The organism is Rhodococcus sp. 06-462-5, from assembly GCF_002258315.1.
Taxonomy (GTDB): domain Bacteria; phylum Actinomycetota; class Actinomycetes; order Mycobacteriales; family Mycobacteriaceae; genus Rhodococcoides.
Map to the genome: position 1 here is coordinate 1 of NZ_NOYD01000015.1, position 57,671 is coordinate 57,671.

The window sequence follows — 57,671 nt, forward strand, 5'->3', positions numbered from 1 at the left end:
AATCACTAGCAGAAAAACTCAACTAGCATTTCAAACAACACCCGACAACAACCACCACAAGCGGATGGCTGATACATCGAATGCTTTCACCAAAACAAAATAATTTCGGCACTGACATTCATCGACACACTGTTGAGTTCTCAAAGAACACGCACACACCGTCCTCGCCGTTCGCACGGTGACTTCGGGGCTTACACGCTCGAACCCCAGGCATGGCTGATACCATCTCGCCTTGCCTGGGTTGTTCAGTGCATACTCCGTACAACCTCGTTGTCCCGGTTTGTGAAGACCGGGTCGGTGTCCGTGTCGCTCTGACTCGACAAAAGTTACGCGAAGACCAACGCTTACGCAAATCGCCTGGTCAGATGTAATTTCCGTGTGAACATCTGCCGCATGAGTCGGTCAGAGGATCGCAACGGCGTCGATTTCGACCAACATCTCTTCTCGTGGCAGTCCTGTGAACACAGTTGTGCGGCTCGGTAGGACATCCCCCGAGGTATGCGCCGACACGAACTGGCCGTAGGCGTCGTTCATGGTCGAGAAGTCCTCGCGCTTGGTCAGATACACCCTCAGCATGACGACGTCGTCGAATGTCGCACCGCCGGCCTCGACAATTGCCTTGACGTTCTCGAGCGTGCGGGTCGTCTGCGCGGCCACATCGCCTGGATACAGGTACTCGCTGGTGACCGGGTCGACCGGACCTTGTCCTGAGACCTGAACGAACGGTCCCTTCCGGACTCCCTGGGAAAAGGTGTGAGCCGGTGCGGGCGCCCCTGTGGTGCGGATTTCGATCTTTTCACTCATCGTGTTCCTTCCTTCGAGCTCTCGTTTGTGTCTTGCGGTCTTGGATTCCTTGCGGTCGCCAGCCCAATCCCTCGGAGATCGCCGCCGCGGCGCGCTGCACTTCGGGGAGTGCGGCGAGGACTTGCTGGTGATCGAGCAGCATGTCGGGCACGGACATCGACACCGCTGCCACCACATCACCGGTTCCGTTGCGCACTGCGCAGCCGATGCAGTTGACGAACGACTCGTGCTCCTCACGGTCTTCGGCGTACCCCTGCTCGAGCACGAGATCGAGCTCGCGCAGATAGCGCTCGGGCGTCGTGATGGTTCGATCGGTGAACGGTGTGTATGTGATGCCGCGTGCAATCTGCGCTCGCTCCGCTTCGGGACGGGCCGAGATCAGAATCTTCCCCACAGCTGTGCAGTGGAGAGGTGCAGGCTTCCCGATTCGCGAATACATCCGCACACTCTGCTGGGCGTCGAACTTGTCGATGTAGATGACGTCGCCCGCCTCGTAGGTGGCGAGGTGGACGGTTTGACCGGTGATCGAGTTCAGTTCGGCCAAGTGCGGCCGGGCGATGCTCCGAACGTCACGCTGTTCGAGGGCGTGGTTGGCGAGCTCGAACAGCCTGGATCCGAGCTGATATCGGTGATCGGCGTCGTGCTGGACGAACCGGTCGGCTTCCAACGTGCGCAGAAGCCGGAGCACTGTCGTCTTGTGAACCTCGAGGACCGACGCCAACTCGTCGAGTGATCGTGGTCCATCGCCGAGCAAGCCGAGAACTGTCATCGCCCGCGCGAGACTTTGACTCATTGCAGTGCCCCCGAGTGACGTGCGGCAGTGGCTGCGTAGTCCAGCCCCGCCCAGTCGGCGTCGTGCAGTTCGGCCAGTTCGATCAGCACCGCCAGGGGCAGCACCGAGGCGATGTCGCCGTGCCCGGTCAAGGCACCCGCCGCGCACAGATGCCCGAACCGAACGCGCTCGACGGAACTCCTCCCCAACAGCAGACCGGTCAGATATCCGCCCGCGAACGCGTCTCCGGCACCGATCTTTTCGACTATGTCGAGCTTCAGCGCCGGTACGTCGACCCGCGAGGTTCCTTCGAACGCCGTCACGGTGTGCCCGTCGTTCTTGATCACCAAATGGTGTGGTTGCGGAAACATCTCGCGCAGCTCGGCGGGATCGGATGTACCGAACACCAGCGCAGCTTCGTCTGCACCCATGGACACCACATCGCTACCTCGAACATGTTCACCGAGCACATCTGCGGCTGCGTCCAGCCGAGACTTCCACAGTGCCGGCCGATAGTTCAGATCGAAGCTGACGACGGTGGGTGAATCCATCAAGGACGTCGTCAGGTCGGCCGCGGTATGGGAGATGGCCACGGTGATTCCGGTGAAGTGGATCAAATCGGCACGGGCAACCAGGTTTGCGGCATGCCCGTCGATGTCACTGGGCGACAGGGCGCTGGCAGCCGAGCCGGCACGGAAGTACGTCATGGCGCTGTCTCCGGATGCGAGGTCGTGTCGGTCGCCGGAACCCGAGCCGCGTTGCTTCACATACATGCCCGTGGGCCGCTCGTCGTCGATCGTCACACCGGAGGTGTCGACACCTGCCGCGTCCAATTGGCCGACGAGGTACCGACCGAATCCGTCGTCGCCCACTCGCGAGATCCACGATGCATCGACGCCCAACTGACCGAACACCCTGGCCACGTTGGCTTCTGCGCCCCCAGCCGTGCGGTGGAAGGTGTCCGACTTCTCCAGTGGGCCCGGCTCGGCGACCAGAACGACGAGGCCTTCGCCTACGCACACCGCTCGTGGTGCTTTCACGTCGATCTCCTCGAACTCTTGCGGGAACGCTGACTTTCGTTGCAGACTACAAATCATAAACACATTGCGCAACCAGCGTTGCAAAATACGCAACGCCTCGTGAATTTTTCGAGACCAGGGAGACGATCGTGATCGACACCGATGCCGTCGAGGCACTGAGCCGACGAGTGCTCGGACCCGAGCACAAGGCACTGCCCCCCAGGTCGTGGGGGCACACCATCGAGAGCTTTCTCGCCACGTCGCCGCGGCTCTCCGAGTTCACGACGCCCGTACTGACCCTCGACCGTGCACGCATCGCTTCCAACATCTCGGTCATGGCCGAGTGGACGGCGCGTGCGGGAGTGCTGCTCGCACCCCACGGAAAGACGTCGATGGCCCCTCAACTGTGGAAACAGCAACTCGACGCGGGGAGCTGGGCCATCACCCTCGCAACCGGATGGCAGGTTCAGGCGGCGCGTGCGTTCGGGGTCGAACGGGTCGTTCTCGCCAATGCCGAGATCGATCCTGTCGCGCTGACATGGATTGCGGCCGAACTGGATTCGCATCCGACATTCGAGTTCTACTGCTGGGCGGACAGCGTCGCAACCGTGCACGAGATGGCCCGCATACTGGCGGCGCAGGGAACACGCGCCATTCCGGTCATCGTCGAACTCGGTGGCCCCCACGGTCGAACCGGCGCGCGGACGACCGACGAGGCGATCGCAGTCGCTCGTGCGATCGCGTCGTCGCCGCGGCTGACCCTGGCCGGGGTCGGCGGCTACGAGGGGGCACTCAGCCACGACCGGACCGACAGCGGCCTCGCGGCGGTTCGGACCTACCTCGACAACGTCGCCGCCCTCCATCGCGCGCTCGATGCCGAAGGGTTGTACGGCGAGCATGCGATCGTCACCGCCGGCGGCAGCGCCTACCAGGACCTCGTTGTCGAGCGATTGCAATCCCTCACCACCGGAGAGGGGGTGCCTACCGACGTGGTGCTGCGCTCGGGTGCCTATGTGGTGCACGACGACGGCTTCTACTCGCAGATCTCACCACTGACTCCCGCCCGCACCGACGCCCCGCTGACGTCGGCGATGCACGGATGGGCTCGGACGGTATCCAGGCCGGAGCCCGGTCTCGCGCTGCTCGATGCAGGCAAGCGGGACTTTCCGTTCGATGAAGGCCTGCCTGTTCCCCAGCTGGTTCGGGGAACCGAGCCCCTCGATCCCGATGCCGACATCACAGCGCTGAACGATCAGCACGCGTTCCTTCGCCTACCGGCCGAGGACGCCGCGGCGCTGCCGGTGGGATCGGTGGTGCGGTTGGGCCTGTCTCACCCGTGCACCGCCTTCGACAAGTGGCGTCTGGTTCCCGTGGTCGACGACGCCGATGGCGACGATCCCCGCGTCGTCGATCTCGTTCACACCTTCTTCTAGAGAGCCGAAAACTCATGTCCGATATCCTCTTTCGAGGTGCCGACGTCATCGACGGCACAGGTTCACCGCGAATGCGTCGTGACGTTCTCGTACGCGGCGGAATCATCGCTTCGATCGCTGAACCCGGCACCGTTCGCGAGGCCGACAGAATCGTCGACGCCACTGATGGGCAGGTCCTGTCCCCCGGGTTCATCGACATGCATGCCCACTCCGATCTGCGTCTACTGACCGACCCCGACCACTTCCCGAAGATCAGTCAGGGCGTCACCACAGAGGTCATCGGGCAGGACGGCATCGCCTACGCTCCGATCGACGACGCGACGCTCGATGTGGTGCGGCGTCAGATCGCCGGATGGAACGGCAATCCCGTCGACCTCGACTTCTCGTGGCGTTCGGTCTCGGAGTACCTCGCTCGCCTCGACCAGGGGATCACTCCGAATGCTGCCTATCTCGTTCCCCAGGGAACGCTGCGATACCTCGCGGTGGGCCCTGATCAGCGACCCGCGACGCCGTCCGAGATCACCCACATGCAGGAGTTGTTGGCCCAGGGATTGCAGGAGGGTGCCGTCGGAATGTCGAGCGGTTTGACGTACACGCCCGGAATGTACGCGGACACCAGCGAATTGCGAGCACTGTGCGAGGTCGTCGCCGACTTCGGTGGGTTCTATGCACCGCACACTCGGTCCTACGGCGCGGGCGCGCTCGACGCGTATCAGGAGATGCTCGATCTCTCCGAGCAAACGGGATGTGCGCTGCATCTGACTCACGCGACGATGAACTTCGGGGTCAATCGGGGCCGGGCGCGTGAGTTCCTGGACCGCGTCGATTCTGCGATCTCGAGCGGATGCGACGTCACCCTCGACACGTATCCGTATCTGCCCGGCGCCACCACTCTGTCTGCGCTGCTGCCGAGTTGGGCGATGTCGGGTGGCCCGGACCGCGCGCTCGAACGACTCGACGATCCGGACATGCGTCGACGCATCGCGCGCGATGTCGACATCGACGGGTCCGACGGCTGCCATGGCGTGACCGTCGAGTGGGAGACCATCCAGCTCAGCGGAGTGGCGAATCCGGAGCTCGATCGTTACGTCGGGCGCACGATGTCCGACATCGCGGCCGAGGCGGGTCGTTCCCCGGTGGACGTGTTCTTCGACTTCCTTCGCCGAGACGCGCTGGCCACAACCATTCTGCAGCACGTCGGACACGAGGAGAACGTGCGCGAGATCATGGCGCATCCGCGCCATATGGGCGGCAGCGACGCGATCCTGGTCGGCGAGAAGCCACACCCACGCGCCTGGGGAACGTTCCCACGCTACCTGGGTCATTACGTTCGGGACGAGCAGCTGCTCTCACTCGAGGACTGCATCAATCACCTGACCGGTCGTCCCGCTTCGCGGCTCCGCCTTCGCGGCCGCGGCACGATCGCCGAAGGGCACGCAGCCGATCTCGTCCTGTTCGACCCGGTCACCGTGCGCGATACCGCCACGTTCGAGAATCCGAAGCAACAGGCCGAGGGCATCAGCCACGTCATGGTCAACGGCGCGTTCGCAATCGACGATCATCGTCCCACTCATTCTCTGGCAGGCCGCGCCCTGCGGATGAATCCCACCGGAAAGCACACATCATGAACGCATTGACGACGATTCTCGAGGACCGCGCGCTGGCGGTGGTCCGCGCCCCGCATATCTCGGATCCTGCTGCGTTGGCAGATGCGCTCGCGCGCGGAGGAATTCGCGCGCTCGAGCTGACCTTCACCACACCGGGCGTCCTCGAACTGATCCGCGCGGCATCGAACTCGGGTGCAGTCGTCGGGGCAGGCACCGTCCTGACCGCCGACCAAGCGCGCTCCGCGATCGACGCCGGGGCGCACTTCGTCGTGACCCCCGGGCTGCGCCCCGACGTTGCCGCGATCGTCACCGAGGCCGGGATCCCGCTGATGATGGGCGCGCTCACCCCGTCGGAGGTGATGACAGCCCTCGATCTGGGAGCGGATGCCGTGAAGATATTTCCGGCTCGGACCGTCGGGCCCGCGTATTTCAAGGATCTGCTCGGCCCCTTCCCCGACGCACGACTCGTTCCGTCCGGCGGAGTCAACGCAGGCAATGCTGCTCAGTTCCTGGCATCCGGTGCCGTCGCAGTGACTGCAGGCACCGACGTGGTTCCACCGGCGTCGGTCGCGGGTGCCCAGTGGGACGACATCACCGTTCGAGCGCAGACGTTCGTGGCGGCAATCAGTGCAGACATCAAGGAAGGCTCGTCATGAATTCTGTCGTCGACTGGCTCAGGACATCCACGCCAGGCCTACTCGTGTTGTGCGGCATCGCAATTGCCGTACTGCTCGTCGTCATCATCAAGGTCAAACTCGAACCGTTCATCGCACTTCTCATCGTCGGCCTCGGCTTGGCTCTGGCTGCCGGTTTGCCCGTCAACGAGATTGTCGGCACCGCTATCAAGAGCAACGAGTCGCTTCTCGAAACCGGGTTCGGCGGCATACTCGGGCACATCGCAGTCATCATCGGACTGGGAACGGTCCTGGGCGCGATTCTCGAAAAGTCGGGTGGCGCACAAGCACTGACCGCAAAGCTGCTGGGAGTCTTCGGAGAACGCGGAGCACCCATCGCAATGGGACTGCTGGGGCTGATCTTCGGCATCCCGGTGTTCTTCGACATCGGCATCTTCGTGTTGGCACCGCTGGTGTACGTGGCGGCACGTCAGGGCGGAAAGTCGTTGGTGCTCTACGCGCTGCCGATGCTGGCAGGGTTGTCCATGACGCACGCCTTCCTGCCGCCACATCCAGGTCCGGTTGCCCTCGGCGGGTTGCTCGAGGTCAACCTCGGCTGGCTCATCCTGTTCGGATTCATCTGCGGAATACCAGGATTCATCGCCGCGGGCCTGGTGTGGGGCAACTGGATCGGCAAACGCATCATCGTCGACGTTCCCGAGGACTTCATCAACGACGGAAACGACGCGAGCACCACCGAGGGTGGAGGCGCAGGCACGGTCGCGACCAAGCGCCCGGTCGTCACGACGCCACCGTCGGTGGGCACCATCGGAGCGATCATTGCCGTTCCATTGGTCCTGATCCTCGGTGCCACGTTCGGCAGCATTCTGCTCGATCCCGGCAACCTCCTCGAAGTGCTCACGTTCTTCGGCACGCCGGCCGTCGCACTGCTCATAGCGGTACTGATCGCGTTCTACGTGTTGGGGATCCGCCGCGGATCCACGGTCCAGGAATTGAGCAAACTGACCGGAGAATCTCTGCGTCCGGTAGGAATGCTGCTGCTCGTCGTCGGCGCAGGCGCCTTCTTCGGAAAGGTCATCTCGGCCACGGGCATCGGCACCGCGTTGGCCGACACCATGGCGGCCGCGGGCCTCCCGATCATCGTCCTGGCCTACATCATCAGCTGCGCACTGAGAGTCGCGCAGGGATCGGCCACAGTGGCCATCGTGACGACCGGCGGAATCGTCGGACCCCTGGTAGCAGCTCAGGACTACTCGGCTCCGGCCATCGCGCTCATCGCCATGTCCATCGCGGCAGGCTCGATCATCGCCAGCCACGTCAACGACGGCGGATTCTGGATCATCGCGAAATTCTTCAACCTCACCGTCAAGCAGACACTTCAAACATGGACGGTCCTCGAGACAATTCTGTCCGTGGTCAGCTTCGCTGTCGCGGGGATTCTGTTCGCAATCATCGCCTAGAGCCAGTGGCGCGATTCCGTGCCCTGAACGGCACTCAGTCGCGCCACTGGGTCCGCACTTGATCACCGACGAAGTGCGTGTTCTCGGCAGACATCTCCCGGCTCCCCGACCGCCCGACGAGGTCATCGATTCGATCGTCCAAGCTGTGCGCGCGGGCCATCGCGTCGGAGGTGCGTGCCTCGGTCTCCGAGGACTCGACCACGTTCGCGAGTCGAACCAGCGCGGCCACCCGTCCGGTCAACTGTTTCCAGACCACTTCCAGTGCGCCACGGCGGGATTCGACCTGTGCTGCGGTCTCCTCGTCGACCATCGTTTCGCCGATCCGAATCAGCTCGGTCGCCACCGCGCGCAGCGAGGTGGCATCGACCGAGATCTCGGTGAGTTCGACGAACAGGTCCAGCTGATTGCGTTGGATCTCGAAGTACGCCGACTGCCATGCCGGCGAGCGACGCACCCGATCGAACGACGTGCCGGCAAGGAACAGCAGGGTGTCGTAGCGATCGACGAAGCGGTCGTCCTTTCGGTCCACGAATTGCTCGACCATTCCTGTCGCCCACTCGACCCTGTCGGCCACCGGGGTTCTGCGCGCGAGCGTGCTCACCCGATCGGTGGCCGCATCCACCAGCGACAGGCCACGCTCGGCGATCGGCCCGAACTTCTGTGGCGCGGGCGTTCTCGTCAACGCATCGAACACCGCGTCCCGCTGGTCCAGGTCGAGATGCACACCCTCCCGGCGCTCTTTCCGCGCCGCACGTACTCCGGTGGCGTAGTGGCGGTTGGACATCACCACGGTGGTGCGGTGGTGATTGACGCGTTTGCTCAACTCGGCAGCTCGAAGTTTGTACACCAGAGCCGATCCGGGCTTGCTGGTCGTGTCTTTGGCGAGCCAGCGATCGCGCTCGTCCACCAGATTGCGCAATGCGCCGAATCCACCGATCGACGGCAGCGAACGTCCGGCGCGCCATCGGTTCACGAGGACTGCTCGGGTGGCCTCGTCCACTCGCCCGGCCGCGATGGCGACGGCGGCCGCGTCGGACAGTGGCTCGGAGTGACCGGGCAACCGGCAGTCGGCGCAGCGGCGGTGGACCTCGTCGTCGAATCGGGCACGCTGTTCGGCCGACTCACTGCCATCGAACTCGGACATCGTCTCTCCTAGGTCACGCCGCATCGCCGGTCTCGTCGACGGATCGCTCGCCATCGAGTGTTCCAGAAGTTCAGATCAGTCCGCGCAGCGATTCCTCGGTCTGCGGCTTCTTCTCGGCCAGCAGAGTGCGCGCCTCGTCGAGGCCCTCCCAGACGTTCCACATCAGTACGCCCCGAACGACGGCATCGTCGTCGAGGTAGTAGACGACGCCTTCCTTGCCGACCGACTTCCAGTCCTCGACGACATCGAGCGTCGTGGACACCGTGCCGATCGCCTGATAGCCGTCGTCGTAGACGTCGGAGTAGAAGTACGGGGTGTACGTGTAGGGATCTGCGGCACCGGCCATGTTGCGTCCTGCGGCCTTGCCCATCTCGGTCGCGTTGTCGACATGCTCGATCCGTCGGCGTCCGAGGATGGCGTCGGGGTAGTTCGCCACGTCACCGGCGGCGTAGACGTGTTCGTCCTCGGTCCGGAGGAACTCGTCGACGATCACGCCGTCGTCGACTGCCAACCCCGCAGACTCGGCCAGTTCCGTGTCGGGTCGCACGCCGAGTCCGAACACGACTCCGTCCGCCTCCACCGTCGAACCGTCGTCGAGTTGCAGTTGTACGCGTGCCGACGCCTCGGCTCCGGAAACGACCCTCGTTCCCCTGCGCACGGTCACACCGTGGCCGGCGAAACCCTTGTCGAAGCCTGCAGCCAGGCTCGACGGAAACATGTGTCCCCCCAATACGGCGTCCGACGTCACCAGTGTGACCTTCACATTCTGGAGAGACAGAGCAGCTGCGATTTCGGTGCCGATGTATCCGCCGCCGACCACGGCGATGTGATCGGCGGTCTTCGTCAGCTCGCGCAGTGCCCGATAGTCGGCGAAGGTGCGGAAATACACCACGCGGGGGCTGGGAGTCAGTTCGATTTGCGTAGGCGCCGCACCCGTTGCAAGGAGGAGCTTTCCGTATTCGTGGCGTTCTCCGGATTTCGTGGTGACCGACGAGTTCGAGCGTTCGATCGATGCGACTCGGGTTCCGGTGTGTACCTCTGCACCGGTGTCGGAGGCCGTGTCGAGGGAGACCTGATCTCGGCCGAACTCCGGGTCGGTCCACAGTTTCTTGGACAGCGCCGGGCGCGTGTACGGCGCGTCGGGGTCCGCGCCGAGTATGCCGATGGAGCCCGACGCGTCCTGCTCGCGGATTCCGCGCGCAGCGCTGTCCGCAACCATTCCCCCGCCGATGATCAGGTAGTCGTAACGCATCGTTCACTCCTCGAAAGTCGACGTCATTCGCTTCGGGGCTACCCGGAACAACACGAGAAGAATCCTCCGAGCCGTTTCGTCCCGAGAAGCCGCAGGTGGCGGAACCGACCGGACTGTATGCAGCATCACACCCCGAAGAGGTTGGCCCAGGCCCGTCGAGTGGGCATGTTGGTTTCGGCGACGAAACATCGTTTTTACTCGGGTCGAGCTGTAACGGTTCCGACCGACCGAACGACTCACACCTCAGGACGCGAACAAAAGGAGACGATGTGACTGTTCAGATCGATTCGCTCGCAATTGGCACCGACAGTGCCGACATCGCGACAGCCGACGTCGACCAGCTCTTCGACGAAGTTTCAACGCTGGACGCCACCATCCTCGACGCCATCGAGCGTCGCACCCGCCTGGCCCGCACACTTGCTGCGGCAACGTCCGGTGCCACCGAGTCGGACCAGGCAGCCGACCCCTACGCAGACCTCGGCAACGACGGCCACGTCTTCTCACGCATGCTGTCGCGCCTCGCACAGATCACGCGATAGCTACACGCCCCCTTCAGCTTCGCAGTCCGCGACCCCGTCGAGCACCCGCTCGGCGGGGTCGCGTCGTGTCGGCACATCTGCACCCGATGACTTTTCGGATCGAGAGCTGTCAGTACGAGCAAGACCGTTGTTCGACGGTCCGACTCAGCAGGTTCTTCCAGAAAAGGTGTATCCATGTCCAGAATGCTGTTCGCCAACATGCCCGTCCGCGACGTCGTCGCCACCCGCGCATTCTTCGAGGGTCTCGGATTCGAGTTCAACGACGCGTTCAGCGACGAGAACTGTGCCTCGATGGTCGTCAGCGATCAGGCGACCGTGATGTTCCTGGCCACCTCGCGTTTCGAGGACTTCATCTCGGACTCGATCTGCGACACGGGCTCGGCCCGCGAGGTGCTGATGTGCGTCTCTGCCGACAGCCGCGAGGAGGTCGATTCGCTCACCGACGCGGCTATCGCCGCGGGTGGATCGAAGTGGATGGAGCCCCAGGATCACGGGTTCATGTACGGCCGGGCGTTCCGCGACCTCGACAACCACGTGTGGGAAGTGATGTGGATGGATCCGTCGGCCGTCTCGGAGAGCTGAACGGCCGTTCGTCTAGAGGCGGTCGGGCAGACCGAATCGATCGAACAGAGTCAGATCGAAGAAGCAGGCCACATGCCCGACCCCTCTGGCATCGACATCGAGCACGTGCAGCTGGAACGGCCGGTGCACACCGTCCTCGGCCAGCATGTACAGCCCGTAAGCAGGCTGACCGTTTGCAGAGGTGGACACCATCCGCATGTCGCCTGCTCCGTTTGCGGGGCAGTTGTTCCGGATGAGAGATCCGATGGTCTCGCCGCCCTGGTACCACCCGACGAACGGCGGCATTTCCCACACCGCGTCCGAGGTGAACAGTGTGACCAACCGGTCGATGTCGTAGCTCTCGAAACACTCCACGTACTGCGTGAGAAGTTGCTGCAGTTCCGCGGATTCGATGGGCTCGACGTTGTCGAGCTCGGGCGCGATCTCGTCGAGTCGCTCCCTGGCGCGCTGCAGCAGGCTGTTGACTGCGGTCGTCGTCGTGGCGAGAACCTCGGCAACCTCCGACGCTTTCCACTGCAACACTTCGCGCATCAACAACACCGCGCGCTGTCGCGACGACAGATGTTGCAGTGAGGCGACGAAGGCGAGCCGCACGGATTCCTTCGACACCACGATCGATGCGGGATCACTCGCATCCGCCAGATCGGAATCGGCAATCGGCTCCAACCACGGAATCTCGTTGTTCTGCACGAGTTCGTCGGTGGGGCCTGAACTCGGTGCACCCAAGCCCGTCGGCAGGGGGCGCTTCGCCCGGCCGTCCAGAGCGGTGAGACAGGTGTTGGTTGCGATTCGGTACAGCCATGTGCGCAGGGACGAGCGGCCCTCGTACTTGGCGTATCCCCGCCACGCGCGAATGTACGTCTCCTGCAACAGGTCCTCGGCATCGTGGATCGATCCGGTCATGCGATAGCAGTGCGCGAGCAACTCACGACGGAAGGGATCGAACTGTTCGACGAAGTCGTCCTTCTGTTCCGAAGCCAAGGTCATGCGGTAGAGCGTAAACCGGACACAGGCGCGCCACAGCTCGAACGCGCGCCGCCGAAAGGATTGGCGGTACTTCTGCGTTAACCTCGGCATCGTGACATCGGCAACGAGTATCGACGACTTGGTCGAAGAGCTGTACCTGCAGCGTCGTCGAGCGTGGGAAGCCGCTCTCGTCACCGCGCAGAATTTCCTCGAGACCATTGCCGACGAGATTCTCGAGGACGTCGATCGAGACCGATTGAACGCGCAGACGGCACGCATCAAGGACCCCGGCAGATCGGCCGACAAACTGCGCCGCTATCTCTCCGAGGGCCGCATCACCGAGCCGACCGACGCCGATGCCGTCGCCGAGGCGTTGCCCGATCTCGTCGGCGTCAAGGTGCTGTGCAAGACCCCGCGCGATCAGCTGACGTTCGTCGCTGCGCTCGAGCGTGCGTGCAACGACCCGGAATGCTCGGTACGGTTCGCGCAACCACCGACCGACTACGTCGCCTTTCCCAAGCCCAGCGGCTATCGCGCGTACCACGCCGTGCTGGTCGTTCGAGTGGCAACACATCAGGGTGATCTCGATGTGAAGGTCGAAGTTCAGGTCAAGACGCGCCTGCAGGACGCCTGGGGCGAGCTGACCCACGAGGACATGTACAAGCCCGGTGAGGCGCTCAAGCCGACCAAGAAGCACACCGACTACGCCGCGCACATGGCCCATCTGCTCGATCAGGTGGATGCGATGGCCGACGATCTGGCCGCGCAGCTCGACTCGTTGACGGCCGCGTCGAAGGACGGGGGCGTGCTCGCTGCCGACCCGATTCCGAAGGATCCGGACTTCATCAGCGCCAGGGTCACCCGCACCGGTCCACGCTATGCACTCGCCGTCGGACCGGATGGCCGTAGAGGTCTCGTTCCCGCACGATCGGTGAAAGCGGTCATCGGCTCGACCGACCGGATCGCCGTCAACGACTACCTCGAAGTGGGCGACTTCATCGATGTGGTGGTCGAGGACTCCGAGGATGCGCTCTACTATCACCTCACCTCACAGCCGCCACGACGCAAGCCAGCGAAGAAGCGCAAGCGCTGACCGGCGGTTCTCAGGAACATCTCACGTCGATCCGGTAGACATGCCTTCTCGTGACCACTACCGAGAAATCCACGGTCGTCACCGATGCCGACAGTGACGACACAGCGACCGACGAAACAGCCACCACAGACCGGCGGTCGAAATTCCGCTCCGCCGAGACGCTGGTGCCGGCCGTCTCGTTCGCCGTGCTGGCGACCCTGTACTCGGTGATGTCCGTCCTCGGCCATCGCCAGCTCCGTACCTCCGGATTCGACCTGGGGATATTCGTTCAGCAGATCGCGTCGTACTCGCAGTTTCGCGCGCCGACGTCCGACCTGCTCGGCACCGGCTACAACACGCTCGGCGATCATTTCTCGCCCATCACCGCGTTGCTGGGACCGCTCTACCGGGTGTTCCCACACGCCGAGACGCTGCTGATCGCGCAAGCCGTGCTGTTCGCGCTCGCCGTGATTCCGATCAGTCGACTGGCGGTACAGACATTCGGCACGATCGTCGGCGTCGTGACGGCCGCGGCGTTCGGGCTGTCGTGGGGCGTGCAGGCCGCGCTGAACTTCGACTTCCACGAGGTGGCGTTCGCGATGCCTCTGCTGGCCGTGTCGATGGTCGCGCTGGTTCGACAACGCTGGCTGCCGGCCCTGGCCTGGGCTCTACCGTTGGTGTTCGTCAAAGAGGACATGGGTCTGACGGTGATCGTCATCGGGGCGTTGGTGGCGCTGTGGACGAGCGGTCGAACACGCATCGCGGGGGCGCTGACTGCTGTCTGGGGACTGACCTGGGTAGTTCTCGCGGTCAAGGTGATCATCCCGGCCCTCAGCTCGGACAACTCGTACGATCAGGGCTCGAAGCTGCCCCCGCTCGGCGAAGGCATCGCCGACACCGCGCACGGTCTGGTCGCCGGCGATTCACGGGCGGCCACCGCCTTTCTGCTGCTCGCGGTCACCGGCTTCTTCGCCCTGCGCTCTCCACTGCTCCTGGTCGCCGTCCCGACGGTCGCTTGGCGCTTTCTCAGTGACAACACCAACTTCTGGAAGCCCATCTACCACTACAACGCGATCCTGATGGTCATCGTGTTCGTGGCCTTGCTCGACGCGTTGGCGCGTAGCCGGCGGCACGGTGAGCTCACCGAACGCGGCCGAAAGCTGATCGTCGCGTTCGTGGCAGCCTTCGCGGTCGTCGCGTTGCCGTTCCTGCCCATGTCACGTGTGGTGCACGCGCAGGAATGGACGATCGATCCGCAGGCCGCGACCGCCCGAGAGATCTCCGAGTGGATTCCCGCCGGTGATCGAATTGCGGCGTCGAACAATCTCGTGGCCCAACTCGTCGCCGACCACGACGTGTCGGTCTTTCCGCAGCGCACGACCGATTCGACCGTCCCGGAGTGGATCGTCGTCAACCAGCAGCGGCCTGCAGGGTGGCCGACGGACGAGACCGGCGATCGTCAGGCGGTCAGCCGGGCGCTGGCGAGCGGATACGACGTCGTCTACTCCGTCGACGGAATCGAGGTCCTGCACCGCGAGTGAGTGGTCCCGATTAGTGTTCGAACCGAGTCGACCTCCCAGTCGACGCACAGAGACGACTACTGCAAGGCAGGTACAGGACATCGACGCTCGAACCGGCGATCTCGGCGCCACCAAGACCGCATCGAAGCGCTCGCCGTGGAATCGGAAGAATCCGTACCGCGCGCAGATCCTGAGCAACCGACGCCTCTCCGGCCCCACGTCGGCCAAGGAAGTTCGACACTTCTCGATCGCGCTCGGTGAGAGCGGCATCGCCTACGAGGCCGGCGACGGATTCGGCGTCAGGCCGGTCAACGACGCGGCGCTGGTCTCGTCCGTGATCGAGCGCCTCGGCGTGCCCGCCGACACAGCGGTCCACACCAAATCCGGCGAAATCACCTTGGCCGATGCCTTGACCACGGACTACGAGATCGGCATCCCACCCATGGATCTGATCGAGGCCGTGGCCGAACGCGCCGGTGACGCCGAGCTCGATCACGTTCTGTCGAACGGCGACCGCGCGTCGTTCGACGCCTGGACATGGGGTCGCGACGTCGCGGACGTTCTCGATCTGGATCGGTCGGGAGCGTTCGATCCAGCCGAATTCCTCGGCTTGCTGCGTCCTCTGCAGCACCGGGTCTACTCGATTTCGTCGTCCCCGATCGCGCACGAGGGCACCGTGCATCTGACCGTGTCCACGGTCAGATACAGGTCCGCCGAGCGTGATCGCGGCGGCGTCTGCTCGACGTATCTGGCCGATCGCGTCGGGGACGAACATCAGGCCGGAGTGTTCCTGTCGGCCAACAAATCGTTCCGCCTCCCGTCCGACGACACTCCGATCATCATGGTCGGGCCAGGAACCGGAGTGGCACCGTTCCGGGCATTTCTGCACGAGCGTCGGGCCCGGGGCGCAACAGGCAAGAACTGGCTGTTCTTCGGCGATCAGCATCGAGCGAGCGACTTCCTGTACGAGGACGAACTCGTCGATTTCGAGCGCGACGGTCTACTGACACGACTCGATCTGGCCTTCTCTCGCGACCAGCCGCAGAAGATCTACGTCCAGCACCGCATGCGGGAGGCAGGCAAGGAGCTGTACGGGTGGCTCGAATCGGGTGCACAGCTCTATGTGTGCGGCGATGCGGCTCGCATGGCCAAGGGCGTCGACGAGGCGTTGCACGAGATCGTCGCCGAACACGGTGGCCGCTCCCCCGACGCCGCCGAGGACTACGTCAACGACCTCAAGCAATCCAAGCGCTACTTGCGCGACGTGTACTGAGTCCGGTTCTTGTCGGACCCTCCCGCTACGGTCTCGGATACAGGCATCAGTTCTCGTCCGAGAAGAGGGTTTGCATCGTGACCGCACTGCAGAACGGCCATTTCGACTCCACCACCGCCCTCGCGTGGGCCACGTTCACCGAAAACCTGCATGCCCGTCTTCGGACTTTGCCCAGGCGGGACTACATCACGGTCACCGCCGCTCAGGCGAGCCCAGGAGAGCGTGGATTGCGGCCGTACATCGACGTGGCCGCGACGGACGGCAACGTGCTGGTGTCGGTGGCAGCGCTGCCGTCACTGCTGTACCCGGATGCCCCGGACACAACGGCCATGGATGTGCAGCTCCTCGACTGCGGTTGGTTGGATAGAGGCAAGCCGGTCGCAGACGGGTCGATCATCGATCTCACGCGTACCGACTCCCGAGCAGATGCGGCGCTGGTCGCGGAAATGATCACGCGTGCGTTCCGAGAGATCTGGAACGTCCCGCATCCGTCGTTCCTGAGCGTGTGGAGCGTCGCGGCCGACGGTGCGTCGTCGGGACCGGTCGACCTGCAGCGTGGGTTCGTCGATCGCACGACCGACGCCACGACCGAGAGTCCCTCGGAAACATCCGACGACGTTCCTGCCGAGCTGAGGTCACTGCAAGCGTTGTGCCAGTTGGTCGGTCGGCGCGTGGACGCACACACCGTTCGATCGGTGTGCGCCGACGGCGATATCGACGCGTTGAAAGCGCGAGCACTGTCTCTGCATCGGTCGGCCGCTGTTCGGGCTCGCCCCGCCGACGACGCGAGCGGGACGAACTCGGTCGCAGTGTGGAAGAACCTTGCCCGCACCTGGCTTCTGGTCGCGCACAGCATGGACGCCGTGACCAGGACAGACCGGCACGCGTGCCGGTGACGAACAGGATCTGACGACCTACAGGATCTTGCGGCGCAGTCCGCTCGCCCGCAGCACCTGACGTTCGACGCCCGCGCGGATGGCCTCCTCGGTGCCGATCACCCGTACGTGTGATCGTGCACGGGTGATGGCGGTGTACAGCAGTTCTCGGGTCAGCAGTGTCGATGCCTCGGCGGGCAGCAGAACCGACACCGTGTCGTACTGACTGCCCTGACTGCGGTGAATCGTCATTGCGTACACGGTGTGTACCGAGGAGAGCACATTCGGGTGAATCAACACGTGGCCACGACCTCGAGGAAACGCCGCCATCGGAGTTCCGTTGTCTCCCAACACCACAACGCCGGTGTCCCCGTTGTAGATCCTCGCCTCGTGATCGTTGGCCGTCACCAACAACGGCTGCCCGGGGTACCACAGCGAAGGGTCGAGATACGTTCCGCTTCCTTCTCCTACCCACTCCATCGCCTGCCGGTCCCACCGCGAGACCCCCCATCGACCCTCGCGGTGCGCGCACAGGAGTCGATGTTTCTCGAGCGCGAGCAGTGCTGCGGTGACATCTCCACGTATCGCGGCGGCGGTGACCTCGGCTGCGGTGTCGATCACGTCCGAACGCAGCGCGTCGACGTCGTCGGGACCCTGGAACGAAATCTCCTCCGCGCCGGACTCGAGCAACGCCATCACATCGTCGCCCCGGCCGTCCCGCACGGCCACGGCCAAGCGGGCGATGGCTCCGCCGAACCGTCGGCCACGACTGAGCCGAACGACGCCGCCGCGCAATCTATCTCGCTCGAAAGTGCTCAGAGCCGCTTCTGCAGGATCCTCGGCGGCGGCGAAGTCCGCATCGACGAGCTGCGCCAGAACCGGGTTCTCGGTGCCGGTCACCGGCCTGGCCACCAGATCTGCCAGCACCGCACCTGCGTCCACCGATGTCAGCTGATCCGGGTCACCGACGAGAATCAACCGAGACTCGGGACGCACGGCTTCGAGCAGCCGACACATCATCGTCAGAGACACCATCGAGGTTTCGTCGACGACGATGACGTCGTACGGCAGTCGGTTCTCGGCGTCGTGCCGAAATCTCGTCTTGCTGCCGGGTTTCCATCCCAGAAGTCGGTGCAGTGTCATCGCTTTCAGGTCCGCTGGAAGTCCGAGGAGCCCGGCTTGTTCGGACACGGACTCCTGCAGGCGGGCTGCGGCCTTGCCGGTGGGTGCCGCCAGCCCGATGCGCAGATCGCTCCCGTGTTCGCGTACGAGGAGCGCGAGAATCCTCGCTACGGTGTGGGTCTTTCCGGTTCCGGGTCCGCCGGCGATGACCGTGGTCCACTGCGTCGCCGCCAGAGCTGCCGCTATTCGCTGTCGGTCGGGAGCGGCCGTGGGTGCACCCGATTCGTCCACGAACAGCTCGGCCAAGGCATCGCTGATCTCGACGGCATCGGCGGGCGGGTGGGATTGCGAACGCACGTCGAGGAGATCCCGAACGGTGCTCTCCTGCAGATGGTATCGGTCCAGATACAGCAGCTCACCCTGATCGGTGTCGACCAGTTTCAGCGGCCTCAACGGCCCATTCGAGCTGCCGACCACCAGTGGACTCACCCTCAGCGCTCGGAGCACGTCGTCGAGCTCGGGCCACGGAAGTGCGCTCGGATCGACGTCCGAATCCTCGTCGACGGTGACGTCTCGCAATCGACGCAGATCCAGGCACACCGAGCCGGATCGCACCGAGCGCACCGCCAGAGCAGTGGCGAGCAGTACGTGCTCCGACGACTCCCCGGCCAGGGCACCGAGGCGCAGCGCCACGTGCACGTCGGATGCCGACAGCACACCCACATCGTTGAACGTGCGCAGAATTCCATTGCCGCGCAGCGCAATCGAGACGCCGGTCATCGGGCCACCTTCCCGGCGAGCAGGTCCGACAGCTCGACCACAAGGGCCGCGGGCGGATTCCAGTCGAACACCCCGCACCCGGCGGGGGTCTGCGGTCCGACCATGCCCCGCACGAACAGGTATCGGATTCCGCCGAGGTGTAGTCGCGGGTCGTAATTCGATTGACGCCATCGCAGATATCGATGCAGCGCAACGGCATACAGGATGGCCTGCAGCGGATAATGCGAGCGGATCATTTCCTGGGCCATCTTCTCGCGCGTGAAGTTTCCGGTGGTCAGATCGCCTCCGACAATTCGATTCGTCTTGTAGTCCACCACGATGTACCGCGGTCCGGACACGCGCAGAACCGAGTCGATACTCCCGGTGAGGAAGCCGCGAAGCGGTGTCGCCTCGAGATCGTCGAGCAGATCTGCGTAGGACGCGAGCACGTCCGCCGGATCCAGATGATGACGCAACAGGCGCGCCACGGACTTCAACGTGACCGTGTCCGCCACCGGATCGTCTCCGCCGGCCAGGGGAAGCTCGAAGTCGAGCTCGGCCAGATGGTCGGACGGCGCTACGTCGGCCAGCGTCCCGAATCCCAACGGTGTCTGCATCACCGGGAGCAGGGCCTGGGCCAACGCCGCCGGATCGACCTCCGCCATCCGCGACGCGACCGCCGCAGCGCAACGACGTTCGAGCTCCTCGAGCAGATCGGGAGCGGACGTGTCGACGTGCTCGAGGGCCTCGTGGACGAGCGTTCCGAATGCCGCACCGGCAGGCATGCCGTTCATCGGTGACGCGATTCCGTCCAGCTGTTCGTCGGTGTACTCGTTTCCCGGGTAGTCGCCGCCCACCGACGTTTCGGCGGGCTCGTCCGTCTTCTCCGGATGCTCGGCCTCGCTGGTCACTCCCACCTCGGGCCGGCCGGGCGCGGCGTCGTGAGCGTGAGCTGTCAACGCGGAGTACGACGTTCGACGCCACAGCAGATCGAGGGTTCGATCGAATCGTGCGGCAGCGACGTCGAGGTGCGGTTGCTCGGGACGAATCCAGTGTGCGGTGGACGGCTCACCGGGTCCCACCGCGTCGACCGAGACGAGGCCGGCTGCCGATCCGACCCAGGATTGGAGCCGGTTCGCAGTCGTCGCGTCGTCGAGAACCTTGTACGACGGCTCCGGCAGAGCAATTCCGGGGATGCGTCCGAACAGCATGCGGTGCAGCGAGGACGTCGCGGTGTTTCGGCCCGGCGCCCACCAGAGCACGATCCGGCACTCGGCGCGGGTGAGACCGACGTAGAGCAATCGCAGTTCCTCGCCTGCCTCCTCCTGATCGTTGAGGATCTTCCTGGCCGCGTAGCCCGAACCGGACGGTCCGCCGACGTCTCGGATTCGCTTGCCGTCCTCGTGCAGCAACAGCGTCGACGGCTTGCTGAAGAACAACGTGTCCCAGGCGTAGGGCAGATAGACGACCGGGAATTCGAGCCCTTTGCTGCCGTGTGTCGTCATGATCTGCACCGCTGCGGAATCACTGTCGAGTCGACGACTGCGGTCGGTCGACCCGCCCGCTGCCGGTTCCTTGATGCGGTCGGTCATCCAGCGAGTGAGGGCGGTGATTCCGTAGGACTCCGATACCGCTGCGCGATTGAGCAATTGGGCGATGTGTCGCAGATCGGTCATCGTGCGCTCACCGGCTTCGACCGCGAGCAGCCGGGCATCGAGTCCGGATTGGGCCGACACCCGCTCGAAGACTGCCGCGAACCCGGCCTCGTCGAAGAGCACCGAATACTCGCGCAGGCGACTGCTGACCTGGGACAGCGCGTCCTCGGCTCCGGAGTCGAGTTGCGCGGCGGTCCACCCGAGCAGCGGAGTCAAGGCGGCCAGACGGACGCGATCGGTGCGGTGAGGTTGCTCGATCGCCTGCAGCAACCACAGCCAGTGTCGGGCACTCTCGGTGCCGAACACGCTGGTGCTGCTCGATACGACGGACGGCACCCCGACCGCGTCGAGTGCGTCCCGAATCAACGCCACCTGCTTGGTCGTTCGGGTCAACACGGCAATGTCCCGCGGTCCGATCACCCGAGGGCCGTCGGGTCGCTCGATCACGGCATGCCCGGACAGCAGCTCGACGATGTCCGCCGCAACGTCCGCCGCAACCCGGGATCGGAGGCGGTCGACCGCGGGAAAACCCTGCCGCAGTGGCCCAGCTCCGGTTCGGGGAAGGTAGCGCAACCGCAGGGGAGGATGTCCGACCATGCGCGAGAGAGGGTTCCGCGCCTCGACCCGGTGCACCACGATGTCGTCGTGACCGAGGGCTGCACCCCCGTACAGATGATGCAGGGCGTCGAGCAGCCCCGAATCGCTACGCCAGTTGGCAGTGAGCTCGTAGAGGTGGTCCGCGGTCTGCACCGCGTCGAGGTAGCTCAGTACCTCTGCTCCACGGAACGCGTAGATGGCCTGCTTCGGATCGCCGACGAGGATGAGCGTCGTGAATCCGTGAAATGCCCGCCGCAGAATGTCCCACTGCATGGGGTCGGTGTCCTGGAATTCGTCGATGAGCACGACGCGGAATCGGTCTCGTACTCGCGCGCAGGCGGCCTCGCCGTGGACGGGATCGGACAACACCGAGTGCAGAAGTCCCAGAAGGTCGTTGTAGTCACGCACCCCGAGCAGGCGCTTGCGACGTTCGATTTCCCGGCGTGCTTCCCGGGCGAACCGCACACGTAGTCCAGGCTCGCGGTTGCTGTCGTCCAGGTCCTCGGTGTCGGGGTACAGAATCGACTGCTGGTCACCCACGGCCGCCAACGCCAACTGCTGAGCGTCCCGCCTACTGAATGCCGGCGCCTCGTCGTCACCGCTGAACATCTGCAGATATAGGTCGTCCACGACCTGTTCGAGCAGGTCCGAGACCGATTCGACGAAGGCCGATTCCGGTTCGCGTTCGCCTGCGATGCCGAGCCCGTCGAGCATGCGCTGGCAGAAACTGTGAGTGGTGACGATGGTTCCGGCGTCGAAGTCCGACAATGCCCTTCGCAACCGTCGACGCCGCCGGTCCACTTCGGCATCGTCGACTGCGGCCAGAAACGCCACGAGTGGATCCCGAGATGCGCGAGCGGTGTCCGGCTCTGCCAGGTCCCGGGCGATCGAGGCGAACCTGCTGCGGGTGCGGTCTCGGAGTTCCTGGGTCGCGGCCCGACTGAACGTCACCAGGAGCAGGTCCGAGATCTCGGCGATCCCTTCGGCGATGTAGCGCGCGGCCAACCCCACGATCGCGTACGTCTTGCCGGTCCCGGCGCTGGCTTCGAGGACGGTCGTTCCGGTCGGCATCGGACCGAGCAGGTCGAATCCGCGGGCGGCAGTCATGCGTTCCCCATGTTCTCGGCGGTCAGCAACGGGTCCCACAGCTTTCGAGCGAGAATTCCGAAGCGGCTCTTCTCGTTCGACGGCTCGGTCTCATCGGCATGCGGGGTCGCGGCGAGCAACGTCTGGAACGACAGTGTCGAACCGTGGACGTACCGCAACGACCGGTCGGTCCCGTCGCCGAAGTCGCCCCGCCACGCCCACGTGGCCGAGTCGTAGCCGTCCTCGATGGATCCGCCACCGAATCGCTTCTCCGCGTAGGCCGATGCGGTACCGGTCGATATGGGCAGCGGCGAGGTCATTCCACGATCGCGCAAGTCCACCAAGTCCCGCAGCACGGCTACAGGGTCCCGCGGGGCGGTCAACCGGGAGCGGCGAGGCGGGCGCATGCCGCTCGCTCGGCCGATGGTTACGGCGCTCCACTCCCCTGGCTGGGATGCGGCCACGGCCAGCAACCGCACCCACGCGGCCAGTCGATGTTTGGCGGCCAGGCGCGAGTAGGACGAGCGCGCCAGCGTACGGCCGTGAATTCCGGTGACGGTGCCGGTCAGGCGGCGTCCGTCGCCGAGATCGACCGCGACGTCGATCGTCTCGGCCGGCCCCTCGTGGAAGGGAGCGGCCGCGTCGGCGATGATTCCGACGATCTGCCGAATGTCGGACATCTCTCTGCGGCCCTGATGGAACGGAGGAAGGGTGCCGCGCCGCCACTCGGCGTCGGCGAATTCTCCGATGTCACCACCGGCGAGCACTGCCGCGAGCATTCGATCACCGATGTTCCACCGGGACAACGGATCCAGCTCGATGTCCAGACTGTCCGCCAGGTCGTCCTCGAGCTCCGGAACTCGAAATCCGAGCCGTTGCCGCAGAAAGGCCTGCACCGGGTTCTCGACGAAGGCAATCAGTTCGGCGAGCTCGACGTCCCCGAGATCGCCCGGAGGGAGCGCGTGGGGCAGAAACGGTGCAACCGGATCGGGCGTCCGTTGCTGGGACACCGCTCCGGCCAGGGCAACGGTATCGAAGCTGAACGGGTGTTCGGCTTCGAAGTTGTGCGGATCGAACGGCTGCAGCGGATGCCGGTGTTCGACGCTTCCGCCCGCCGTCACCTCGAGCACGTCCATCAACTCGCGCAGCGGGATCGCGGGCGGCTTGGCGGACCCGTCGACGGGGTCGGCTCCGGTGTAGAACAAGAGCAGCTTCTCCTCGGCCGACATCACCGCGTCGAGGAGCAGTTGTCGATCCTCACTGCGAATGTCTCGTTCGCCGACGGCCGGATCACGGGCGAGGATGTCGTCTCCGTCGGTACTGCCCACTCGGGGGAACACCTCGTCGTCGAGCCCGAGCAGCACCACCACTCGGTGCGGCACCGAGCGCATCGGCACCATGGTGCACACGGTCAGCTCGCCGGTGCGGAAGTTCGCTCGGGTGGGCCTGCCGGCCAGTCTGCCGGCCAGCATGGCGCGCACGTCCGCGAGCCGTAGCTCGGCGGTACCGCCGTGTTCGGTGGCGTCGGAGATCTCGCGATGCGCCTGTGCCAGTTGCCATTCGTCGGCGGTGGGCACGTCGGCGAGGAGATCGAGGGCACGGCCCAGCTGCCGGGTCCACTCGGTCACCGCTGCCGGACCGGCCAGTGCTCGGAGCACCGAGGCGAGCCGATCGACGAGTTCGGCGAAGCGTCCGGCGAGGGTGATGTCGTTGCTGTCCACATCGTCGAGAGGTAGCGCGAGGTCGAGGTATTCGTTCCGAGTCTCGTCCGCGGCCACTCCCAGCAGGATGCGATCGAGTGCCGATTTGAAGGTGTTCTGCCGAAAACCGTTCAAGCCATATGCTTCTCGCTGACGAACTGTCAATCCCCAACGAGCACCGGAGCTCGTCACCCACTCGCGCAAGCGCTCGAGATCGTCGTCGGTGAACGAGAATTTCTCCCGCACCGGACCGCTCGCGGCGAAGTCCAACAGCTCGCTCGCCGTCACCCGGCCCTCCGAGAAGTCGAGCACCGTAGCGATGACGTCCAGGACTGGGTTTGTGCGGCGCAGGCCCCGATCGGCCAGGCGCACACGCAACCGGTGTCCAGGATGCACCAACGCCGCCTGCCCGAAGTTCGCGCGAATCAGCGGCGCATAGGTCTCGACATCCGGGCACATCACCAGCACGTCCCGTGGTTCGAGCGTCGGGTCGTCGGTGAACAGATGCAACAACGACTCACGCAACACTTCGACTTGCCGGGCCGGTCCGTGACAGGCGTGGATCTGCACAGATCCGTCCACGAACGTTGTGCCGTCGTCGAATTCGGGAGATGGAGGCGAATCGGCGGTGATGTCCGCTTGAATTCGACCGAGCAGGGTGTTCGCTGTTTCCGGGCCCTCGTGATGCACGGTGTGCGTCGCCACCGACGCGATGGTGGCTTGGAGTTCTCGCACGTCTCGCGAGAGGCCGGCCAGCAGTGGGTGCTCGACGGCCAGAGCTGTCGTGTCGTCTCGGCGGCGCGTCACCGCCGGAATCTCGGCAAGGGTGCGCCACATCGACGGGCTTGGATGCGGAACCCAGATGTGCACGTCGCGCGCCTGCGAGAGCGCACTCAATATCTCGAGCTGATCGGTTGCCAGCCGGGTCGGACCGAACACCGACAAGCGGCTCGGTAGGTCCACCGACTCCGGTGCGTCCCGAAGCCGTGCGCAGGTCTGCGGTAGTCGTTCGGCTGGGCTCGGGCTGCCGATCCGCTCGCGCATCGCGGCCCACACTCGCGGTTGCCACAGCAGGTCCTCGTCGAGATCGCCGCCGTGTCCGTCGGTGTAGCGACCGTCGAACCAGTCGCGCAGCATCTGGGGACGTTGGGATCCGTAGTTGCGGAACAGTTCTGCCACGTGCGATGCCGTCGACCAGCGGCGTCCCACCCGGTGATCCTCGGAACCTGCACCGAGGTGCTTGAACAGCACGGCCGCCCAGGTTTCGGTGCGACACTCGTCGATCACCTCCAGCGCGGTCCAGAGAACCCGGCCCGGAGCCCAGGGATCGTCGTCGGGGTCGATGTCGTCGACCGCTGCAATGGCGCGCGACACCAATCGCGTCGGGCTCGGGAATTCGATGTTCGCGGCGATGCCGTCGCCGTCCGAACCGCCCAGAGTGCTCGACAGTCGCTGCGCGAGCCACCGCTCGACGCCCTTCGCCGGGACCGACACGATCTCGGGTACGAACGGATCGTCCAACGGCACGGACAGGATGTCGGCGAGTGCAGCCGCGAGTGTTCCGGCGCGTTCGGCGCGGTGGAGCGTCAACACCGTTGCGATCCCCTGCCTGCTCGTATCGATGCCCGATTTCGGGCTCGTGACGACCCTACTCGAGCCACCGACAGAGTCTGCGCGATGAGTCGGGCCGTCGGATCCGGTCCATATCTGCGGACTCGAACGATAAAAAGGAGAAACCCATGATCGAACATGTGCTTGCCGTGGTGGCGGTGCGCGATATCGACTCCGCACGGCAGTGGTACGAGAAGCTGTTCGACCGCCGCCCCGACAACAATCCGATGCCGAGTCTGGTGGAGTGGCGGCTGGCTTCGGCTGCGTGGCTCCAAGTGACCGTCGATCCCGGGCGGGCAGGCTCGTCCTTGTTCAACGTTGCCGTCGAGGACATCGAGGTGTTCGTCGACGCCGCTCGTTCCCGCGGCATCGACTTCGGCACCATCGTCGACGCGAACAAGGGGGTCCGACTGTCGACGGTCTCCGATCCCGACGGCAATTCCATCACTGCGATCGGCGGCTTTCGCGAGCTCTACTGATCGGGCGGTTGGCGTTCTCACACGGGATGTAACGACGAACCCGGTCGGTGCGACATGGTGAACGGAAATGCGACCGACCGGTTCGGACAGAACGAGACGGTTGCTTCCGGTCTCGCGGGTGACATCTCGGCCGCGACATCGACACCCCTCGCGACCCGAACGGACCCTCGACATGACCAGTGCCTACCCACCACCCTTTCAGCGCCCGGCACCCGAGCCACAGAAGCCTCGCCGCCCACTGGTCGGGAGGGTATTCGCTTGGGCAGCCATTCTTTTCGGGGCGTTCTTCCTGATCGGAGCAATTGTCTCGTTCGAGTTCGGTGCGGTACTCGTCGGCGCGTTGCTGGTCGGCACCGGAGTCATATACCTGCGCTCGTCACCCGCGCGGGGTCGCAAGGTCTGGGCGGTACCCGCCATCGCCATCCTTCCCGCACTGTTCGTGATGGGGCTGACCACCACGACCGAAACCGAGACCCCGACCGCCATCGCACCGGTCGCGGCCGTGCCAGCGTTGCCGACCGTCACGACGACCACCGCACCGGCGTCGACCACAACACCGGCCCCGACCACGACGACCGCGGCTCCGACCACCGAGCCGGTCGCCGCCGTCGTCGAGATACCGACGACAACGGAATACATCCCGTTGCCCGAGCCGGAACCTGTGTACATCCCGGAGCCCGTCTACACGCCGGAACCGGTGTACACACCCGAGCCCGTCTACACCGCCCCCGCGCCGTTGGCCGCAGTGCCTCCTGTCGTCACGTATGCCAATTGCGACGCAGTCCGAGCCGCCGGTGCAGCACCGATCTACGCGGGCGAGCCGGGTTACAGCCTGAAACTCGACCGCGACAAAGACGGGATCGGCTGCGACACCTAACCCACCAACCGCCGCGTCAGGTCCGCGGCTTCGCGGGAAAAGGCGACGAGCATGACGAGGTCGACCGACGGCCGGGCCGCTTTGACTGCCAGGACCTGTTGGGTGACTGCATCCTGCATCGGCCATCCGTAGGAGCCGCCGGAAACCAGCGGAAAGGCAATCGACTTCATGTTCATCGACGCTGCCAGTGCCAGGCTCCGGGCGTAGCACAGTCGCAGCAGCTCGGATCTGTCCTCGTGCGGGGAGTAGCGCGGGCCGACGGTGTGGATGACACAGCCGGCTCGAAGTCGGCCCGCGGTGGTGGCGACGGCTGCGCCGACGTCGAGGCCGTGGGGCAGTGTGGTGGCCCTCAGCGCCTTGCATTCTGCGAGGATGTCGGGCCCACCGGCTCGGTGGATGGCACCGTCGACTCCCCCGCCGCCGAGCAATCGTGTATTGGCGGCATTGACGATCGCATCTGCGGCCACGTCCGTGATGTCGCCCTGGACGACGTCGATGACTGTCATGAAAGCTCCTTCGCTGCAATGATGTTCGAGGTGATTCGGTCGAGGTCGTCGGCGCGCAACCCTGGGTAGCCGTGGACGATGTCGCGCCATTCGCTCGGCACCGCCGATGCGCCCCACCGCGCTCCGAGGAGTCCTCCGGCTATGGCCGCCGTGGTGTCGGTGTCGCCGCCGGCGCGGACGCACAGTTCGAGAGCGGCGGGCAGGGGCTGCTCCGCGTCGGCCGACCGATGGATTGCCCACCACGCCGTCTGCAGAGCGTGAACCACCCAGCCGTTGTTCGGGAAGTCGGACGGCTGCCCCTGCTGTGCTTGACGAAGCAGAGGCTGCCAGAAGTCGCGGACATCGGCTTCGGCATCGATCAAGAACTCGGTCACGCCGTCGTAGGTGGAGTTCAGAACCGCGTATCGAATTGCGTGACTCCACATTTGGCACGCTTGCCCGGCGCGGGGATCGGAATGAGTGAGTGCACTGATCCGCGCAGCAGCATCTCGACAACCCGCCGGGTCATCGAGGTAGGCCAGGGCAACCGGTGCCGTTCGCATGAGTGATCCGTTGCCGCCGGTTCTCCCTGTCAACGACGCCGCTGCCGCAGTCATGTCGGCACCATTGCGCGTCGGCTGCGACAGCACCAGCCGAGTCTGGTTTCCCACGTCGGGAGGGTTCTGGTGGAACCAGTCGCGAAAGTACTCGGCGATCTCGTCCACGTCGGCGCCCCGCTCGAGTGCGCGCGCGACGCAGAGCGCCATCGAGGTGTCGTCGGTCCATTCGCCCGGGGACCAGTCGAATGCGCCGCCGCCGATCATGGCGATGGTCGTCTCGGGAGTGGGATATCCGAATTCGTATCCTGCGCCCAACGCATCGCCCACCGCGGTTCCCAGCAGAACCCCTCGCGCCCGATCGTGCTGAATGTCGGTCAACCGCATCTCTACCCCTTAGATTGATATTGCGCTAACCATAGATCACATTAGCGCTAAGATGCAAGACATGACGTGGAGAGACCGAAACGGCAACGCTCTGACCGACTATCCGCGCCCCTCCGTGGCCGTCGATGTCGCAGTACTGACCGTCCGCGAACGGCGACTGCACGTCGTCGTCGTTCCGTCGGAGCGCGGCCCTGCGTTACCGGGCACGTTCCTGCGACCGTCGGAGACCCTCGCCGACGCGGCAGACCGCGCGTTGAGGACGAAGGCAGGCCTGATCGATCTCTCTTTTCATCAGCTGAGGATGTTCGACGGCCCTGATCGCGACGACCGCGGATGGGTACTGTCGATGGCGCACAGCGCAGCGATATCGGCTCGATCACTCTCTCCCACAACCGAATCGATGCCGATCGACGGCTCCGCACCGGTGTCGCCGCTGGCCTTCGACCACGGCAACATGGTGACCGAGGCGGTACTGGACCTCCGTGACCGCTACGCGCGTGAGGTCGATTCCGCACTGTTGTCGGACGCGGAATTCACCCTTCTCGAACTCCGCGAGCTGTACGAGATCGTCTTCGATCGTCCGCTCCCGAAAGACACGTTCCGACGCCACGTCATCGGCTCGTTGCAAGGAACGGGCGCAACCTCGACCGCGGGCGGCGGCCGCCCCGCGGAGCTGTATCGCCGTGCATCGAATCCGGCTCTCCCTGCGTCTGCGGGCTCGTTCCTTCTTCGCTGAGGGCACGGATCGACGAAACCGGACATGCCAACAGATAAGCTGGGAGTCATGGGATCGAAGCGGCCTGCCAACCGCGGACAGAAACGTGCAGAAAAGACCAAGGCCCGGCAACGGCGTCACCAGCAATCCCGACCGGCCCCGACCGGTGCCGTCACCGAACGCATCGCCGATCTGATCGACGGTTTCGTCGAATGGCTCGACGAGAGCGAGATGTCGGAACAATCGGAGGCGATCTCTCGGCTCGTGTCGTCGACACTGACCCAACTTGCCGGTGCTCGTCACGGCTTCTCCCCCAGCGCGTGGCTTCCCGCTGATGCGCACTTGCTGGTCGATGCGGCCGAACGCATCCTGCAGGAGGATTCCGACACTGCCGAGGACACCGCGGTCAATCTTGTTCTCACCTCGCTGCAGTATCTGACGTTCCTCGATGAGACCGATCTATGGGACGGCAGCCCCGAGGACTACGCGCACTGCATGGAAGACCTCTCGGACTTCCTCGAGGGCGACGAGCCCGACATGCTCGACGCCGACGACATCGACCTGCCCGACGTTTCCCTGGCCCAGGAACTCGCCGCCATCTCGGCGCTTCCGTTGCTGCCTGCACTCGACGACATCGTCGCGCGCGTGGCCGACGGATTGGCGGTGGGCGACGATGCCGAACTGCAGCGCGCCGTCGGATCTGCCCCGCTCGATCCCTCCCACCTCGGTGTGGGTGCCGCGGTCGATTACTGGTCGACGGCCATCGCCACCGAACTGATTCGCATCGACGGAGACACCGCCAGGCCGGGAGACAATGCACATTCGCTGGCCGGCCGTGGAGCCGAGACCGTGCACGAGCTGGTTGCCGAACACGTGCGCGTGCAGCTATCGGGAGATGCCGACGACCCCGATGTGTCACGGTCGCTGGCCAACACGTTCGCGGTGCAGACGCTCCTGGCCGCCATGACAGACGAGCTGCCGATCAACAACGAGGGCGAGGACTACGCCGAGCTCGAAGGTGAGGATCTGCGTACGGCACAGCTGATCGACCACCGGGTTCGATCCCTCATCGAGCAGGGCATCCTCGTCAGAATCGAGGAGGTTCTCGCCGTTCCGCACGCGTTGCGTCCGGCGGTGCTGGACGGTGTGGCCGAGGCGCAGCCGTTCGGTGTGATGGACGAGGAGTCGCAGGACGACCCGCTCTACAGCTCGGTCGAGGATTCGGCGTCGTCGTGACACCCACCGCGAGCGCCGAGACCGTGTCGGTGGTCGCCGCTAGCGTCACCGACTGTGCGTTACGGCAACGCGATCTGGGTAAGGAGCCGACATGAGCGATTCACTCGAGTTCGACTTCGACGTCGATGCTGCCTGGATGCAATTCCAGCGCAAGCTCGGCGATTACGTCTGCGCGATGCGCGACGGCGATGCTTTGGTGATCGAGTCGCGTTACGACACCACCGACGGCGTACCCGACACCGCAGCCTGCGTGCAGTTCTACGCCTGGGATCTGGATATGGTCCGCTGCGAAATTCCGTCGAACGAGCATCTGCACAGTGGACGCGCCATCACCACCGAGCAGCGAGAAGCATTGAGCCGAATCGGATTTCGCACGACAGTCGATTCCGAGCCCACGGCACCGCATGTCGACCGCAATCGCTCGTGGTCCGATGATCTGGCAAAGAAGACTGTCGCGGTGTTCCGCGACATCTGGGGTCTGCCCCACCCGTCCTTCCTGGGCTCACGCGCCACCGGTCGCTACGACGTCCCGAGTTTCGACGCCACCACCACCGAGACCGATACGGCCGTAGTCCCACTGTGCGTGCAACCGAAGGGCAAGGAACACCTACAGCAACTCGTCGACCGAGCCCTGGAGCCATGGTTCGGTTTCCCGCCGGATCACGACCCCGACGGCGACATTCCCCTGCGGTTCGCGAGCGGCACCGCGTACGTGTCGGTCAAGCCAACCGAACCTGTCGTCGAGATCAATTCGACGCTGGTTCACGCCGTATCCGGACGAACCCGCGCGGCCGAGTTGCTGGTCGATCTCAATCTGCAGCTCCCGGACGTGATGCTTCATCTGGTTCAGGACTGCATCGTCGCGCAGGTGCGAGTGAGCGGGTCGCCCTTCGTTGCCGATCACCTGCTGTGGGCTGTGCGGATGCTCAGTCATGTGTGGGAGCAGGTGGACGACAAATTCGCCGAGGATTTCGGCGGCGCACTCGGGGAACCGACACCGCCGCCGATCGACGCGGAAGACTTCCCGGACGGTCTGCTCGAGCTGGTAGAGCTTCTTGCCCGGTCCGAAGAGTCCCTCGACCTCGACACCGTCCTCGGATGTTGCTCCTCCGATCGCGATGTCGTCGTCTCCTACCTCCGCATCAGCGCCGAGCAGGAGGCGTCGTGGCGCGGTATGGCAGTCGCTGCGGATCTCGGTGACGAGCAGTGCGACGTCGACGAGGCAGATCGAGAAGCCGGCAAATGGGGACGCGCGGTTGCTGCTCTGCGCGAGGTGCTGCGCAGCACACCCGAGCACATCGCGCCGGTGGTCGATCCGTCGGCGATCCAGCTGCAGCTGTTCGAGACCGATGAGGTGGCAGAGATCTCCGACGAGCGTTCGGACGAACAGTAGACGGCAGCCGACCAGGATTTTTCCCGCGCGCTTCCCTTTCGTGTTAACTGGGGTTACATTAACTCTATGTTCGCACCTCGTTTGGAGAAGCCATGACACTGACGACAGGCACTACGTCCGTTTCGGTCGACACCGACGCCACGGACGAACAGCAGTACAACGAGACGCTCACCCTGCTGTCCGAGGGTTCCGTGCACAAGCACTTCGATCCGTACGTCGACATCGACTGGGAGTCCGAGAAGTTCGCGGTGCCCGCCAACGATCCCCGCTGGGTACTCCCCGCCAAGACGGACCCGATCGGTGGCCACGCCTGGTACCAGGCACTACCGCTCGAGAAGCAGATCGAGATCGGCATGTGGCGTCAGGCCAACGTCGCCAAGGTCGGTCTCCAGTTCGAGAACATCCTGATCCGCGGCATGATGCAGTACGTGTTCTCGCTGCCCAACGGCTCGGCCGAGGCACGATACTGCACCCACGAATCCATCGAAGAGTGCAACCACACCCTGATGTTCCAAGAGATGGTCAACCGCGTCGATTCCGACGCCCCCGGCATGAGCCGGCCCATGAAGATGCTCTCGCCGTTCATCCCCTTGTTCGCCACGCTGCTGCCCGAACTGTTCTTCGTCGGCGTCCTCGCAGGCGAGGAGCCCATCGACCACATTCAGAAGTCGGTCCTGCGGTCCGGTGAGGAAATCCATCCGATCATGCAGAGCGTCATGGCAATTCACGTCGCCGAGGAGGCACGACACATCTCGTTCGCGCACCAGTTGCTACGTCGTCGCGTTCCCAAGATGTCCAAGGCCGGGCGGTTCCTGCTCTCGCTGGCGTTCCCGGTCACGATGCGCATCCTGTGCGACGTCATCGTCATTCCGCCGAAGAAGTTCTGGACGAAGTTCGACATCCCGAAGCAGGTCAAGAAGGACCTGTTCTGGGGCACCGAGGAATCACAGCACGCGCTGCAGGACTACTTCGGAGATGTGCGCATGCTGGCCACCGACACCGGAATGATGAATCGCGCCGCTCGACTCATGTGGAAGCTGTGCGGAATCGACGGCAAAGCGTCACGTTTCCGTAGCGAACCCGACCGCAGTTCGAGCCAGTTCGCCGCATAGCACTCTCGCCGCTCAGCCTTCTTGCCTCTGCCGTCAGGAAATCTCATGCCCCACGTCGTCACCCAGTCATGTTGCAGCGACGCATCGTGCGTCTACGCGTGTCCCGTCAACTGCATTCACCCCACTCCCGACGAACCGGATTTCCTGACGGCGGAAATGTTGCACATCGATCCGCAATCGTGTGTCGACTGTGGCGCGTGCGTTTCGGCCTGCCCCGTCGATGCCATTGTGCCGCAGGCGAAACTGACCGAGGCGCAACTGCCGTTCCTGACGATCAATGCGGATTTCTACAAGCAGGAGCGCCCACCGCGGCCCATTCTGGCCCCGGTCACCCCGGCAGCCTCGGTCTCGAGGGATCGTCAGCCGCTTCGAGTCGCAATCGTCGGCTCGGGCCCGTCCGCCATGTATGCCGCGGACGAACTGCTCACCCAGCCGGGCGTGAGGGTCGATGTCTACGATCGACTTCCGCAACCTCACGGCCTCGCTCGACTCGGCGTCGCACCCGATCACCAGAAGACGCGTCAGGTGTCCCGATTGTTCGAAACCATCTCCGCGCAGGAGGGATTTACCTACCACCTCGGAGTCGAGGTCGGCAAGGACGTCACCCACGACGAGTTGATGGACACCCACCACGCCGTGATCTACGCAGTCGGTGCATCATCGGATCGCGAGCTCCGCATTCCGGGAGCCGAATTGCCCGGTCGCAGTTCGGCAACCGACTTCGTCGCCTGGTACAACGGCCACCCCGATCACGCGCACCGCACGTTCGACCTCTCGCACGAACGCGCCGTCATCGTCGGTAACGGCAACGTCGCACTCGACGTCGCCCGTATTCTGACGATGAATCCGGATGCCCTCGCCCAGACAGACATCGCACCGTACGCGTTGGACGCCCTGCGCCACAGCGCAGTCCGTGAAGTGGTCATCGTCGGCCGACGCGGTGTGGCACAGTCCGCCTTCACCGTGCCCGAGTTCGCCGGATTGCTGACCGTCCCCGATATCGACCTGGCCATCGACCGCAGCGAACTCGCACTCGATCCGGTCACCGTCCGACTCGCCGCGACCGACGACCTACCCCACGCCGTGGCACAGAAATTGCAACTGCTTCGCCACGTCGACGAATCCCCCGAACACAGCGACGGTCGCAAGCGAATCACTCTGCGCTACCTTCTCTCCCCCACCAGGATCCTCGGTACCGATCGCGTGACGGGTATCGAGTTCGACCGAATGGGCCTCTCCGCGGACGGCGACGACGTGGTTCGCAGCACGCCGACCGGTGACGTGGACAGCATCGAGGCCGGACTCGTCCTCACCTCCATCGGCTACCGCGGTGTCGCGCTCCCCGGGGTTCCGTTCGACGACCGAGCCGGCATCATTCCCAACACCGGCGGCCGCGTGTTGCAGGAATCCGGTGGGCAGACGTCGGTCGGCAGCTACGTCACCGGTTGGATCAAGCGCGGTCCTTCGGGATTCATCGGCACCAACAAATCCTGTGCCCAGGAAACCGTCGGCCATCTGGTCGACGACTTCAACGCCGGTCGCCTGACGGATCCGATCGAGCTGCCCGACACCTGGCCTGCCGGGGCGAACCGGGGCACGCTACGACGCTCGAAAGACAGGCTGCTGGCCCTGCGCCGCTCCTGATTGCTCACCTCGGTTGGGATCAATGCGCCTTTCGGTCACTCCAACTGCAAGAAAGCCACATTCATCCGGGTGACGAAGGCCGCAGCGCGCGGGAAGCAGTGTCGAGGTTGAAGCGTCGACCATCGGGGTACACCGAGGCATCGGCCACCGATTCGCGGCGGGCCAACACCTCGAGGAGCACGAGATGACGGCCCTGCGACGCATCTTCACCAGGACTGCTGTCCCAATTGTCGGTATTGCCGTGGCGTTGGTGTGCGCGGTGCCGGCCCAGGCTTTGCCGACACCCGGCGACCTCGCGGATGTCCCGGCCCGAACCTCGGTGTCGTACGAACACATCCCGACGGGGACCTTCGTGGGCAGCGCGGAGGCCAACTCGGCGCGCCCAGGACTGTCGACGGTCAAGCTCTACATGGCCGACTACGTCGTACGCTTCGGCGACGGTTCGCCGAGAGACCTCGACCTGGCCGCCAGGATGGTCCAGGTCAGCGACGACGGTGCCGCTTCGACGCTCGACAACAAATACCCACAGGCGATTTCGGCAACCGCCGCGGAATACGGACTCACCTCTACCTCGCGGGGCGGTTTCTGGGGCAACTCGTCCACGAGCACAGCCGACACCGTGCGATTCCTGGCGGCGAAGAAGCGCACCGATCCCGCCAGCCCCGTCCTCGCATGGATGAACACTGCGGCTCCTGTGGCGCGCGATGGAATGGTTCAGGACTGGGGCACCGAGCAGTTGCCCGGCGTGACCGGGACCAAGTGGGGATGGGCCGACGACCGATCGAGTGTGGTCGCGTCCGCGTCGATCGGCGATGACTTCGTCATTGCATCCAATACATACGGACCGACCCGATCCAACACCGACGACGTCATGGCGGGCCTCGGCGGCATCGAATTGACGGCACCGCCCGCCGCCGCTCCTGTTCCGAACCTTCCCGTGATACCCGGCCTGCCGTCGGTCGAGGAACTACTGCAGATGCTCGCTCCTCGCTGACACGTTCGAATAGTTTGTCGGACCCCTCCCTTACTCTGCGTCTCACCGAACAGTTCGGGGACCACACCGGGGGACGTGGAGGGGACGACGATGAGTCGTATCGATCTGGACAGTTTTCAAAATTTCTATCGCACAGGTCAAATCTGGCCGGACGCAGATCCGGTTCACCTCGTCGAGATGGGCCTCGACTACGCCACCAGAGGGTCGGGGTGGAAGGCGTACATTCGACTGGTCGCTGACCGCCTCGCGAAGTTCGACAGCTCGACCGAAGTCGACCCCGCGTACGCCGTATCCGCACGGATACTCGATCACGCTATCGACAGGTTATTCGAGATCGGTTGGCAGCCGGCCGAACTCGCGCACGCTACGCGAAAGATGGTTGGGGGCGCTGCCGGGATGCTTTTGGTGGAGGCGATCGCAACGCATACGGGCCGTTTCTCGGCCCTCACCATGGCACCCGATTCCTGGCGAGAGCAACTGATCGACCTGAAAGTCGATCCCACCGCAGGCATGACCGTCGAAAGACTTCGATGGTGGTGTTCGCGGCCACGGGTCTCTGCGTCCGACGCCTGGAACACGGTGTTGATCGTCCTCGGCCATACGACCTCACTGGGTTCACTCGACAAGCTCGTTCCCATTCCATCACAGTGGTCGTCGGTTCGATCCTCGCCGACGTCGTCGCCGATCGGACGGATCGGCGTCTCGGATCCCAAGATGTTGGCCAAGATCCGGGGGTTACTGGCAAAGGCGGAGTCCACCCAGTTTCCTGCCGAGGCCGAGGCCTTCTCGGCGAAGGCTCAAGATCTCATGACCCGTTTTGCCATCGACCATGCACTGCTCGAGGCCGACAACCCGCGGGGGTTGATCGGCGACGTGACCACTCGCCGCATCATGGTCGACAGTCCTTACTCCGACGCCAAGTCACTTCTCCTGCACAGTGTTTGCGAAGCAAATGGTGCCCGAACTCTATGGTACAAGCGATTCGCACTGGTCAACATCGTCGGGCTCCCAGTCGATCTGGATTTGTGCGAACTGCTGTACACATCGCTACTGGTCCAATCGTCTCGTGCACTCGACGAACTCGCGGAGTCACCGCAAGCCCGAGGTCGCAGCTTCAGGAAATCATTCCTGATCGCGTACGCCCACCGTATCGGCCAGCGCCTGCTGGAAGCTCGGGAGCGGGCTACAACGGCCGCGTCGGAGCAACACGGCAGTGCCTTGGTACCGATCTTGGCCGAGCGGAGCCATGCCGTGAACAAGGCGTTCACGGCCATGTATCCGTCGACAACAGAAGTACGTATCGAGGCGAGGGATCATGCGGGACGACGTGCCGGCCGCGCTGCCGCCGAACGCGCCGACCTTACCGGTGGGCGCGAACGTATCGACAAATCCGATCTGGCCTCGTAGTGCGCGCTACATTGGCTGACATGACAGGTCTGGATACTCCGCTGACGCCCCTTCGCTTTCTCGAACGCGCAGCGGAGGTCCACCCCCACAAGACCGCCGTGGTGGACGGGCCGAGGACATTCACCTACGAGCAGTTCGCCCAAGACGTCACCCGGCTCGCGCACGCCCTGCGCGCGTCGGGTGTCGGCCACGGAGATCGAGTGGCCTACATCGCGTCCAACTCTGCCGAGCTGCTGTTCGCTCACTACGCGGTTCCACTGGCCGGTGCCGTTCTGGTCGCGATCAACACCAGACTGTCGCCCGCCGAGGTTCGCTACATCTGTGATCACTCCGGTTCGGTTCTGCTGGTGGGTGATTCGGAGCTGCTGACCGGACTCGGAACGGATCCGATCGCCGACTCGGTCCGTGAGATCGTCGAGACACCCGGCGTCGACGGCACATACGCCAAGCTGCCGCACACCACTCGATACGACGCTTTCCTCGAGCGAGGCTCCGACGATTCGCTCGAGTGGGAGGTCGACGACGAGACCTCGACCATCACGATCAACTACACCTCGGGCACCACCGGTCGGCCCAAGGGCGTGATGTACACCCACCGCGGTGCCTACCTCAATTCGCTGGGAGAACTGCACCACCAGGGGTTCGGTATCGACACCCGCTATCTGTGGACACTGCCCATGTTCCACTGCAACGGATGGTGCACAACGTGGGCGGTCACGGCCGCGTCGGGCACGCACGTCTGTCTCCGCGGTGTCCGCGGCGATGCGATCTGGTCGGCCATCGACAACGGCGTCGACCACCTCGCCGGTGCGCCCACCGTGCTGACCACTCTTGCCACTGCAGCGCAGGCACATTCGCTGGATCGCCCCCTGACCATCGTCACGGCCGGTGCTCCCCCGAGCCCGACGATCATCGGCAAGATCCGCGCGTTGGGCGCAACGCTCGTGCACGTCTACGGACTCACCGAGACCTACGGGCCGTACTCGGTGTGCGAGGCGAAGCAGGAATGGCTCGAACTGGACGGCGACGAGCAGGCGCGACGCTTGGCTCGGCAGGGAGTCGGCATGCTCACGGCCGACCGTTTGCGAGTAGTACGCGACAAAGCTGGTGTCGGCGGAACGCTGATCGACGTCGAACCCGACGGCGTGGAAATGGGTGAGATCGTCATGCGCGGCAACAACGTCATGAAGGGGTATTACAACGACACCGCCGGCACGACAAAGGCTTTCGCCGGCGGCTGGTTCCATTCCGGCGACCTCGGGGTGATGCATCCCGACGGCTACGTTCAGTTACTCGATCGAGCCAAGGATGTCGTCATATCCGGCGGCGAGAACATTTCGACGATCGAGGTGGAACAGGCGCTGGCCAGCCACCCCGCCGTCGCCGACGTCGCAGTGATCGGGGTACCCGACGACAAGTGGGGAGAGCGACCGAAGGCATTCGTGGTGTTGGCACCGGGCGCGGACGCCTCCGAGGCCGACCTCGTGGCACACGTGAAATCTGCTATCGCGTCGTACAAGGCCCCGCGCAACGTCGAATTCATCGTCGAGCTGCCGAAGACATCGACCGGCAAGATCAGGAAGAAGGAGCTGCGCGACGCCGAGTGGGGCACGTCCGCGTCGAAGATCAACGGGTAGCCCGCGGCGTTACGCCATCTGCACACCGGCGATCTCGGTGACGCCGCCCTTGCCGTCGAATGACAGTTGCCTGAACGCGACTTTCTCGACGAAGAACCTGTCGTGGCTCACCAGGATCACCGCGCCGGGGAATGCCATCAGGGCACGTTCGAGAACCTGGGTGCTCTGTAGGTCGAGGTGGTTGGTGGGCTCGTCGAGAACAATGACCCCTGCGCCGAACAGCAGGCACTGAGCCAGAGCCACTCGCGCCTTCTGTCCACCGGACAGAACGCCGATCTTCGATTTGAGGTCCATCTCGGAGAACTGCAGCAAAGTCAGAAAGCGGTGGACTTCCTTCTTCGTCGCCGTCAGTGCGAGGCTGCCCGGCATCGCATTGACCGAATGTGACACGGTGTCGTCGAGATCGAGATCGGCCAGCACCTGGTTGTAGTAGATGAACGACGGTGCCTTGGTCTTCCATTTGATCTTGCCGCTGTCCGGTTCCTCGGCACCGACGAGGATGTCGACGAGGGTCGTCTTGCCGCATCCGTTCGGTCCGGTGATGGCGATACGGTCGCCGCGATGCACGGTGAACGAGATGTTCTCGAAAAGTCGTTGCTCGCCATAGCTTTTGGAGATGCCCGTGATCTCGGCCAGGTTGTCGTGGACGTGCAGTCCGCCGTAGATCGCAGTGACCACCGTATCGACCGGACGCGGACTCTTGCTCTTCTTGATGTTCGCGAGCCGACGCTTGAGCACCCCGCTGGGGTTCTTCACCGCTTCCTTGCGATCGCTGATCGCTTCCTGCTCGTATGCCAGCAGCTGTTGCTCGTTGCTGAACTCGCGTTCGAGGTTCTTGAGTCGAAACTGTTTCTGCTGAACGTATTCCGAGTAGCTACCGTCGTACGTCTGGAGGTGATGGTTCTCGATCTCGACGATGCTGGTGACGACCTGCTCCAGGAAGGCGCGGTCGTGCGAGACGACCAGAAGCGCACCGCGGAAGACGCGCAGCCAACGTTCGAGCCAGGCGATTCCGGCCACGTCGAGGAAGTTGGTCGGCTCGTCGAGGAGCAGAACGTCGGGCGCTTCGATCAGAATTTTGGCCAGAGCCGCGCGGTTGCGCCAGCCCCCGGACAGTCGATCGACGGGCAGTTCACGCCGCTCCGTGTTGAAGCCGAGCATGGACAGCACCGTGTCGATCTGTTGGTGATAGGTCCAGCCGCCGCTGTTCTCCATGGCGTCGAGCAGTTCGGCTTGGCGATCGACGAGCTTGTACATCTGCTTCTCGTCGAGATCGCCCCCGAGTGCGGCCTCGACCTCGGCCAATTCGACCTCGATCGCGTGAACAGCGACGAAAAGAGATTCGAGCTCCGCCTGGATGCTGCGATCGCCGTCGAGTTCCGAGAACTGCGAGAAGTACCCGATCCGGGCACCCTCGGTGACATCGACCGTTCCAGTATCGGGTGTCTCACGTCCGAGCAGAAGCTGCAGCAGAGTGGTCTTGCCCGTCCCGTTGCGCCCGATCAGACCGATGCGATCGCCGTCGGCGAGACGGAAGAACACCTCGCGCAACATCACCTTCTGGTCGTATCCCTTGGCAACGTCGTTCAAGCGAATCCAGCTCAAGCGTCCACTTCTCCTGAATACACGGGTCCGCTGAGTCGTCGAACCGGGGCTCGCTCACTCTAGCCGCGTGCGGCACCGTTCAATTCTGCTGCTCACGTGGACTCCCACAACCACAGGTAGTAAGCGAGGCGCTCACGGTCGAGGTCGATGCCGTACGCGTCCAAGAAGGCCGCACAGTAGTTGCGTCCGAAGTTGTACTCGGTGCTCCAGATGGCCGGTGCCAGGTCCGCCCAACGATCGGCGACGCCCATCGTGCCCATGTCGACGTGCGCTGCCCAGGATCCGTCGTCGGCGATCAGAGTGTTCGGCATGCAGGCGTCGCCATGGCAGACGACGAGCCTGTCGATCGACGGAGGATCGACAGTCAACCCGCGATCGCCGACGCGGGCACGCACAGACCAATCGAACGGGCATTGCGCGACGGGGACTGCATCGTGAAAGGCCCGAAGACCGGTCGCCGCCGCACGGACCGCACGTGCCGGATCTGCGAACCAGCGATCTGCTACCGCGCTCTCCCACGGCAGGGCCTCGGTCACCATCCAGGAACCCGAACCGTCAGAACCGCGCTCGAGAACCTTCGGCACCGGGCTGTACCGAATCACCCACTTCAGGCGTCGTGCCTCCGCCTCCAGATCTATCGCGGTTTCGGCCGGCGTCCACTTGACGTACCGCTCTTCTCCGAGGCGAAACGTCAACCCGCCCAGCTCATTCGACCACACCGGCTCAATATCCTCGGAATTCGCCAACTCTCGCACCACGGTCGGGATGGGGACGTCGCCGTCGGGCACACTCAACGGTTCGTGACATTCGCCAGAGAATCGACGGGCGGCGACACCACCACGGGATCGCGACCCGACCACAGGTCCAGTACCGCCTTGGGGCGCGCCAGCAACTCTCGCGCGTAGTTACGCACCACCGCAAGGGTATTGCAGTCGATGCACTCCGCCGTCACTCCGTCGACGTCCAAATCCATGTCCTCACACAACGCCACGGCACGCGACACATGGAGGGGCTGGCTGATGATCAGCCCGCGTTCGACCCCAAAGGTTTCCTTCGCCCGTGCGCAGGTGTCGTAGGTGTCGATGCCGTGATCGTCGCCGATGATCACGCTGGGGTCGATTCCATGCTCGACCAAATAGTCGGTCATCGCTTGAATCTCGTTGCCGGATTTGCCGTCCGCGTCACCGGAGACCAGGATTGCCTTGATCTTCCCCGCCGCCATCAAAGCAATCGCAGCATCGAGACGTCCGGAGAGAAACCGCATCGGCTTGCCGTCGCGCACCTGCGCACCGAGGACGATGGCCACCGGCGCGTCCGGCGCATCATCGACGTCGTAGACCTTTCCCGCCGTCGCGTACGCCACCCAACCGGCTGATGCCAGAACGACGGCAACCAGGGCGGCGACCACCGCACAGAAGGCACGAACGATTCGTCCGGCCAATCCTCGGGGCTTCGATTCGGTACTCATGATCTCGTTTCGTCGGCGGGAAGAAACCTCAAGCTAACTCACGAATACGGCGTCCGAGCATCGCCGAGGCGCACCCATACCGATTTCCACAGTGAACCCTCAGAGCCCGCCCCTGCTCGATCGCGCAGTTCGCAGGCGGAGTACCGTTCGATCAGTGAATCCGCTGCTGACCTCTCGACGGTATGTCGACCTGCGTCTGCAAGCCAGCGCTACCTGTTGACGGTCCTCTAGACCGCATCCCCTCCGATCGGCCCATCGGCCGACGAGCACTTCTGTCGCCCATCCCTGGCGACACCTCTCCTTTTCGAAAGGCATATCCATGTCTGCGCCCAGCGCTACCCGAACGCGCCGTGTCCCTACCTGGGCAACCGCATTCGGTCCACAGATCGTCGCCGGCCTCGTCCTCGGAGTCGTCCTCGGACTCATCGCTCGATCGATGCCCGACGCCGCAGGCGGCGACCCGAACTGGTTGGTCGGCACCCTGTCGACCATCGGTTCGAGCTACGTCAAGCTCCTCACCGTGGCGGTCATTCCGTTGGTGTTCACGGCGATCGTCAGTTCCATCGCCAACCTGCGCGAAGTCACCAATGCTGCCCGCCTGGCCATTCAAACGCTGTGGTGGTTCGCCATCACGGCATTCATCGCCGTCATCATCGGCATCGTGATCGGGTTGGTCGCGCAGCCCGGCTCGCGTACCAGCGCGGGAGCGGATTCGGCGGGCGATCCGTCGAGTGTCGGGTCCTGGTGGTCGTTCCTCACCGGACTTGTACCGAACAACTTCCTCGCACTCGGCGCGAAAACCACTGTCGCCGAGAGCGGCACCGCAACCACATCGCTGAGTTTCAACATCTTGCAGTTGCTGGTCATCGCCGCTGCCATCGGTATCGCTGCACTCAAGGTGGGTAAGAAGGCCGAGCCGTTCCTCGCGTTCAACGCGTCGTTGTTGGCCATCGTGCAGAAGGTGCTGTGGTGGATCATTCGGCTGGCACCGATCGGTACCGCCGCACTCATCGGCAACGCGGTTGCGACCTACGGCTGGGACGCGATCGGTTCGCTCGGCGTGTTCACCGTATCGATCTACGTCGGTCTGGCCGTGGTGTTCTTCGTGGTGTATCCGGTGATCGTTCGCGCGCACGGACTTTCGGTGCGCAACTTCTACTCGGGAGTGTGGCCTGCCACCCAGCTGGGCTTCGTCTCGCGATCATCGATCGGGACCTTGCCGCTCACCGAGCGCGTCACCGAACGCAACCTCGGAGTTCCGCGCGAGTACGCATCGTTCGCAGTACCGCTCGGGGCGACGACCAAGATGGACGGTTGCGCGGCAATCTATCCCGCGATTGCGGCACTCTTCGTCGCTCAGTTCTACGGCATCGATCTCACCATCACCGATTACCTTCTGATCATCGTGGTGTCCGTGATCGGTTCCGCGGCAACGGCAGGAACCACGGGTGCAACGGTGATGCTCACACTCACACTGTCGACACTCGGATTGCCGCTCGCCGGTGTCGGCCTGCTGCTCGCGGTGGAGCCGATCGTCGACATGGGCCGCACCGCGGTCAACGTGACCGGTCAGGCATTGGTGCCGACCATCGTCGCCAAGCGCGAAGGAATCCTCGACCTCGAGCGCTACAACGCTCCGCGAAACGGTGACCCCTTCGTCGACGAGGAAGCCGAAGTGGAACTCGCTCGCTGACAGAGCAATTGAACCTGCGATTCCCGACGACCGAGCACCTGGGTCGTCGGGATTCGTCGTCTATCGCGGTGGTGACAACGCTTCGACGGTGGCCGCAGTGTCTGCGTCCGCCGCCTCGACACTCGCGAAATAGTGTTGAAAGAATTCCCGCATCGTCTTGATGATCTCGATCTGCTGCTTGATCGCGAAACGCGCGGAGCCTTCCTCGCCGACAGCAAGACGATGAAACTTCGCCCCCAGCATCTGTGCTGACGGCAAGTCGCCGAATGCTTCGGGCCTCGACAAGTTTGTGGTCATTTCGAGCATCCTCGACAAGTCGCGCAGGTAGCTTTCGCATGCGCTATCACACTGTTGAGCAATCTCCGGCTCTACGTGCAACTCTCCTTCTGCGGCTTGATCTCGCAGCGTTTGCCAATGGATCAAGTTGTTGGCGAGCCTGGCCGATTCGACACTCATTTCGCGCAGTCCTTCACATCGGTAGGTATTTCTCTAGGTCACCGGCGTGTTTGGCGACCTCTGCACACGGGTCACCCAAGGTGTCTTCCGAGCCAATGGTGTCGACCACGAAAATGATCACATTTCCCCCCACGTCGACCACGATGTCGCATCCCGTCGGCGGATTTCCTTGGTAGTCAGCGTTGTACCTCACCGCGTCGCGCGAGCCGACCTGCACCGGTAACTGTCGTTGATTCTGCGGGCTCCGCAAGTATTCGTCGATCGAGTTGATGGACGACATGACGGACAGGTAGTACCAGGGCTTGGTCCCGGAGGCGTCCCAGGTGCAGTTCTTCCATCCGGGGTACGTCGTGATTCCCGCGAAGTCCGGTCGCTCGGTGCTGACGTCCAACCCACTGGCAGTCACTGCAGACTTGGGAATGGTGCAGGGATCGAATGGCTCCGGACCGGCCGCTACTGTCGTCGATTCCGTCGAGGCGTCCCCTCTCGCAACCGGGCTTCCCTGCGTCGAGCCCCCACAACCCGTCAGCACCAGCGCCGAAGCACAGACCGCCGCGAACCGACGCCCACCCACTACCCGCATTCGTTCAACCTCTCGACACAGACGTCACTGAACGGTTGGACGCGACGCGGGCGCGATCGGTTCCCTCAGGCAGGCTGCGAGGCTCGCATTTCCCGAGTCGCCTTCGAGGTGAGGCTCCTACGTTCTGCCGCCCACACCCACAGGGCCAGCGAGATGAGCGCGATCACCTCGGCGACGACGAGCACCCGCTCCACGTAGCCGAGTGTGACAACGCGATACCAAGGCCGCGAGCCGGTTGCTCCCACAACCAATGCGTAGACAATGGGCATCAACGTAACGACGGACAAGGCACTGAGTCCCATGGTCACGCGGGCGCGCACTGCCCACACGGTGTCACGAAGCCAGGGCCGCGAGAACGCAAAGACTGCGACCGGGATGCTGACGAACGCCACGGCGGCCCCCAACCGATGGATCGTCCCGCCGAGGCTCAGCGAGGCGTCGTTCGACCAATCCTGTTTCGGCACAGCGACGACGGCAACAAGTCCCAACGTCCACAGTGTGAGGAAGATCGAGGCTGTTGCACCAGGCCGAGTGAGGCGATGCCGAATCGCGGACACGAGGGTGAGCGCCGAACCGAGAGCGAGCAGTACGACGCCGATCGAGAACACCCACTGCTGCGCGCCGAGGCCGTATTCGCTGATCGTCCGGCGCAGATGGGAGGGCGTCTGCCATGCAGTGTGGATATCGAGAACCAGCACCACGAGTGCGCCCAACACGATCGTCAGTGCGCCGATCATGGCCGGTCGAATCTCCACGTCGCTCTCCTCCGGGGCGGCACGGTCGGCTGCCCACGCTCCATGGTGCCTGAACGATCGTCCTTGCTCGGTGACGTCCCCAGGACACCGGCAGTCAGAGGTCTGCAAAACCTATTCTCTCGACGGGTCCAGCAGATGCTCGCAGAGGAAGCGAGTCGACAGCAACGACCAATGCTCGGCGTTACCCATCGCACAATGGTCGTCGTCGGCATAGAGCACCAGCTGCGCGTTCGGTGCAGCGACTGCCAGGTCGATCGAGTCGCGGGTACTGGCGAGCGTGTCCTGGGCCCCGTTGATCACCAACAGTGGGATGCCGATGTCTCGATAGAGTTGCCGCAGAGAGAGTTTCGACACCTTGCGTAGCAGGCCGGCAGTACTGGTGGCACCAAGTGTCCGGCTCAGAGTCGACAGCATCACCTCCGGCATGCCGATCGAATTGACCACGCCGAAACTGCGGTGCGTGAGCGGCCCATTGGACACCGCCGCTCTCAGACGAGGGTCCACAGCGGCCATGCGCGCAGCCCAGTAGCCGCCGAAACTGAAACCCATGATGCCGAGCCGCTCGGCGTCGATGCGCTCATCGGCAGCGAGAAAATCGATCACCGAGCGGTACACGTTCTCGGCCGCCGCTGTCAGGGGGTCGCTGTACGAATATGTACCGGGCATCTCCATGACGAAGGTGGCGAGACCGGCCTCGCGCCGAGCCAGGAGAGGAAAGAGAGTCTCGGCAATGGTGCCTTCCAAGCCGTTCGTGACCAGAACCGTCGGCATGTTCGTCGCACCAGTCGGCAACGCGAGAACGCCGTGCACCCGATCGGAGGTGCCGGGCAGGTCGATGTCGAGCACTTCGACCTCGTACCCCATCGTCGGTGCCATGGCTAGCAACAACGTTTCCGACAAGCGCGTCGAGCGACGATAAGCACGCTGGCGTTGTGGGCTACCACCGGGCCACGCGGCAACGAAGTCGTACACCACTGCTTTGATCAAACCGTCCATCGCCACAACCGCGTCGGTTGCTTCGGGATGCGCTGCGACGAACCGTGCCGGTTCCTCCGGATCTGCCACAGTGCCACGATCGGCAAGAATCGTCGCCGCTGGTGCCAATGCCTCGCCCAGAGCCGTCAGCACCGAGGGGTCGGGGGCGTCGAGCAGCCGGGAACTCTCGGGGGCGCCCAATCGGAACAAGGCCTCGTCTGCGCGCGCGAGGTGTCGGTCGGCGAATGTCGACCAGTAGGGAGCCCACCGGTCATCGTCGAACGAACGGCATTCCGACAACTGACTCCGGAATACCGCATCTGGGATTCCGCCGAGATGCGTGAAACGGTCGACGAACAGCCGCGGCAGAAACGGCGCGACACCTCGCCTGTGCGCGGCACTTTCGGTGCTGTGGGTCAGCGCTCTCACGCTGACCGCTATACGCCGTCCCCAATCCGTCAACGATGTCACCGGCTACTCCCCCGCCCTCCAACGCAGAAAGTTCTGCTTTAAGGCACGGTAGGCGGCTCGAACACCTAACGCAAGGAATACTGCAATAGCATTCATGAATGGATGACGACACCGCGCACGTTGCACCACGCCGACGGCCCGGGGGGAGGACGGCTCTCGTCAGAGCCGCGGTACACCAGGCCGTACTGGACGCCGTGATCGAGGGCGGCGTCGACAAGGTCGGAATACCGGACATCGCTCGCCGCGCTGGCGTACGCGACAGCACTGTCTACCGACGGTGGACTACTCGAGAAAATCTTGTAGTGGACGCGATGCTCGCCGCCAGCGAGCACACCCTCCCGCGGCCCGATACCGGTTCGCTGCGCGGGGATCTGACGGCACTTGCCACCACTCTGAGCGCGTATCTGGACTCACCCCTGGGCCACGGCCTGGTTCGAGCGCTCGCCTTCGTCACCGACTCCCCCGAGATCGAACAAGCACGGAATACATTCTGGCAGAAGCGTTTCGAGGCAAACCAAGGAATGGTCAGGCAGGCAATCGCACGTGGTGAGATCCCCGCCGGTGCCGACGCACATGCCCGCACCGCGATAGAGCTACTCATCGCTCCTATCCACTTTCGCCATCTCCTCACCCGCCTTCCGTGTGACGCGGAATTCATCGACACCGTGGTCTCGGCTGCGATCGGTTCACTACGGCGTACGCCGACGACCGACGCCGAACACTCTTGACGAGACCCGAACCCAGGAATAACCTACAACCAAATGGTTGTAGATGAGATGAATGACGCCGAGGTCGATCGCCTGTTCCAGGCCTTCGCCGACAAGACGCGGCGCGACATCGTCGCGAAGGTCACTGTCGGCGAACAGTCGGTATCGGAGTTGGCGGCTCACTACGCCATGAGTTTTGCCGCTGTACAGAAGCACGTAGCGGTGCTCGAACGCGCCGCACTGATCACCAAACACAAGCGTGGCAGGGAGCAGATCGTGCGAGTTCGACTGGAGACCATCGCACACGCTCGCGCATTGCTCGACACCTACGAGGAGATCTGGCGACAACGCGTCGCCCGGATCGACGAACTACTTTCCCACGACGAGAAAGGCTGAATCCGTGCCGTTCATCAGCTCACACAAGGATGCAGAGACGTTGACCATGACGATAGTCGCCGAGTTCGACGCGAAAGTCGAACGCGTCTGGCAGATCTGGGAGGACCCGCGCCAACTCGAGCGTTGGTGGGGACCACCGACGTGGCCCGCGACCTTCGAGAGCCACGACTTCGTGCCGGGCGGAAAAGCGTCGTACTACATGACCGGACCCGAGGGCGAAAAGGCCGCCGGCTGGTGGCTTTTCACCGAGATCTCCGCGCCGACCACTCTGTCCTTCGACGACGGTTTCGCCGACGACACCGGCAATCCGTCGTCGACGATGCCCGTCACCCACGCCACGGCGACCCTCGAAAACGTCGACGGCAGAACGCGTATGACCATCCGGTCGCGATTCGACTCCCTGCAGCAACTCGAGGAACTCGTCGAAATGGGTATGGACGAGGGCATGGCGTCGGCAATCGGTCAGATCGACGCAATCCTCACCGACTGATCGTTGTGAGCGGAAATTCGGTCTCCACTACGAACTTTCGTGCACGTGCGGCGAAGCCGCTCTACTCCGGAACCGAGCTGACGGTGAACGGCTCGACGGGCTCTCCCCCGCGCTTGTCGAACTGACTGTTCACCACGTACAGCCGATCGTCCATGGCTGCAACGGTTGTCGGGTAGGCGAACGACGGGTCGGTGATCTCACCGGTGACCGCGCCAGTTCTGCCGTCGTCGTCGAGGTCGACCTTTGCGATGAGACCGTCTCTGTTGCGAACGACGTACAGGGTGTCGTCATCCATCTCGAGCCCGTCGCCGTTCATCAGCGTCGCACCGCCGAGGTCCACCTGCGTGACCTCTTTGCTCGTCTTGTCGATGCGGTACAGGTTGCCGGTGCTCGATTGCACGACGATCAACGCAGACTCGTCGTCGTTCTCGACGATGCCGTTGGCGTTGAACCCCTCCCCGTACGCGAACGGAGTGCCGTCGAAGCTCACGAACGTTTCCAACGGGCCGTCCTGCGTTCCAGCGGTCATCTGCTCGGCGGGAATGCGATACAACGCCGGGCTGCGCGAGTCCGTCACATAGGCATCGCCGTTGTCGGCAATGGCGACGTCGTTGAGGAATGTCGCGTCGGTGCCGAGGCCGTTGGTGAACGTGGCAACCAAGTCGCCGGAGTCGGCGTCGTACACCCACACCTTTCCGGTGGCCCCACCGGCGATCACCAGGTAGTCGGCGCGATCGTCGTCATCGGTCACATCGATGCCCGCAGCACCGGTGCGTCCGTCCGCGCCACCGGGCAGAAACACCGAGACATCCGGGGAGCCGACGGTCCCGCGGAACACCGCTCCGTCGGAGGTAGACGTCACGTAGAACGTGTCGTCGGCGGCAGTGATGCCCTCGGGGAACACGCCGCTACCCGGCAGGTCGTAGACGGTCGCAGAGCTCGGGTTCGAGCTCGATGACACCGACGCCGACGCCGACGAGGAATTGCTGGGGGTGCTCGGTGCCGGCTCGGCCGAATCCGAGGACCCGCAGGCACTCAGCAGGAGTGTGGCAACGGCAACAGCGGGGACTATTCGGGAGACTCGGTTCACACCATCGAGTGTTCCATATGTCTCAATTTTCGGGCATTTCTCCTGGTGAGCAGATTTTCCTGGCGTCGGTTTCGTACAGTCGTTGCCATGAGTGCCCTTTCCTCCCTTGCCGCAGCCGACAGCGACCTCGGAGGGATTGCCGGCTGGGCAGTGAGTCTGATGGAAGCCATCGGCGGCCCAGGTGCAGGAATCGCCGTCGCCGCGGAGAACTTCTTCCCACCCCTTCCCAGCGAGATCATCCTTCCTCTCGCCGGGTTCACCGCGTCGCAGGGCGGCATGACGCTGCTGAGTGCGTTGTTCTGGACGACGGCAGGCTCGGTGATCGGCGCACTCGTCCTGTACTGGCTCGGCGTCAAACTCGGCCGCGATCGGATGTATGCCATCGTCGACCGAATGCCGTTCGTCGGGACGGAGGACCTGACCAAGGCCGAGGACTGGTTCACTCGCCACGGCCGATCGGCAGTGTTCTTCGGCCGCATGATCCCGGTCGTCCGTTCGGGCATATCCATCCCGGCCGGCGTGTCCCGGATGCCGATTCTGCAATTCATCCTCTACACCACTCTCGGCAGCCTGATCTGGAACTCGATCTTCGTACTCGCCGGCTACTTCCTCGGCGAGAACTGGCATTACGTGGAGAACTACGCCTCGGTGTTCCAGTACGTCGTCATCGGCGTCGTTGTGGCGTTGATCGTCTGGTTCGTGCTGAAGAAGATGAAGTCCCGACGCGTCGAGGTGCAATAGCCGCTCACAGATCGTCGATGTCGATGAACCCGTCCTGCAGCGCACGCACCAGCAACGTCGCCTTGGTCGGTGCAGTTCGCCCCACCGCCGTGTATTTCGCTCTGATACGAGTCAGATGTGTATTGACGGTTCCCATCGACAGATAGAGCGAGCGCGACGCCTCCGCTTTGGAATCCGAGATGAGCCAGGCCGTGAGTACTTCGATTTCACGAGCGCTGAGCCGGGGGTCGGGTGCGTCGCCGACGCGAATGTCGAGCACAGTCATGGAGATCCTCGATTTTCTGGCACCACCGCTGTCCCGGTGGCGCTGACACGGCCAATGACACCGCAACCGCCCCTCTGGGTCACTCCGAGGAATGACCCAGGTCGCTCTCATCTGAGAGTGAACACTGTCACCTGCGCCGACGCACTCGACCCCACCTCGGTAAAGTCCGCCTCTATGACCGAGCTCGACGCGACCGCCGCCCATTTCATCGAGGCGGGTGTCACATTGTTGATCGCGCATCCGCAGAAGATTCTCGAACGCGGATTGCGTATCGAGGACGTCGTCCACGAGGCCGACTCGTCGACGGCGACGTTCTTCCGCAAGTTCAACACTAAATCCGACTTCCTCACCACCGTCGTCGAACATTTGTCCCGTACTCCTCCACCGGTCGACATCCACGACATCGTTCGCGCGCAGATGACGAACAGCGGCGCGTCGATTCGCGCATCGGTGTCGGCGCTCGTCGCGGACCACTTCCCGGCAATCGTCGACCGGAAGAGCACCACCGCGTCTCTTCTCGACCATGTTTTCCGCGGACCCGCTTCCGCGGCACTCGCCGCTGAGTACCGCCTGCGAGACGACGCCGTGCTCGACGCATTCGAGGTTCTGTTCGCTCCCGACGGTGGAGCCTTTCGCCGTCCCTTCACGGCCCGATCGTTCGCCGTAACGGTCAATGCCGTCGTGGACGGCTTTCGCATCCGCAGTCAGGTCGACGCCGCTTCCGTATCGGCCGATGTGTTGTCCGATGCGCTGCTTGCCTTCCTCGGGGCCGTCGTCGACACGTCGGGACGTCATCAGCACCTCGACGACGTCGTGGGGGAAGTCGGTGTGCCGGTCGAGGAACGGCCGCTGCCCCGCGATCCGCGTGCTGCGATCGTCACCGCTGCACGCGACGAGTTCGGAAAGCGTGGCTATTTCATGACGCGGATGGACGATGTCGCCGATATCGCAGGAGTGCCGAGGGCGGCTTGCAAGACACTGTTTCCAACCAAGCCGTCCGTCATCGTTGCAGCACTGCAGAGCCGGGTCGATCGCCTTCGCGAGTCGGTGGCCGACGACCAGCTGCTGGGCCTCGACGAGCTGACGATCCTGCAGAATCACATGCTGCGGTGCGCGCAACTCGCCGCCGACGAACTCGAATTCATGGACGCGCTCCTCGTCGCCGTGGCACACGACACCTACGGCGAGCCGGAGGGACTGATCTCGATCAAGGAGAAGCTCAACCTCCCGGCGATCATCGCACCGGTCATCGCACAGGGGCAGGACACCGGCATCTTCCGAAAGATCTCGAGCCCAGTCGATCTCGCTGCAGGCATCACCAACACTCTGCTGATGCGCTGTTTCACCCGTCGACAGAACAGCCCACAGGACAACGCGACGTTCGTCGGTGAACTTCTCCTCGACGGACTCAGTACGCACTGAGCATCGACCGGCCGTGTGTCATCGAACCCGAAACTGGCGAAGCTGCAACCACTCCCCTGAGTCAGTCTTCCGGCACGCGGTACCGGCCACCTTTGACGACGAACACCACGTATCCCAGGATAGCCAGCAGGTAGAGCGCCGTCGGCACCGCGAGAACCCAGACGCTGACCGAGTCGCCTGTCGTTGCACCCGCAACGCCGGTGATCCAGGCGAAGAGCAAAGCCGTTGCCGCGCCGATCCACTCGAGGTCCTCGGCCATCTTCCGGTTCAGCTCAGGTCGATTCTCGGCGGCAGTCCAGTACTCGTGCATCGTCCGGCTCGGCAGATTCACCATGGATGCCGGAACCTTGGGGAACCACCACCCGATGCTCGCGAACAACCCGATCATCGCGAATCCGATGCCGCCCATCGTGAGCAGGAAGGACAGCTTCGACTCCGTGCGATCGACCTGACCGGACCCGTCGAAGTGCGCGGGCACTTGATCCCCCGCAGTGACGGCGACCCAGATCAGGGCGCCGATGAACGCCAGAGTTGACAGCAGTAGGGCCGCACGCGAAAGCTTCATCGACGTCCACATTAGCGCCGGAGGCATCGATGCCCAACAACGAGTTCGGGGACTTCCAGACCCCGATCGAGTTGGCACGCGCGTTGGTGAACACCCTGCCTCGACGGCAGTGGACTCGCGTCCTCGAACCCACGTGCGGTGTCGGGAACTTCCTGTCGGTCATCGGCGAGAGCCACCCCGATGCAGAACGCGTCGGAATCGAAGTGCAGCCCGAGTACGCCGCGGCCGCATCGACATTCGGTAGGGTGATCACCGCGTCGATTTTCGATTTCGACCTGGCTCGCGACATCGCATGGACGTCGGGGCCGGGCCCGACCCTCGTCGTCGGCAACCCACCGTGGGTGACCAATTCACAGCTGTCGGTTCTGGGGTCCAGCAACAGACCGGCTCGTGCGAACACCGAGCACGCGCGTGGAATCGATGCGATCACCGGAAGCTCCAATTTCGATGTTGCGGAGTTCATTTGGATCAAGTTGCTCGCCGAGTTCGCAGATCACCCGGTCACCGTTGCGATGATCTGCAAGACCCAGGTGGCCCGAAACGTTCTGTTGCACTGCGCTCGGCACGGCCTTCCGATCACCGGTTCGAGTCTGCGACCCATCGACGCCAAGAAGTGGTTCGACGCCGGAGTCGATGCCTGCTGGTTCGTGGTCGAGCTCGGAACCGGTGCAACCGACCACACCGCGCAGATGTATTCGAGCATCGACGCACTGCACCCCAGCAGCAGGATCGGAGTGGTCGACGGACAACTCGTCGCAGATGTCGACGCATACGAACGAAGCAAGCAGTTCGATGGCATCAGTCCACTGATGTGGCGTCAGGGCATCAAGCACGACGCGTCTGCCGTCATGGAACTGGCCGAGAACGACGGCCCGCGAACCAAACTCGGCGTACCAGTGGACGTCGAGAGCGACTTCCTGTTCCCACTCTTCAAATGCACCGACGTCTATCGCGACAAACTCAGCGAGGTGTCGCGGTGGATGATCGTGCCGCAATCGCACACCGGTGACGACACCGCGCAGTTAGCCGGCAGCGCGCCGAAGCTGTGGAAGTACCTGACCGACAACGCAGCAGCTCTCGACGGCCGGAAGTCGTCGATCTACCGAAGTCGCGCCCGGTTCTGCATCTTCGGGGTCGGGCCGTACACGTTCGCTCCGTACAAGATCGCGATCTCCGGATTCCACAAGGTCCCGCAGTTCAGGATGGTCGGCCCCTACGACGGAAGACCTGCGGTGTTCGACGACGCCACCTACCTCCTACCGTTCGAGGACCCAGCGTCATGCGCCGTCGCCCATGCGCTGCTGACCGGCCAGGAGGCCACGGTTCTCATTGCTGCACTGGCATTCTGGGACAGCAAACGACCGGTGACCAAGAAGCTGTTGCAACGCATCGACCTGAGCGCCATCGCACGTGCGACCGACCGGCGCACACTGCGGGACCGGGCGCGAGCTGTGCACCGGGACAGCAGTTCGATCGATCAGGCGATCGACAACGTCACAAATCCGACTTGATCGTCTCGGCCAGTCGTTCGAGGAATTCGTCGTTGCGTTTGTAGTGCACCCAGGGGCCGATCTTGGTGCTCGTCACCAGCTGTGCGCGCTGCAGCACGGCCATGTACTGCGAGGCGGTGGACTGGGAGACGCCCGCCCGCGATTGAATGTGCTTGAGGCACACCCCCACGTCCTCGGCGGGCTCGAGCTGGGGCGGAAAATCGCCGGGATCCTTGAGCCACCGCATGATCGCCAGTCGCGCGGGATTGCTCAGTGCACCGAACACCGCTGCGAGCTCTGCGGGGTCCAGTTCGTCAGCCACCCTCGAAGCATACTCCGATATCGCAATATCCCGATATATGGTCTACTGATCACATCGCAATATCGCGATATCCAGATAGGGGTAGGTCATGTCACGCGTAGCAGTAGTAGTGGGAGCCAACGGAGTGATCGGCGGCAACTTGGTCGATCACCTGCAGCGAACAGGTGACTGGGACATCATCGGGCTCTCACGCCGCGGCGGTACCGACGACGGACGGGTCCGGCACATCGCGGTGGACCTGCTCGACGCAGACGAGACTCACCGCCGACTGGCGGAGCTGACCGACGTCACACACATCTTCTACGCCGCCTACCAGGAGAGACCGAGCTGGGCCGAACTCGTCGCCCCCAATCTCGCAATGCTCGTCAACGTGGTCACGGCCATCGAGGGCAGTTCACCGGACCTCGAACACGTGAGTCTGATGCAGGGATACAAGGTGTACGGCGCACACCTGGGGCCCTTCAAAACCCCGGCGCGAGAATCCGATCCGCCCCACATGCCGCCCGAGTTCAACGTCGATCAGCAACAGTTTCTCGAGGCGCGGCAGGTCGGCAAGCGGTGGACCTGGTCGGCCATCCGGCCGTCGGTGGTGTGCGGTGTCGCGCTGGGGAATCCGATGAACCTGGCCACCGTCATCGCTGTGTACGCCACGATGTGCGCGAAACTGGGCGTCCCCATGCGGTTTCCGGGCAAGCCCGGTGCCTTCGGCGCGCTGCTCGAGATGACGGATGCGTCGTTGCTCGCCGAGGCGACAGTATGGGCGGCCACCACGCCGACCTGCGCCAATCAGGCGTTCAACATCACCAACGGCGACCTGTTTCGCTGGAGCGAGATGTGGCCGCGCATTGCGGGCCTGTTCGACCTCGACACCGCAACTCCGCTACCGATGTCGTTGGCCGAGGTCATGGCAGACAAGGAGATGTTGTGGGATTCCATCGTCGCCGAGCACGAGCTGCAGACGATTCCGTACTCCGCCGTGTCGTCCTGGGCATTCGGCGATTTCGTGTTCTCCTGGGATTACGACGTCATCGCCGACGGTTCCAAGGCCCGTCGCATGGGATTTCACCGCTTCGTCGACACCGAGGCCATGTTCGCCGGGATCTTCGCCGAGCTGCGCAGCCGGCGAATCATTCCGTGAGGAGCCACCCTGCGTGCCGTGCCGGTGAGCCGGATAGTTTGAATCGGCACCAGCGCCGATCGAGACCTATGGGAGAACAATGCATCCGTTCGACACAGCAGTGGCACTCGAGACCGTCGCCGACGGCACGTACCGCGGTAGGACGTCGGCACCCTACAACAACATGGTCGGCCCGTTCGGCGGCCTCACCGCCGCAACATTCGTCCGTGCCATCGAGCTGCATCCGGAATGCCTGGGTTCACCGGTCTCACTGACGGTGAACTTCGCCGGCCCCGTCGCCGAGGGTGAGTTCGATATCTCGGCGCGTGCCACACGCACCAACCGAAGCAATCAACACTGGTATCTCGAACTGACTCAGGGTGGCGAAGTCGCCACCACCGCAACAGCAGTGTTCGGCACGAGACGCGAGACGTGGGACACAATCGAGGCGACGGCACCGACCGTTCCCTCCCCCGCCGACACTCCTAGAGGCGACTTTCCCGACGCGATCGCCTGGGCACAGAACTACGAGATGCGTTTCGTGGCAGGCGCTCTGAGCGACGAGGAATCCGCGGACTCGACCGAAACCCTGTGGATTCGAGACACGCCACTGCGTCCGTTGGACTTTCCGGCGCTGACGTCACTCAGCGATGTGTTCTATCCCAGGATCTTTCAGCGTCTCGGTCGCTACGTTCCGGCGGGCACCATTTCGCTGACGACCCACTTCTTCGCGACGCCCGAGGATCTCGTCAGTCACTCCGACGGGTACATCCTCGGCACTGCGCGAGCGCGCCGCTTCCACCGGGGCTACTTCGACCAGACGGCCGAACTGTGGACCGAGGGCGGAACATTGCTGGCGACGAGTCACCAGGTGGTCTATTACAAGGCCTGACCGACCGTCTGTTCCAGAACGCGCCGTACGGCTCCGCGAGCTCCGCTGTCCTGAAGCGAGCGCTTTGCCCTCTGATACGCGCCGCGCAGCCGAGGACTGGTCGAGAGGTCACCGAACACAGCAGGATTCGCGAGGAAGGCACCGGGGTTGTCGTGGTCTTCCCAGGACAACCGCTGCAGATGTTCGGCATCCGCGTCGAGCATCGGCACGTCTCCGCGCTCGTAGACACCGCACCACGCGGCGAGTATCAACGCACAGTGGTCGACGCATAGATCCTGGGCCAGCAGGTCGCGGATCACCGGCAGTACGAACTTCGGAATGCGGGCGGACGCGTCGACGATCTGCCGTTCGAGCGTGTCACGGACGGCAAGGCTGGAAAAGCGTTGCAGCAGTTGGTCGATGTAGGCCTCGACGTCGATTCCCGGAACCGGGGCGAGCGTCGGTGCCGCCTCGTTCCGCATGTACGACGCAACGAATTCGTACAGGTCGGGGCTGGCCATCACCTCGTGCACGTGGGTGTACTCGGCGAGTATGCCGAGGTAGCTCATAGCCTGATGGGACCCGTTGAGCAGCCGCAGCTTCATGTGTTCGTACGGCGCGACGTCGGCGACGAGTTGCACTCCGACCTCCCCGAAGGGCGGTCGCCCGAACGAGAAGGTGTCTTCGACCACCCACTGCGAGAACGATTCCGACCGCACCGGCCAGCCATCGTCGATTCCGAAGTCCCTGCGCACGTCGTCGATGACGGCGGTCGTCGTAGCGGGGGTGATGCGGTCGACCATCGAGTTGGGAAACGCGACCGTGGTATCGATCCAGTCGGCGAGATCGGCGTCGTGATGGCGAGCGAACGAGGTCAATGCCGTTCGGGTGACCGTTCCGTTGTGGACGATGTTGTCGCACGACATCACAGTGAAGGGCGGGATCCCGTGGCGTCTGCGGGTGGCGAGGGCGGCGGTCAGGAAGCCGAAGACACTCGACGGTACCGTGATATCCCGAAGATCCTGCAGCACTGCGGGATCGGTGGGCTCGAATTCGCCCGTGACGTCGTCGACGCCGTATCCGGACTCGGTGATCGTCAAGGACACGATCATCGTGGACGGTGAGCTGAGAACATCGAGTACGCCCTGCGGGTCGTCGGGCGCAAAGACGAAATCCGCCACGGAACCGATCACCCGGGCGTCGCGCCGACCGTCGGGATCCACCGTGACGAGGGTGTAGAGGTGGTCCTGCGAGTCGAGGACGTCGCCGATCTTCTTGTCTCCCGGCTTGACTCCGACGCCGCACAACGCCCAGTCGAGGTGGCCGGCCGCGAGAAGACGATCGAAGTAGACCGCCTGGTGAGCGCGATGAAATGCGCCGACACCGAAATGCACCACACCGCAGTGCAGTTCGTCCAAGTCGTAGTCCGGCTTCGCGACGGTCGCGGGTAGGTTTTCCAACGTCGCGCGGCGAAGCTCGGTCATGACAGGTTCCTCGGGTCGGACGATTCGGACGGGATTGGTGAGCGGTGGCGCTCCCGGGCATGTGCTGCCACCAGGAGCACCACCGCAGTTCGAGGTGCTACAGGTCAGCAGGACGACTTGTAGACGTACTGCGCACCGTCGCCGTCGATGTTGTCGGCGGTGATGACGTGGAAGCCGGTGGAGATTTCGGAGGTGACCGGCTTGTTGTCGATCGCGGCCATGGCCTGCTCGACGCCGTCGGTGCCGATCGTGTCGGGCTGCTGGGCGATCAGTGCCTGCACGGTTCCTTCACGCAGCTG

General features: G+C 63.9%; 53 protein-coding genes (1 of these 53 running past the window's edge). 29 read left to right on the top strand and 24 right to left on the bottom strand.

The features are described from left to right. Positions 1-402: 402 nt before the first annotated feature. The 3 genes from CH251_RS11440 to CH251_RS11450 are packed head-to-tail and all read right to left on the bottom strand — an operon-like array spanning position 403 to position 2,616. Complete coding sequence (locus CH251_RS11440) at positions 403-804, bottom strand: RidA family protein (protein WP_094613359.1); 402 nt, start codon at positions 802-804, stop codon at positions 403-405. Next, a complete protein-coding gene (locus CH251_RS11445) occupies positions 797-1,597 on the bottom strand; it encodes an IclR family transcriptional regulator (RefSeq protein WP_094613360.1) in 801 nt (266 codons plus the stop codon). Before CH251_RS11445 ends, CH251_RS11440 begins: the two co-directional genes overlap by 8 nt. Continuing rightward, positions 1,594-2,616, bottom strand: a complete 1,023-nt coding sequence (locus CH251_RS11450; protein WP_256978980.1) for a sugar kinase — start codon at positions 2,614-2,616, stop codon at positions 1,594-1,596. Before CH251_RS11450 ends, CH251_RS11445 begins: the two co-directional genes overlap by 4 nt. 128 nt (positions 2,617-2,744) lie before the next feature. Between CH251_RS11450 and CH251_RS11455 the strand changes: the two genes are divergently transcribed. The 4 genes from CH251_RS11455 to CH251_RS11470 are packed head-to-tail and all read left to right on the top strand — an operon-like array spanning position 2,745 to position 7,730. Continuing rightward, a complete protein-coding gene (locus tag CH251_RS11455) occupies positions 2,745-4,028 on the top strand; it encodes an alanine racemase (protein WP_094613362.1) in 1,284 nt (427 codons plus the stop codon). A 14-nt stretch (positions 4,029-4,042) separates the two neighbouring features. Next, complete coding sequence (locus CH251_RS11460) at positions 4,043-5,656, top strand: amidohydrolase family protein (protein ID WP_094613363.1); 1,614 nt, start codon at positions 4,043-4,045, stop codon at positions 5,654-5,656. Beyond that, the gene (locus CH251_RS11465) at positions 5,653-6,291 is read left to right on the top strand and encodes a bifunctional 4-hydroxy-2-oxoglutarate aldolase/2-dehydro-3-deoxy-phosphogluconate aldolase (RefSeq protein ID WP_094613364.1); all 639 of its coding nucleotides are present in this window, start codon (positions 5,653-5,655) and stop codon (positions 6,289-6,291) included. The genes CH251_RS11460 and CH251_RS11465 overlap by 4 nt, the downstream gene beginning before the upstream one ends. Continuing rightward, positions 6,288-7,730: a GntP family permease gene (locus tag CH251_RS11470; RefSeq protein WP_094613365.1), complete on the top strand. Its 1,443-nt coding sequence runs from the start codon at positions 6,288-6,290 to the stop codon at positions 7,728-7,730. Before CH251_RS11465 ends, CH251_RS11470 begins: the two co-directional genes overlap by 4 nt. A 34-nt stretch (positions 7,731-7,764) precedes the next feature. Here CH251_RS11470 and CH251_RS11475 read toward each other — a convergent pair whose 3' ends face one another. Both CH251_RS11475 and CH251_RS11480 read right to left on the bottom strand, forming a co-directional pair. Further along, on the bottom strand, positions 7,765-8,874 hold the full coding sequence (locus tag CH251_RS11475) for a hypothetical protein (RefSeq protein ID WP_094613366.1): 1,110 nt from the start codon (positions 8,872-8,874) through the stop codon (positions 7,765-7,767). 70 nt (positions 8,875-8,944) lie between these two features. Continuing rightward, positions 8,945-10,126 (bottom strand): NAD(P)/FAD-dependent oxidoreductase, encoded by a 1,182-nt coding sequence (locus CH251_RS11480; RefSeq protein ID WP_094613367.1) that lies wholly within the window; start codon positions 10,124-10,126, stop codon positions 8,945-8,947. Between the two features lie 269 nt (positions 10,127-10,395). Here CH251_RS11480 and CH251_RS11485 point away from each other — a divergent pair, with 269 nt between their 5' ends. Together CH251_RS11485 and CH251_RS11490 are read left to right on the top strand one after the other, a co-directional pair. Then, on the top strand, positions 10,396-10,665 hold the full coding sequence (locus CH251_RS11485) for a hypothetical protein (RefSeq protein ID WP_094613368.1): 270 nt from the start codon (positions 10,396-10,398) through the stop codon (positions 10,663-10,665). Between the two features lie 174 nt (positions 10,666-10,839). After that, on the top strand, positions 10,840-11,247 hold the full coding sequence (locus CH251_RS11490; RefSeq protein WP_094613369.1) for a VOC family protein: 408 nt from the start codon (positions 10,840-10,842) through the stop codon (positions 11,245-11,247). Between the two features lie 12 nt (positions 11,248-11,259). On the opposite strand, the gene CH251_RS11495 is transcribed toward CH251_RS11490, so the two are convergent. Then, complete coding sequence (locus CH251_RS11495) at positions 11,260-12,234, bottom strand: sigma-70 family RNA polymerase sigma factor (protein WP_094613370.1); 975 nt, start codon at positions 12,232-12,234, stop codon at positions 11,260-11,262. 91 nt (positions 12,235-12,325) lie between these two features. Between CH251_RS11495 and CH251_RS11500 the strand changes: the two genes are divergently transcribed. The 4 genes from CH251_RS11500 to CH251_RS11515 all read left to right on the top strand — a co-directional run bounded on the left by CH251_RS11500 (position 12,326) and on the right by CH251_RS11515 (position 16,974). Next, on the top strand, positions 12,326-13,306 hold the full coding sequence (locus tag CH251_RS11500; protein WP_094613371.1) for a GTP pyrophosphokinase family protein: 981 nt from the start codon (positions 12,326-12,328) through the stop codon (positions 13,304-13,306). 50 nt (positions 13,307-13,356) lie between these two features. Beyond that, the gene (locus tag CH251_RS11505; RefSeq protein ID WP_094613372.1) at positions 13,357-14,826 is read left to right on the top strand and encodes a DUF2079 domain-containing protein; all 1,470 of its coding nucleotides are present in this window, start codon (positions 13,357-13,359) and stop codon (positions 14,824-14,826) included. Between the two features lie 13 nt (positions 14,827-14,839). Next, positions 14,840-16,078 carry a sulfite reductase subunit alpha gene (locus CH251_RS11510; RefSeq protein ID WP_094613373.1) on the top strand — a complete coding sequence of 413 codons (1,239 nt, stop codon included), beginning with the start codon at positions 14,840-14,842 and terminating at the stop codon, positions 16,076-16,078. 77 nt (positions 16,079-16,155) lie between these two features. Beyond that, positions 16,156-16,974, top strand: coding sequence for a hypothetical protein (locus CH251_RS11515; RefSeq protein ID WP_094613374.1), 819 nt, complete (start codon positions 16,156-16,158; stop codon positions 16,972-16,974). A gap of 18 nt (positions 16,975-16,992) precedes the next feature. Here the strand turns inward: CH251_RS11515 and recD are convergent, their stop codons facing one another. The 3 genes from recD to recC are packed head-to-tail and all read right to left on the bottom strand — an operon-like array spanning position 16,993 to position 25,465. After that, a complete protein-coding gene (gene recD / locus CH251_RS11520) occupies positions 16,993-18,855 on the bottom strand; it encodes an exodeoxyribonuclease V subunit alpha (protein ID WP_094613375.1) in 1,863 nt (620 codons plus the stop codon). Then, complete coding sequence (locus CH251_RS11525) at positions 18,852-22,193, bottom strand: UvrD-helicase domain-containing protein (RefSeq protein ID WP_094613376.1); 3,342 nt, start codon at positions 22,191-22,193, stop codon at positions 18,852-18,854. The genes recD and CH251_RS11525 overlap by 4 nt, the downstream gene beginning before the upstream one ends. Further along, positions 22,190-25,465: an exodeoxyribonuclease V subunit gamma gene (gene recC, locus CH251_RS11530; protein WP_094613377.1), complete on the bottom strand. Its 3,276-nt coding sequence runs from the start codon at positions 25,463-25,465 to the stop codon at positions 22,190-22,192. The genes CH251_RS11525 and recC overlap by 4 nt, the downstream gene beginning before the upstream one ends. Before the next feature lie 146 nt (positions 25,466-25,611). Between recC and CH251_RS11535 the strand changes: the two genes are divergently transcribed. Continuing rightward, entirely contained in the window at positions 25,612-25,962 is a 351-nt protein-coding gene (locus CH251_RS11535) for a VOC family protein (protein ID WP_094613378.1), read from the top strand. Between the two features lie 172 nt (positions 25,963-26,134). Beyond that, positions 26,135-26,839, top strand: coding sequence for an excalibur calcium-binding domain-containing protein (locus CH251_RS27890; RefSeq protein ID WP_256978985.1), 705 nt, complete (start codon positions 26,135-26,137; stop codon positions 26,837-26,839). Here CH251_RS27890 and CH251_RS11545 read toward each other — a convergent pair. Together CH251_RS11545 and CH251_RS11550 are read right to left on the bottom strand one after the other, a co-directional pair. After that, positions 26,836-27,345 (bottom strand): O-acetyl-ADP-ribose deacetylase, encoded by a 510-nt coding sequence (locus tag CH251_RS11545; protein WP_094613379.1) that lies wholly within the window; start codon positions 27,343-27,345, stop codon positions 26,836-26,838. The genes CH251_RS27890 and CH251_RS11545 overlap by 4 nt on opposite strands. Next, entirely contained in the window at positions 27,342-28,268 is a 927-nt protein-coding gene (locus CH251_RS11550) for an ADP-ribosylglycohydrolase family protein (RefSeq protein WP_094613380.1), read from the bottom strand. Before CH251_RS11550 ends, CH251_RS11545 begins: the two co-directional genes overlap by 4 nt. Positions 28,269-28,329: 61 nt before the next feature. Here CH251_RS11550 and CH251_RS11555 point away from each other — a divergent pair, with 61 nt between their 5' ends. The 8 genes from CH251_RS11555 to CH251_RS11590 all read left to right on the top strand — a co-directional run bounded on the left by CH251_RS11555 (position 28,330) and on the right by CH251_RS11590 (position 38,406). Continuing rightward, positions 28,330-29,004 carry an NUDIX hydrolase gene (locus CH251_RS11555; RefSeq protein WP_094613436.1) on the top strand — a complete coding sequence of 225 codons (675 nt, stop codon included), beginning with the start codon at positions 28,330-28,332 and terminating at the stop codon, positions 29,002-29,004. A gap of 24 nt (positions 29,005-29,028) precedes the next feature. Beyond that, positions 29,029-30,219, top strand: coding sequence for a hypothetical protein (locus CH251_RS11560; protein ID WP_143544966.1), 1,191 nt, complete (start codon positions 29,029-29,031; stop codon positions 30,217-30,219). A 91-nt stretch (positions 30,220-30,310) separates the two neighbouring features. Next, positions 30,311-31,612, top strand: a complete 1,302-nt coding sequence (locus CH251_RS11565) for a hypothetical protein (RefSeq protein ID WP_094613382.1) — start codon at positions 30,311-30,313, stop codon at positions 31,610-31,612. Positions 31,613-31,704: 92 nt separating this feature from the next. Further along, on the top strand, positions 31,705-32,724 hold the full coding sequence (locus CH251_RS11570; protein ID WP_094613383.1) for a diiron oxygenase: 1,020 nt from the start codon (positions 31,705-31,707) through the stop codon (positions 32,722-32,724). A 45-nt stretch (positions 32,725-32,769) separates the two neighbouring features. Then, positions 32,770-34,368 (top strand): FAD-dependent oxidoreductase, encoded by a 1,599-nt coding sequence (locus CH251_RS11575; RefSeq protein WP_094613384.1) that lies wholly within the window; start codon positions 32,770-32,772, stop codon positions 34,366-34,368. A 184-nt stretch (positions 34,369-34,552) separates the two neighbouring features. Then, on the top strand, positions 34,553-35,362 hold the full coding sequence (locus CH251_RS11580; RefSeq protein WP_094613385.1) for a hypothetical protein: 810 nt from the start codon (positions 34,553-34,555) through the stop codon (positions 35,360-35,362). Between the two features lie 90 nt (positions 35,363-35,452). Further along, positions 35,453-36,769 (top strand): DUF2786 domain-containing protein, encoded by a 1,317-nt coding sequence (locus CH251_RS11585; protein WP_143537873.1) that lies wholly within the window; start codon positions 35,453-35,455, stop codon positions 36,767-36,769. A gap of 20 nt (positions 36,770-36,789) precedes the next feature. After that, on the top strand, positions 36,790-38,406 hold the full coding sequence (locus tag CH251_RS11590) for an AMP-binding protein (protein WP_094613387.1): 1,617 nt from the start codon (positions 36,790-36,792) through the stop codon (positions 38,404-38,406). 9 nt (positions 38,407-38,415) lie between these two features. On the opposite strand, the gene CH251_RS11595 is transcribed toward CH251_RS11590, so the two are convergent. The 3 genes from CH251_RS11595 to CH251_RS11605 form a co-directional block, all read right to left on the bottom strand. Then, on the bottom strand, positions 38,416-40,011 hold the full coding sequence (locus CH251_RS11595) for an ABC-F family ATP-binding cassette domain-containing protein (RefSeq protein WP_179273522.1): 1,596 nt from the start codon (positions 40,009-40,011) through the stop codon (positions 38,416-38,418). A 92-nt stretch (positions 40,012-40,103) separates the two neighbouring features. Next, positions 40,104-40,805, bottom strand: a complete 702-nt coding sequence (locus CH251_RS11600; RefSeq protein ID WP_094613388.1) for an aminoglycoside 3'-phosphotransferase — start codon at positions 40,803-40,805, stop codon at positions 40,104-40,106. Continuing rightward, positions 40,802-41,479 (bottom strand): vancomycin high temperature exclusion protein, encoded by a 678-nt coding sequence (locus CH251_RS11605; protein ID WP_094613389.1) that lies wholly within the window; start codon positions 41,477-41,479, stop codon positions 40,802-40,804. Before CH251_RS11605 ends, CH251_RS11600 begins: the two co-directional genes overlap by 4 nt. 319 nt (positions 41,480-41,798) lie before the next feature. Between CH251_RS11605 and CH251_RS11610 the strand changes: the two genes are divergently transcribed. Continuing rightward, positions 41,799-43,172, top strand: a complete 1,374-nt coding sequence (locus CH251_RS11610) for a dicarboxylate/amino acid:cation symporter (protein ID WP_094613390.1) — start codon at positions 41,799-41,801, stop codon at positions 43,170-43,172. A gap of 60 nt (positions 43,173-43,232) precedes the next feature. On the opposite strand, the gene CH251_RS11615 is transcribed toward CH251_RS11610, so the two are convergent. The 4 genes from CH251_RS11615 to CH251_RS11630 all read right to left on the bottom strand — a co-directional run bounded on the left by CH251_RS11615 (position 43,233) and on the right by CH251_RS11630 (position 46,412). Then, entirely contained in the window at positions 43,233-43,628 is a 396-nt protein-coding gene (locus CH251_RS11615; protein ID WP_094613391.1) for a hypothetical protein, read from the bottom strand. A 13-nt stretch (positions 43,629-43,641) separates the two neighbouring features. Beyond that, on the bottom strand, positions 43,642-44,211 hold the full coding sequence (locus CH251_RS11620; RefSeq protein WP_094613392.1) for a DUF3558 domain-containing protein: 570 nt from the start codon (positions 44,209-44,211) through the stop codon (positions 43,642-43,644). Between the two features lie 65 nt (positions 44,212-44,276). After that, on the bottom strand, positions 44,277-44,966 hold the full coding sequence (locus CH251_RS11625; protein ID WP_256978986.1) for a DUF998 domain-containing protein: 690 nt from the start codon (positions 44,964-44,966) through the stop codon (positions 44,277-44,279). Between the two features lie 111 nt (positions 44,967-45,077). Further along, entirely contained in the window at positions 45,078-46,412 is a 1,335-nt protein-coding gene (locus CH251_RS11630; protein ID WP_256978990.1) for a S9 family peptidase, read from the bottom strand. A gap of 98 nt (positions 46,413-46,510) precedes the next feature. Here CH251_RS11630 and CH251_RS11635 point away from each other — a divergent pair, with 98 nt between their 5' ends. The 3 genes from CH251_RS11635 to CH251_RS11645 are packed head-to-tail and all read left to right on the top strand — an operon-like array spanning position 46,511 to position 48,005. Then, a complete protein-coding gene (locus CH251_RS11635; protein WP_094613393.1) occupies positions 46,511-47,140 on the top strand; it encodes a TetR/AcrR family transcriptional regulator in 630 nt (209 codons plus the stop codon). A 33-nt stretch (positions 47,141-47,173) separates the two neighbouring features. Further along, positions 47,174-47,515 carry a metalloregulator ArsR/SmtB family transcription factor gene (locus CH251_RS11640; protein ID WP_094613394.1) on the top strand — a complete coding sequence of 114 codons (342 nt, stop codon included), beginning with the start codon at positions 47,174-47,176 and terminating at the stop codon, positions 47,513-47,515. A 4-nt stretch (positions 47,516-47,519) separates the two neighbouring features. Further along, positions 47,520-48,005, top strand: coding sequence for an SRPBCC domain-containing protein (locus tag CH251_RS11645; protein WP_094613395.1), 486 nt, complete (start codon positions 47,520-47,522; stop codon positions 48,003-48,005). A 61-nt stretch (positions 48,006-48,066) separates the two neighbouring features. On the opposite strand, the gene CH251_RS11650 is transcribed toward CH251_RS11645, so the two are convergent. Continuing rightward, complete coding sequence (locus tag CH251_RS11650) at positions 48,067-49,095, bottom strand: SMP-30/gluconolactonase/LRE family protein (protein ID WP_094613396.1); 1,029 nt, start codon at positions 49,093-49,095, stop codon at positions 48,067-48,069. An 87-nt stretch (positions 49,096-49,182) separates the two neighbouring features. Between CH251_RS11650 and CH251_RS11655 the strand changes: the two genes are divergently transcribed. After that, positions 49,183-49,836, top strand: coding sequence for a DedA family protein (locus CH251_RS11655; RefSeq protein ID WP_094613397.1), 654 nt, complete (start codon positions 49,183-49,185; stop codon positions 49,834-49,836). 4 nt (positions 49,837-49,840) lie between these two features. Here CH251_RS11655 and CH251_RS11660 read toward each other — a convergent pair whose 3' ends face one another. Continuing rightward, the gene (locus CH251_RS11660; RefSeq protein WP_032395056.1) at positions 49,841-50,101 is read right to left on the bottom strand and encodes a LuxR C-terminal-related transcriptional regulator; all 261 of its coding nucleotides are present in this window, start codon (positions 50,099-50,101) and stop codon (positions 49,841-49,843) included. A 117-nt stretch (positions 50,102-50,218) separates the two neighbouring features. On the opposite strand from CH251_RS11660, the gene CH251_RS11665 reads away from it, so the two are divergent. Beyond that, positions 50,219-51,523, top strand: a complete 1,305-nt coding sequence (locus CH251_RS11665) for a TetR family transcriptional regulator C-terminal domain-containing protein (protein WP_256978996.1) — start codon at positions 50,219-50,221, stop codon at positions 51,521-51,523. A gap of 61 nt (positions 51,524-51,584) precedes the next feature. Here CH251_RS11665 and CH251_RS11670 read toward each other — a convergent pair whose 3' ends face one another. Next, positions 51,585-52,088, bottom strand: a complete 504-nt coding sequence (locus CH251_RS11670) for a DUF1648 domain-containing protein (RefSeq protein ID WP_256978998.1) — start codon at positions 52,086-52,088, stop codon at positions 51,585-51,587. A 29-nt stretch (positions 52,089-52,117) separates the two neighbouring features. On the opposite strand from CH251_RS11670, the gene CH251_RS11675 reads away from it, so the two are divergent. Then, positions 52,118-53,599 carry an SAM-dependent methyltransferase gene (locus CH251_RS11675; RefSeq protein WP_094613400.1) on the top strand — a complete coding sequence of 494 codons (1,482 nt, stop codon included), beginning with the start codon at positions 52,118-52,120 and terminating at the stop codon, positions 53,597-53,599. Here CH251_RS11675 and CH251_RS11680 read toward each other — a convergent pair. Then, positions 53,583-53,900 carry a helix-turn-helix transcriptional regulator gene (locus CH251_RS11680; protein ID WP_094613401.1) on the bottom strand — a complete coding sequence of 106 codons (318 nt, stop codon included), beginning with the start codon at positions 53,898-53,900 and terminating at the stop codon, positions 53,583-53,585. The genes CH251_RS11675 and CH251_RS11680 overlap by 17 nt on opposite strands. An 88-nt stretch (positions 53,901-53,988) precedes the next feature. On the opposite strand from CH251_RS11680, the gene CH251_RS11685 reads away from it, so the two are divergent. Together CH251_RS11685 and CH251_RS11690 are read left to right on the top strand one after the other, a co-directional pair. After that, a complete protein-coding gene (locus CH251_RS11685; protein ID WP_094613402.1) occupies positions 53,989-55,038 on the top strand; it encodes an SDR family oxidoreductase in 1,050 nt (349 codons plus the stop codon). Positions 55,039-55,117: 79 nt separating this feature from the next. Then, positions 55,118-55,909: an acyl-CoA thioesterase II gene (locus CH251_RS11690; RefSeq protein WP_094613403.1), complete on the top strand. Its 792-nt coding sequence runs from the start codon at positions 55,118-55,120 to the stop codon at positions 55,907-55,909. On the opposite strand, the gene CH251_RS11695 is transcribed toward CH251_RS11690, so the two are convergent. Further along, positions 55,897-57,372, bottom strand: a complete 1,476-nt coding sequence (locus CH251_RS11695; RefSeq protein ID WP_094613404.1) for a mannitol dehydrogenase family protein — start codon at positions 57,370-57,372, stop codon at positions 55,897-55,899. The genes CH251_RS11690 and CH251_RS11695 overlap by 13 nt on opposite strands. 104 nt (positions 57,373-57,476) lie before the next feature. Continuing rightward, on the bottom strand, positions 57,477-57,671 hold the 3' portion of the coding sequence (locus CH251_RS11700; protein ID WP_094613405.1) for an ABC transporter substrate-binding protein. Its footprint extends 777 nt past the window's final position; only the last 195 of its 972 coding nucleotides appear in the window; its start codon lies beyond the right edge, outside the window — the gene reads right to left on this strand; the stop codon is at positions 57,477-57,479.

Bases quoted from the DNA above. Each gene is read 5' to 3' on its own strand.
- CH251_RS11490 (WP_094613369.1), top strand. From the start codon at position 10,840: ATGTCCAGAATGCTGTTCGCCAACATGCCCGTCCGCGACGTCGTCGCC.
- CH251_RS11470 (WP_094613365.1), top strand. From the start codon at position 6,288: ATGAATTCTGTCGTCGACTGGCTCAGGACATCCACGCCAGGCCTACTC.
- CH251_RS11695 (WP_094613404.1), bottom strand. From the start codon at position 57,372: ATGACCGAGCTTCGCCGCGCGACGTTGGAAAACCTACCCGCGACCGTC.
- CH251_RS11535 (WP_094613378.1), top strand. From the start codon at position 25,612: ATGATCGAACATGTGCTTGCCGTGGTGGCGGTGCGCGATATCGACTCC.
- CH251_RS11550 (WP_094613380.1), bottom strand. From the start codon at position 28,268: ATGCGGTTGACCGACATTCAGCACGATCGGGCGCGAGGGGTTCTGCTG.
- CH251_RS11565 (WP_094613382.1), top strand. From the start codon at position 30,311: ATGAGCGATTCACTCGAGTTCGACTTCGACGTCGATGCTGCCTGGATG.
- CH251_RS11575 (WP_094613384.1), top strand. From the start codon at position 32,770: ATGCCCCACGTCGTCACCCAGTCATGTTGCAGCGACGCATCGTGCGTC.
- CH251_RS11480 (WP_094613367.1), bottom strand. From the start codon at position 10,126: ATGCGTTACGACTACCTGATCATCGGCGGGGGAATGGTTGCGGACAGC.
- CH251_RS11690 (WP_094613403.1), top strand. From the start codon at position 55,118: ATGCATCCGTTCGACACAGCAGTGGCACTCGAGACCGTCGCCGACGGC.
- CH251_RS11655 (WP_094613397.1), top strand. From the start codon at position 49,183: ATGAGTGCCCTTTCCTCCCTTGCCGCAGCCGACAGCGACCTCGGAGGG.
- CH251_RS11570 (WP_094613383.1), top strand. From the start codon at position 31,705: ATGACACTGACGACAGGCACTACGTCCGTTTCGGTCGACACCGACGCC.
- CH251_RS11685 (WP_094613402.1), top strand. From the start codon at position 53,989: ATGTCACGCGTAGCAGTAGTAGTGGGAGCCAACGGAGTGATCGGCGGC.
- CH251_RS11445 (WP_094613360.1), bottom strand. From the start codon at position 1,597: ATGAGTCAAAGTCTCGCGCGGGCGATGACAGTTCTCGGCTTGCTCGGC.
- CH251_RS11585 (WP_143537873.1), top strand. From the start codon at position 35,453: ATGAGTCGTATCGATCTGGACAGTTTTCAAAATTTCTATCGCACAGGT.
- CH251_RS11495 (WP_094613370.1), bottom strand. From the start codon at position 12,234: ATGACCTTGGCTTCGGAACAGAAGGACGACTTCGTCGAACAGTTCGAT.
- CH251_RS11580 (WP_094613385.1), top strand. From the start codon at position 34,553: ATGACGGCCCTGCGACGCATCTTCACCAGGACTGCTGTCCCAATTGTC.
- CH251_RS11545 (WP_094613379.1), bottom strand. From the start codon at position 27,345: ATGACAGTCATCGACGTCGTCCAGGGCGACATCACGGACGTGGCCGCA.
- CH251_RS11615 (WP_094613391.1), bottom strand. From the start codon at position 43,628: ATGAGTGTCGAATCGGCCAGGCTCGCCAACAACTTGATCCATTGGCAA.
- CH251_RS11560 (WP_143544966.1), top strand. From the start codon at position 29,029: ATGCCAACAGATAAGCTGGGAGTCATGGGATCGAAGCGGCCTGCCAAC.
- CH251_RS11555 (WP_094613436.1), top strand. From the start codon at position 28,330: ATGACGTGGAGAGACCGAAACGGCAACGCTCTGACCGACTATCCGCGC.
- CH251_RS11460 (WP_094613363.1), top strand. From the start codon at position 4,043: ATGTCCGATATCCTCTTTCGAGGTGCCGACGTCATCGACGGCACAGGT.
- CH251_RS11610 (WP_094613390.1), top strand. From the start codon at position 41,799: ATGTCTGCGCCCAGCGCTACCCGAACGCGCCGTGTCCCTACCTGGGCA.
- CH251_RS11440 (WP_094613359.1), bottom strand. From the start codon at position 804: ATGAGTGAAAAGATCGAAATCCGCACCACAGGGGCGCCCGCACCGGCT.
- CH251_RS11635 (WP_094613393.1), top strand. From the start codon at position 46,511: ATGGATGACGACACCGCGCACGTTGCACCACGCCGACGGCCCGGGGGG.
- CH251_RS11660 (WP_032395056.1), bottom strand. From the start codon at position 50,101: ATGACTGTGCTCGACATTCGCGTCGGCGACGCACCCGACCCCCGGCTC.
- CH251_RS11475 (WP_094613366.1), bottom strand. From the start codon at position 8,874: ATGTCCGAGTTCGATGGCAGTGAGTCGGCCGAACAGCGTGCCCGATTC.
- CH251_RS11620 (WP_094613392.1), bottom strand. From the start codon at position 44,211: ATGCGGGTAGTGGGTGGGCGTCGGTTCGCGGCGGTCTGTGCTTCGGCG.
- CH251_RS11590 (WP_094613387.1), top strand. From the start codon at position 36,790: ATGACAGGTCTGGATACTCCGCTGACGCCCCTTCGCTTTCTCGAACGC.
- recD (WP_094613375.1), bottom strand. From the start codon at position 18,855: ATGACCGGCGTCTCGATTGCGCTGCGCGGCAATGGAATTCTGCGCACG.
- CH251_RS11465 (WP_094613364.1), top strand. From the start codon at position 5,653: ATGAACGCATTGACGACGATTCTCGAGGACCGCGCGCTGGCGGTGGTC.
- CH251_RS27890 (WP_256978985.1), top strand. From the start codon at position 26,135: ATGACCAGTGCCTACCCACCACCCTTTCAGCGCCCGGCACCCGAGCCA.
- CH251_RS11640 (WP_094613394.1), top strand. From the start codon at position 47,174: ATGGTTGTAGATGAGATGAATGACGCCGAGGTCGATCGCCTGTTCCAG.
- CH251_RS11525 (WP_094613376.1), bottom strand. From the start codon at position 22,193: ATGACTGCCGCCCGCGGATTCGACCTGCTCGGTCCGATGCCGACCGGA.
- CH251_RS11675 (WP_094613400.1), top strand. From the start codon at position 52,118: ATGCCCAACAACGAGTTCGGGGACTTCCAGACCCCGATCGAGTTGGCA.
- CH251_RS11670 (WP_256978998.1), bottom strand. From the start codon at position 52,088: ATGAAGCTTTCGCGTGCGGCCCTACTGCTGTCAACTCTGGCGTTCATC.
- CH251_RS11605 (WP_094613389.1), bottom strand. From the start codon at position 41,479: ATGAGTACCGAATCGAAGCCCCGAGGATTGGCCGGACGAATCGTTCGT.